This is a genomic window from Pseudomonas gessardii (assembly GCF_001983165.1).
Taxonomy (GTDB): Bacteria; Pseudomonadota; Gammaproteobacteria; order Pseudomonadales; family Pseudomonadaceae; genus Aquipseudomonas; species Aquipseudomonas gessardii.
Genome location: NZ_MNPU01000028.1, coordinates 1 through 56,027 on the forward strand (window position 1 = coordinate 1; position 56,027 = coordinate 56,027).

The following is a 56,027-nucleotide window of genomic DNA, read 5'->3' on the forward strand; positions in this document are numbered from 1 at the left end:
GAAAAGGTAAGATTGTTCACGTCGGGGGCTTAGTTTTTGTTGGTGTGAGAGCTTACATTTTCTAAGATCCTCGACTCCTTTTCCAGCCGGTCAGATTTTTTCTACACCCTTAAATGCGAAGAGCCGCAAAACGCAACGCGTTAGTGTGAGAAACAGGATGCCAAGGCGTTTAAAGGACTATCTAATTATTTTGAGTACCGGGCTGTGCTTGAGTACAGCCGTGCCAGCCACTCAAACCGTTCCAGAACGCTACTCACTGCTGAGTCGTGCCGGCATCGTTCAGTTGGACACTCAACTGACCCCCACGCAGCGCCAATGGCTACAGAACAAACGAGAACTGGTACTGGGAACCTCGACACCCGACTATCCCCCCTTTGACATCACCGCCAGCGGCCATGACTACGAAGGTATTACTGCAGATTACGCGGGAATCCTGGCCAAAGCCCTGGCATTGCCCGTCACGGTGATGCGCTACCCATCACGGGAGGCAGCAATCCAGGCTCTGGAAGACGGGAAAATCGATTTACTGGGTAGCGCCAACGGTTTTGAAGCGAGCAACGCCGACATCGTCCTGTCAACGCCCTACGCGGTCGACCAGCCGGTGCTGGTCACCCGTGACGCAGAAACCCGCTCGCTCAACGACGGGCTGGCGGGCATGCGCTTGAGCCTTGTCTACCATTACCTGCCGTTGAAGGAGGTCGAAGCGCTGTATCCCAATGCGATCATCCAGGTCTATCCGTCTTACTTGAATGCACTGAACGCCGTTGCCTTCGACCAGGCCGACGTGTTCCTCGGCGATACCATTTCCACCCACTACATGATCAACAAGGGGTACCTGAAGAACATCCGCATGGCCAATTTCGGCAAACACGAAGCGTACGGCTTCAGCTTCGCCGTACACCGCGACCAGAAAACCCTACTGGGCATCGTCGACACAGTCCTCGCGGGCATCGGGACCTATGAGCAAGAAAACATCGCCAAACGTTGGAGTGCAGGCAGCGCTATCCTGCTGACCGACCACAAGTTGCAGTTGAGCCAACGTGAAGAACGCTGGCTCAAGGACCATCCGGTGGTGAAAGTGGTCATCAACGAAACCTTCGCCCCCTTGACGTTCGTCGATTCAGACGGCCAGATGCGGGGCATGACCGCCGACCTGCTGGAGTTGATCCGACTACGTACGGGCTTGCGCCTGGAGTTCCAGAACACCCGCAATGTCAGCCAAATGATCGAGCAGGTCGAAAACGGTAGCGCGGACATCATTGCCGCCATCAGCCCCAGCCCCGAACGCGAAGCCAGGCTCAACTTCAGCCGGCCCTACCTGCAGAACTCCTACGTCCTGCTGACGCGCAAGGAGCCTGGAGCGCCCTCAAGCCTTGAGCAACTGGCAGGAAAGAAACTGGCGATCACCGAAGGCAACCCCTTGGTGGATTATCTGCGCCGGAATTTTTCGCAGATCACCCTGGTGCAGGCCAGCGATACCTTCAAGGCCTCGGAAATGCTGGCCCAGGGGCATGTAGACGGCGCAGTCAACTCTTTGGTGGTCGCCAACTATTTCCTCTCATCACACTTTTTCCAAGGCCAATTGCAGATCAGTTCAAGTATCGGCACGCAACTGGCTTCTTTTTCCCTGGCGACATCACGCAGCGCCCCCGAACTGGCCTCCATTCTTGACAAGGCCCTGCTCAGCATCGCGCCCGATGAGCTTGGCGTTATCAACAACCGCTGGCGTGGCTACACAGCCGCATCCGATAGCTATTGGCGCAACTACCACCGCCTGATCATCCAGATCATCAGCGCCGCCGGGCTATTGCTGCTCACTTCACTGGCCTGGAACGGCTATATGCGCAGGCAGATCAAGCATCGGCAGATGGCAGAGCGGGCCCTCAGCGATCAATACGAATTCATGCGCGCCCTGGTCAATGAAACCCCTCACCCGATCTACGTGCGTGATCGCAACGGTTTGCTGCAGACCTGCAATGACAGTTACTTGCAGGTCTTCGGCGTCAAGCGCGAGGAGGTCATTGGCAAGAGTGTCATGCAGATCAACTTCGCGGACGAAGCCCAGGCCAGCCAGTACCATACCGACTATCTGCGGGTGGTGGCCGAAGGCAAGCCACTGATCCTCGACCGTGCCCTGCATATTCAGGGGCCGCAATTGACGATCTATCACTGGATCCTGCCGTACCGTGACTCGGTCGGTAAGGTCCAGGGCATCATCGGCGGCTGGATCGACATCAGCGAGCGCCGCCAACTGTTCGATGACCTGTGCGCCGCCAAGGACCGCGCTGATGAGGCCAACCGAGCGAAAAGCACGTTCCTGGCGACCATGAGCCATGAGATCCGCACCCCCATGAACGCAGTGATCGGCATGCTGGAGTTGACCCTCAAGCGTGCCGATCATGGGCACCTGGATCGTCCGGCCATCGAGGTCGCGTACAACTCGGCCAAAGACTTGCTGGAGTTGATTGGCGATATCCTCGACATCGCACGCATCGAGTCGGGCCGCCTGAGCCTGGCGCCGGAACGCGTCAACCTGAGGGAACTGATCGAGTCAGTCGTGCGTGTATTCGATGGCCTGGCCCGCCAGAAGAATCTCAACCTGTTACTGGAGTTCAATCCCGGCGTCGAAGAACGCGACGTGCAGATCGATCCCCTGCGCTTCAAACAGGTCCTGTCCAACCTGGTGAGCAATGCCATCAAGTTCACCGAGCAGGGCGAGGTAAAGATCAAGGTGGATATCCAGCCCACCGGACAGCCACAGCAGATCCAGATGAAACTGGTGGTCGAGGACACCGGTATCGGTATCAGCCGGGACGATCAGCAACGCCTGTTCGAGCCTTTTTCCCAGGCCGACAATTCCGGGCACCTGGCCAGGAGCGGCGCCGGTCTTGGGCTGGTGATCTGCCGGAGCCTGTGCGAGATGATGGGCGGGCAACTGACCCTGAGCAGCGCCCCCAGCGTAGGTACCCAGGCGTTTGTCTCACTGCAGATGACCAGCCTGCCACTGGCCTACCCGCTGATCGAACCCAAGCCCACAACCCTGGATACCGCAGCGGTGCTGAATGTGCTGGTGGTGGACGACCATCCGGCAAACCGCCTGCTTATGTGCCAGCAATTGGGCTTCCTCGGGCATCGTTTTACCGCAGTCCAACATGGTGCAGCGGGCTTCCAGGCCTGGCGCCAGGAACACTTCGACCTGATCATCGCCGACTGCAATATGCCAATCATGAACGGCTATGAACTGGCCCGTTCGATCCGTGAGCAGGAGCAACGGGAAAATATGACACCCTGCATCATCCTGGGCTTCACCGCCAATGCCCAGCCAGAGGAAAAACAGCGCTGTCGGGATGCGGGCATGAATGACTGCCTGTTCAAGCCCATCAGCCTTACGACGCTGGAACGCCACCTGGCCGAGATCATCCCGCTGTCGCCAGCGCGGATTTTCGATCTCGAAAGCCTGAACGCCCTCACCGGCGGTGATCCACTGTTAAGCCAGCGTCTATTGGAGGAGCTGTTGAGTAGCAGCCGTCGTGATCGCGAGGAACTCATGGCATTGCTCGTGCAAGGCGCTCACCAGGACCTGATCGACCAGGCCCACAAGATCAAGGGCGCGGCCAGGATCGTCCAGGCCCGCGTATTGGCCGAGCAATGTGAGGTCCTGGAACAGGCTGGCGAGGATACTGACCAGGAGCAGGTCGACACCTGGGTCAAGGCCATCGAGAAAGCCATGCTCGACCTTGAGCAGGTGCTGCAACAACAGTTGGACAGCCTGCCACCACACTGATTGAACGCTCACCCACTGTAGGAGCGAGCTTGCTCGCGAAGGACGTCAACGATAACCCAGGCTTGCTGAATAAACGCGGCGTTATCAAGCTCTTCGCGAGCAAGCTCGCTCCTACCAAAAGGCTTAAGCGCGCTTCTCTCAGCAAGCAGTCAACCGCAGGAAAATCGCGGCCAGCCGCTCAATCCCCACCTGATCCTCAGAACTGAAACGCGCCAGTTTCGGGCTATCCAGATCCAGTACCCCAATCAACCTCCCATCCTTGACCAGCGGCACCACCAACTCGCTATTGGAAGCACTGTCGCAAGCAATATGCCCGGCAAACGCATGCACATCCTCCACCCGCTGGGTTTGCCGCGAAGCCGCCGCCGCACCACATACACCTCGGCCAAACGGAATCCGCACACAGGCGATCTGCCCCTGGAACGGTCCAAGCACCAGTTCTTCATCACGATTGAGATAGAAACCAGCCCAGTTCAAGTCATCGAGCTGGTTGAACAGGAACGCGGAAAACTGCGCCGCATTGGCAATAAAGTCGCGCTCATCGGCCAGCAGCGACTCCAACTGTGCGCAAAGCATGGCGTACCCATCAAGGCCGCTGCCCGCCTGTTGCAAGTCGATCATGGCTGACGCTCCAGCAATTTAAGTCCCACCCAGTAACGGGCAAATTGATAGGCACAGCGGCCATTGCGATTGCCCCGGCCGGTAGCCCAGCGCACGGCAAGGATGTCGAGGGCCTCATCGCGCTGCCACTGCAGACCCGCTTTGCTCGCCAGCTCGCCGATCCAGTGCTCCACCACATCCAGGAAATGCTCCTGGGTGAACGGGTAGAACGACAACCACAAGCCAAAACGGTCAGACAAGGCAATCTTGTCTTCCACCGCCTCACTGGGGTGCAACTCACCGTCCACACGTTTCCAGTTGTCGTTGTCGCTCTGGTTTTCCGGCACCAGGTGACGACGGTTGGACGTGGCATACAGCAGCACGTTTTCCGGGGCCTGCTCCAGCGAGCCGTCCAGCACGCTCTTGAGCACACGATAATCGCCTTCGCCGGCCTCAAACGACAGGTCGTCGCAGAACAGGATAAAACGCTGCGGCAGCTCGAGCAGTTGCTCGACCACACGCGGCAGGTCGGCCAGGTGGTCACGTTCGATTTCAATCAGGCGCAAGCCGGCCTTGGCATGCTGGGCCAGCAAGGCGCGGACCATGGACGATTTGCCAGTGCCACGCGAGCCCCAGAGCAATGCATGGTTGGCAGGCAGGCCATCGATAAACTGCTGGGTATTGCGTGCCAATTGCTCGCGCTGCTTGTCGACACCGATCAGGTCGGACAGACGCATATCCAGGCTGACCTCCAGCGGCATCAAAAACCCGCTGCGGCCCTCGCGCTGCCAGCGGGCCGCCAGGCAGTGGTTCCAGTCAATGACCTCGCGAGGCGCTGGCAACAGGGGTTCCAGACGAGCGAGCACCGCATCGGCCCGTTCAAGAAAGGCATTCAATCGAGAATCCATGACTATTCCTGTGGCAAGTTCTTGTAAAAAATGGCGTATTGGCAACCCTGACGCAGTTGCCAGACAGCTGCACCTGAAAAACCATTCATACCGGGCAAGGCTGACGCTGAGGATGTTCAGCTATGCTTGCCGGGCGAAGGGAAACGTAAAGTGGTTCAGCACCCAATGGATATCAAGTTCGCCCACCGCTTGTCTTATAAACAAGCCAGACTGACTGTGCTGGTCGGTTTCGTCTTGGGAACCTTGCTCAGCCTGATCCAAATCGGCATTGATTATGCCAGCGAAGACACGTCCATCAACCGTGAAATACATGCGCTGCTTGAAATCAGTCACAACCCTGCCTCACGTATCGCCTACAACATCGACGCCGAACTGGCCCAGGAACTGACCTTGGGCCTGCTGCACTCCCCCGCCATCATCCGGGCACAGTTGGTCGACAACAATGGCCTGGTGCTGGCTGACGTTGGCCGCTCCCGCAAGGAGAGCCCCTACCGCCCTGTCAGCGATTTTTTGTTCGGCGCCAACCGCCAGTTCGAAGACCGCCTCTACCTTGCGCACATGCCCGATGAATCACTGGGCGTCTTGCGCCTTGACGTCGATACCTATGCATTTGGCAGCCGTTTCCTGCGCCGTGCAGAGATCACGCTGCTTAATGGCTTTGCCCGCAGCCTGATCCTGAGCGCCATCCTGCTGGGCCTGTTCTATGTGATGCTGACCCAGCCGTTGATCCGGATCATCCGCGAACTGAGCACCCGCAACCCTGCCAATGCGCCCCTGACTCGCCTGGATTGCCCGCCCGGGCACGAACACGACGAGATCGGCGTGCTGGTCAACGTCACCAACCAGCAGTTCGAGAATATGGAGACCGAGATCCAGCAACGGCGCCACGCAGAGGACCGCCTGACCGATTACCTTGGCCAGTTGGAGAGCATTGTTTCGAGCCGTACCACCGAACTCAAGGCGATCAACCAGCGGCTGAGCCAATCCAACGAAGAACTGGAAGCCTCGAAAATGACCGCCTTGGGCATGGCCCAGGCACGCGCGGCCTTCCTAGCCAACATGAGCCATGAAATCCGCACCCCGCTCAATGGCCTGCTCGGCATGATTGCCCTGTCCCTGGACAGCGCGTTGAATGCCGAGCAGCGCCAACAATTGTCGATTGCCCATGACTCCGGCAAAGTCCTGGTGGAACTGCTCAACGATATTCTCGACCTGTCCAAGTTCGATGCCGGGCAACTGGAACTGGAGAGCATTCCCTTCGACCTCGGCTCCCTGGTGGAAGATACTGCCAACCTGTTGTCGCAAAACGCCGCGCCCAGCGTGGAATTGACCTGCCTGATCGATCCGCAGTTTCCTGCCCAGATCGTGGGTGATCCGACGCGGGTCCGGCAGATTGTCAGCAACCTGTTGTCCAATGCCTTGAAGTTCACCCGTTTCGGCCGCGTCGATGTACGCCTCAGTGCGCACCCCAATGGCGTGCGGATCGAAGTGTGCGACACCGGGATCGGCATTGCCCAGGAGGCCCAGGCGCTGATTTTCAACCCCTTCACCCAGGCGGGCGCCGGCATTACCCGCCAATTTGGCGGGACCGGCCTGGGCCTGGCACTGACCCACAACCTTTGCGAGGCCATGCGCGGCCGGCTGACCATCAGCTCGGAAACCGGCTTCGGCAGCCAGTTCTGTGCCGAACTGCCACTGCCCGCCCACACACCGGCGGCGCGGCTGGGGCCGTTGAAGGGCGAGGTTGCTGTCATCACCGGGGCCAGCAGTGGCCTGGCAGAACTGCTGCTCACCCTGCTACCGCACTGGGGACTGACGCCGTACTACAAAACGATCGACGATGACTTGAGTGGCCTGGCACCCGACATCCTGATCACCGATTGCCCCGAATGCCTGTTCCGCCTGCGCCCGACCGTCAGCGCACCGATCCTGCTGGTCACCGCCTACGGCAACTTCATGCCCAGCGAAGAAGTGGTCGCCCTGGCCCCCTTGCAACAGCAGGCACGCCCACTGAGTCGCGCCGCGCTGTATCAGGTGCTGCACCGTACCCTGCGCGCCGACAGCGAAATCGTCCTCGACCTTGTCCAGTTGGAAACCAGCCCGGTTGCGCATCGCGCGCGCATCCTTCTGGTAGAGGACAATCTGGTCAATCAACTGGTGGCCAAGGGCATGCTCGGCAAGCTCGGCTGCGAGGTCGTTGTAGCGGCCCATGGCGCAGAGGCACTGAAACAGTTGGAAGAACAACGTTTCGATATGGTGCTGATGGACTGCAACATGCCGGTCATGGATGGCTACGAGGCGAGCCGGCAGATCCGCCGCAGCGGGCGCTGGCCAGAGCTGCCGATTGTCGCGCTGACTGCCAATGCCCTGGCCGAAGAGCGCGAACGCTGCCGGGCAGCCGGCATGAACGACTACCTGGCCAAGCCCTTTCGCCGCGAAGAGCTCAACGCCCTGCTCGACCTCTGGGTGCCGACTACGACAACCCTCTGACCTGCTGGAGCAACTGGTCCAGGCCCTGACGCAAGACGTCGGCCTGGCCCAGATCGACTCCGCTGTCACACAGCAGGCGGGCCTTCAGTGGCTGGACGCGCTCACGCAACGCCTGGCCCGCGTCGGTAAGACGCAGGTGCACTTCACGCTCATCGACCGCGCTACGACGGCGCGTGATCAGCGCCAGGTGTTCCAGGCGCTTGAGCAGCGGCGTCAACGTGCCGGAATCAAGCAGCAAGCGCTCCCCCAGCGCCTTGAGCGTCGGCTGGAGCGGCGCGGCGGTGTGCCACTCCCACAACACCAACATGACCAGGTATTGCGGATACGTCAGGCCCAACTGATCAAGCATGGGTTTATAGGCCCGTGTCACCGCCCGAGAGGCGGCGTAGAGCTTGAAACACAGCTGGTCATCCAGGGCCAGGGATGTGGCAGGCAAGTCCGTCATTTGAGCAGCGCTTCGATCTCTTGAGTCAGTTCCTGGGGTTTGGTGGTCGGGGCAAAACGCTTGACCACCTGACCGTCGCGGCCGATCAGGAACTTGGTGAAGTTCCACTTGATGCCCTTGGAACCCAGCAGCCCCGGCGCCCGCTGTTTCAATTGCACAAACAGCGGGTGGGCCTCGCCACCGTTGACATCAACCTTCTTGAACAAGGGAAAGCTGACGCCGAAATTCAGCTCGCAAAACTCGGAAATGGCCCCCTCGTTGCCCGGTTCCTGCTTGCCGAACTGGTTGCACGGAAAACCCAAGACCACCAGCCCCTGGTCCTTGTACTGCTGCCAGAGCTGTTCAAGGCCTTTGTACTGCGGGGTGAACCCGCATTTGCTGGCGGTGTTGACCACGAGGATCGCCTTGCCGGCGTAGTCCGCCAGGGTCTTTTGCTCGCCCTTGATGGTGGTGCAGGGGATGGTCAGCAGGCTTTCACTCATGACAAGGCCTCAAGAAGTAGAGAAGATAAACATAGCGAACAATTCAATTGCACACAATATAATTGGCCAAACTGATACCCCAACATTCTCCCTGTAGGAGCGGGCCTGCCCGCGAAAAACGCCCAGACGCCGCGTTCACCCAGGCAACCCGCGTCATCGTTAACGATCTTCGCGGGCAAGCCCGCTCCTACACAACGCGTGGTTTCAGCGGGGAACCAGGTCCAGGCACACCGAGTTGATGCAATAGCGCAAGCCGGTCGGTGGCGGTCCATCAGGGAACACATGGCCCAGATGCGCATCGCACTTGGCACAGGTCACTTCGGTGCGAATCATCCCGTGGCTCACATCGCGAATCTCGATCATCGCGCTATCGGCAATCGGCTCATAGAAACTGGGCCAGCCACAACCGGCATCGAACTTGGTACTGGAGTCGAACAACGGCTCATTGCAGCAGATGCAGTGGTACACACCGTCTGTGGTGGTGGCGTTGTACTTGCCGGAAAACGGCCGCTCGGTGCCCTTGAGGCGACACACTTGATACTGCGCCGGGTCAAGCATTTCCCGCCATTCATCCAGGGTTTTATCCAACTTTTCCATCAATACACCTCGACAACTGAAAAAGCCTGATCTGTGTCTTTTCCATGGATCAGGCGGCACGTATGATTGCGCCTCTTCAAAGCGCCAGTCTGGCACCCGCGTTATCGGCATTCAAACGTATTTATGGGTCAAGCCAAACGCCGGATTCCCAGCACGGTAGTCTTCACATCGTCTGGATCGTTCATTTTCAGGATCACATCGCCATGCAGGTCAGCAAATCGAACAAGCTCGCCAACGTCTGCTACGACATTCGCGGCCCAGTGCTCAAGCACGCCAAACGCCTGGAAGAGGAAGGCCATCGCATCCTCAAGCTGAACATTGGCAACCCGGCGCCCTTTGGTTTCGAAGCGCCGGACGAAATCCTCCAGGACGTGATCCGCAACTTGCCCACCGCCCAGGGCTACAGCGACTCCAAAGGCTTGTTCAGCGCACGCAAGGCGGTGATGCAGTACTACCAGCAAAAACAGGTGGAAGGTGTCGGCATCGAGGACATCTACCTGGGCAACGGCGTCTCCGAGCTGATCGTGATGGCCATGCAGGCCTTGCTCAACAACGGCGACGAAGTGCTGGTGCCGGCGCCTGACTACCCGCTGTGGACCGCCGCCGTCACCCTGGCCGGCGGTCACCCGGTGCACTACTTGTGCGACGAGCAAGCCAACTGGTGGCCGGACCTGGCCGATATCAAGGCCAAGATCACGCCCAACACCAAGGCACTGGTCATCATCAACCCGAACAACCCGACCGGCGCGGTGTACTCCAAGGAAGTGCTGCTGGGCATGCTGGAACTGGCGCGCCAGCACAATCTGGTGGTGTTCTCCGACGAGATCTACGACAAGATCCTCTATGACGATGCCGTGCATATCTGCACCGCCTCCCTGGCCCCGGACCTGCTGTGCCTGACGTTCAACGGCCTGTCCAAGTCCTACCGGGTGGCGGGTTTCCGCTCCGGCTGGGTGGCCATCTCCGGCCCCAAGCACAATGCCCAGAGCTACATCGAAGGCATCGACATGCTGGCCAATATGCGCCTGTGCGCCAACGTACCCAGCCAGCACGCGATCCAGACCGCGCTGGGCGGCTACCAGAGCATCAACGACCTGGTGCTGCCAGCCGGCCGCCTGCTGGAACAGCGCAACCGCACCTGGGAGTTGCTCAACGATATTCCCGGCGTCAGTTGTGTCAAACCCATGGGCGCCTTGTACGCGTTCCCACGGATCGACCCGAAAGTCTGCCCGATCCACAACGACGAGAAGTTCGTCCTCGACCTGCTGCTGTCAGAAAAGCTGCTGGTGGTGCAAGGCACCGCGTTCAACTGGCCGTGGCCTGATCACTTCCGCGTGGTGACCTTGCCGCGTGTGGATGACCTGGATATGGCCATAGGCCGCATCGGCAACTTCCTGAAGTCCTATCGCCAGTAACCTGCTTTCGCTGTGCGACCCGACACAGGTCGTACAGCGAGTATCTGGCAACACATCTGTGCCCACGCCAGGCAGAAACACCTTCTTGCCCCGCCCCATGCCCTATCTACTCTGTAGCCCCCAACAATCACGGGGCCCCAAGGCTGCCGAACGGGAATTTCCCTCGACATTCAGAGTCAGAAAAAACCTTCAAGGCTCTACATTCAAGCTGTAGGACACAGTTTGAAATAGTCGCCCGGTTGAATAGCCCAGTGCCGCACCTTATATACCCCGCAGTAAGCGACATATTAAGCATGAGGAGAATTCTACAACCATGATGCGCATCCTGCTGTTCTTGGCCACTAACCTGGCGGTCGTGCTGATTGCCAGCATCACCCTGAGCCTTTTCGGCTTCAACGGGTTCATGGCGGCCAACGGGGTTGATCTGAACCTCAATCAGCTGCTGGTTTTCTGTGCCGTCTTTGGTTTTGCCGGCTCGATCTTCTCGCTGTTCATCTCCAAGTGGATGGCGAAGATGAGCACCAGCACCCAGATCATCACCCAGCCGCGCACCCGGCATGAGCAATGGCTGCTGCAGACCGTCGAGCAACTGTCCCGCGAAGCCGGGATCAAGATGCCCGAAGTCGGGATCTTCCCGGCCTACGAGGCCAACGCCTTTGCCACCGGCTGGAACAAGAACGATGCTCTTGTTGCCGTCAGCCAGGGTTTGCTGGAGCGTTTCTCGCCCGACGAAGTGAAGGCCGTGCTGGCCCACGAGATCGGCCACGTCGCCAACGGTGACATGGTGACCCTGGCACTGGTCCAGGGCGTGGTGAACACCTTCGTGATGTTCTTCGCGCGGATCATCGGCAACTTTGTCGACAAGGTGATCTTCAAGAACGAAGGCGGCCAGGGTATCGCCTACTACGTGGCGACGATCTTTGCCGAACTGGTCCTGGGCTTCCTCGCCAGCTCCATCGTGATGTGGTTCTCGCGCAAACGCGAATTCCGCGCCGACGAAGCCGGCGCCCAGTTGGCCGGTACTGCCGCCATGATCGGCGCCCTGCAACGCCTGCGCTCCGAACAGGGCCTGCCGGTGCATATGCCTGACACCCTGAATGCCTTCGGCATCAACGGTGGCGTCAAGCAAGGCCTGGCGCGGATGTTCATGAGCCACCCGCCGCTGGAAGAGCGGATCGACGCACTGCGTCGTCGCGGCTGACAGCCAAGCTGGTCAAAAAGGGGCGATTGAATCGCCCCTTTTTTGTGCTCGCGTGTTTTACCGCCCCGCCAGTTGGTAAACCCGCTCCTCCAGCCGCGTGACGCCATCCTGGGCGAACTTCGGGCTCTCGGCCAGGATATCCCGCTGCTCCAGGACACTCAGGCGCCAGCGCACTCCCAACAGCCCCCGAACCTCATCGTCGCTCACTGCAAACGGCGGCCCTGCCTTCAGGGCCTGCTCATAATCAAGGCTGATCAACAGGCCATCCTGCACCTGAGGTGCAATCGCCTGCAAATGCGCGACATAACGCTCACGCATCGGCGGCGGCAAGGCTATTAGCGCCGCACGATCGTACAGTGCGGTGCATCCCGCCACATCGGCGCGACGCAATTGGAAGAAATCACCGCACCACAACTCGATAGCGTCCGCCTGATAAACCTTGAAGTTTCCCCGCTGGCTGACTTGCGCAGTCAGGTGTTGCTCCTGGAAGAACTCTTCAACGGCCTTTTCCGACAATTCCACACCCAGGACCCGATACCCCTGTTCCGCCAGCCACACCATGTCCAGGCTTTTGCCACACAGCGGCACCAACACCCTGGCCCCACTGGCCAACCCCAAGCCCGGCCAGTGTCGCTGCAAATAGGGATTGACCCCTGGGAGATGAAAGCCGATCTGATTGCGTGCCCAGCGGTCATGCCAAAAAGTGGAATCCATGAATACCCCTGAAAACTTGATCAAATAGCGCTAAAACTTATATTAGATTTAGATCAATGATCTGATTGAAGATGGTCCTATCTTAACCTTGAGGGCCCTGCTCATGCTCCCCAGCCTGTTTATTTCCCACGGCTCACCCATGCTTGCCCTGCAACCCGGCGCCAGCGGCCCGGCACTTCAGCGCCTGGCCGCTGACTTGCCACGCCCCAGGGCAATCGTGGTGATGTCCGCGCACTGGGAAAGTCGCGAGCTACTGGTCAGTGGCAGCCCTGCCCCAGAAACCTGGCACGACTTCGGCGGCTTCCCCCGCGAACTGTTTGCGGTGCAATATCCAGCGCCCGGCGACCCAGCACTGGCGCAACAGATCGTCGAACTACTCGCAGCCAATGGCTTGCCAGCCCGCCTCGACAACCAGCGCCCGTTTGACCATGGCACCTGGGTGCCGCTGTCGCTGATGTACCCGGCGGCCGATATCCCAGTGGTACAGGTCTCGCTACCTAGCCATATGGGCCCCGCGTTGCAAACCCGGATCGGGCAGGCACTGCGCAGTTTGCGTGAACAAGGCGTGCTGTTGATCGGCTCGGGCAGCATCACTCATAACCTCGGTGAACTGGATTGGCGAGCCGGGCCGCAAAGCATTGAGCCCTGGGCGGGGGACTTTCGCGATTGGGTGGTCGACAAACTGTCGGCACAGGATGAGACCGCGCTGCACGACTACCGCAAGCAAGCGCCTTATGCGGAGCGCAGCCACCCCAGCGATGAGCACTTGTTACCGTTGTATTTCGCGCGCGGGGCCGGAGGCGAGTTCAGTATCGCGCACCAAGGCTTCACCCTGGGCGCATTGGGGATGGACATCTACCGCTTCGGATAACACCGGGCCTACAGTCCGAGCTCAAATCCCAGGCAAAAAAATCCCCGAACCAGTCGGGGATTTTTTATGTTCGATCAATCAACCCTAAGGTCGATCAATCTTCGCGATAGCGACGCAGCTTGAGCTGCTTGCCGGCAACGCGGGTGTCCTTCAGCTTGGCCAGCAACTTCTCCAGGCCATCTTCCGGCAGCTCCACCAGGGAGAAGCTGTCACGCACCTGGATACGACCGATCGCTTCACGTGCCAGGCCACCCTCGTTGAGGATAGCGCCCAGCAGGTTCTTGGCGGCGATGCCGTCACGTGCGCCCAGCGCGGTACGGCAACGAGCACGGCCTTCAGCCAATGCAACCGGAGCACGACGCTCACGATCACCACGGTCCGGACGGTCGCCGGTACGCTCTGGACGATCACCGCGTGGCGCGTTGTTCGGCACCAGTGGACGTTCTTTCTCGATCGCAGCCAGGGTCAGGGCCTGACCGTTGGTAGCCTTGCGCAGCAGGGCTGCAGCCAGGGCACGCGGGGTGCAACCGATATCGGCAGTCAGGCGGTCCAGCAGATCACCGTGGGTCGATTCAGCGTCAGCCACCAGCGGCGACAGACTGTTGGTCAGTTTCTTGATGCGCGCATCGAGAACAGCCTGGGCATCCGGCAAGCGGACTTCGGCAACTTTCTGACCGGTTACACGCTCGATCACTTGCAGCATGCGGCGCTCACGCGGAGTCACCAGCAGCAATGCACGACCTTCGCGACCCGCACGGCCGGTACGGCCGATACGGTGAACGTAGGACTCTGGGTCGTACGGCATGTCAACGTTGAACACGTGGGTGATACGTGGAACGTCGAGGCCACGAGCAGCAACGTCGGTCGCTACAACGATGTCCAGACGGCCATCCTTGAGGGAGTCGATCACGCGCTCACGCTGGTTCTGGGCGATGTCACCGTTCAGCGCAGCGGCCTTGTAGCCTTTGGCTTCCAGGGCACTGGCCAGGTCCAGGGTCGCTTGCTTGGTACGCACGAACATGATCAGGGCGTCGAAGTCTTCGACTTCCAGCAGGCTCAATACAGCCGAGGTCTTCTGGTCAGCGTGAACCAACAGGTGAGCCTGTTCGATCGCGGTAACGGTCTGGGTCTTGGTCTGGATCTTCACGTGTTGCGGATCGCGCAGATGGCGTTCGGCAATGGCACGGATCGACTGCGGCAGGGTGGCCGAGAACAATACGGTCTGACGGGTCGGTGGCAGCGCCTTGAAGATGACTTCCAGGTCATCCATGAAGCCCAGCTTCAACATTTCGTCAGCTTCGTCGAGAACCAGGTGGTTCACGGTCGACAGCACTTTCTCGTCACGACGCAGGTGGTCGCACAGACGGCCCGGAGTGGCGACAACGATCTGTGCGCCATTACGGATGGCTTTCAGTTGTGGGCCCATAGGCGCGCCGCCGTAAACGGCCACAACGGTAACGCCCGGCATTTGCTTGGCGTAGGTTTCGAAAGCGGTTGCTACTTGCAGCGCCAACTCACGGGTTGGCGCCAGGATCAGGGCTTGCGGCTCGCGCTTGGCAGGATCGATGCAATGCAGGATAGGCAGGGCGAACGCGGCGGTTTTACCGGTACCGGTTTGCGCCTGGCCAATCATGTCCTGGCCGGCCATGATGATCGGGATCGATTGCTGCTGAATAGCCGAAGGTTCTTCGTAGCCAGTCGCGATGACGGCAGCAAGAATGTTCGGGTTAAGATTAAAAGCGGCGAAGCCGCCGGTTTCCTGGGTCATGGGTCTGCCTCTAAGTGCATCCGCAAAGACCCATGCTCCAAAGCTGCGCATGCCGTGTTGAGACTCAAGAGTCGCCCTGGCTGCTTTGTCGGCGGGGATTTGCGAAAACGAATGAATGAAAAAGATTCGTCAAGGAAGAGTCCGCTGTGCGGACGTGCAGCCGAAGCTGACTTCGGGGAATTGCGCTACCTAAACGCGGCCCGGTTAAAGGCCGGCGCGCACTATACCGGAAATCCCTGAAAAAGGGAGCTTTTTTTATCGGAAAAGGCCATTCAACTGCTCTGTGTCACAGGCTTTGCGCATCCTTGCAGGAACGTCTATTTTTCAAAGGCCCGGCCCTGTTGGTCATTGCGCTTAAACGCTTCACCTTTTGCAGCGGGCCCTTCGGTCCGAAACTGCCTTTCGCGCCCGAGGATCCACCCATGAAACAAGCCAGCAGCAGCCGCGTCAGCCGTGAACTACAAGGGCATATCCTGCTGCTGGGACTTGATCGGGTCGCCAAGCGCAACGCTTTTGACCTCGACTTGCTCAACGAACTGAGCCTGGCCTATGGCGAGTTCGATCGCAATGAAGAAGCACGCGTGGCCGTGGTGTTCGGGCATGGCGACCACTTCACCGCCGGGCTGGATCTGATCAACGTCGCCCACACCATGGCGCAAGGCTGGCAACCGCCGCTGGGAGGCTGCGACCCATGGGGCGTGTTCGCCGGGCCCAGGGTCAGCAAACCAGTGATCGTTGCCGCGCAGGGCTATTGCCTGACCATCGGAATCGAATTGATGCTCGCGGCGGACATCAACCTGTGCGCCAGCAATACGCGCTTTGCGCAGATGGAAGTACAGCGTGGGATCTTTCCTTTTGGCGGCGCCACCCTGCGCCTGCATCAGATCGCTGGCTGGGGCAACGCCATGCGCTGGTTGCTGACGGGCGATGAGTTCGATGCCCATGAAGCGCTGCGACTGGGGCTGGTGCAAGAGGTCATGGCCAGCGAAGACCTGCTGCCCCGGGCGCTGGCCCTGGCCAACCGGATTGCCAGCCAGGCACCGCTGGGCGTGCAGGCGACTTTGACATCGGCACGACAGGCGCGGGATGAAGGCGAGACTGCGGCGGCGACCGGGTTGCCGGTGCTGGTCGAGAAACTGCTTAACAGCGAGGATGCTAAGGAAGGGGTGCGGGCGATGCTGGAGAAGCGGCCGGGGGTGTTCAAAGGTTTGTAAGCAGTCAGTGATGGCCTCATCGCGGGCAAGCCCGCTCCCACATTTGACCGCATACACCTGTGGGCGGGCTTGCCCGCGATGGGCCAGTACAGACACCTACGTCGCCGGCCGAACAGCCTTGATCAACGCCTGCAACGAATACCCCAGGCGCGGCGCCAGCGCCTCGGCCCGCGCAGAAACCGCCGCCAGGTCCAGCGTCTGGTCCAGGTCCGCCGGCACCAGCAGGATCACGTTGCCCTCCTTCACCGGCAACTCCCAGTAATGCCGATGATAAAGCCCGCGCAACAGTGCAGCACCCAGCGGCTTGCCATCATCGGTGGCCCACTGGTTGATCACCAGCCAGCCACCGGGGTTGAGTTTCTTCTGGCAATTTTCCAGGAAGGTCCAGGCCAGATGGCCAACCCCCGGCCCGACATCGGTGTACAGGTCGACGAAAATCAGGTCCGCCGGCTCCGCAGTCTCCAGCAACTCCAGTGCATCACCCACGCGGATGTACAAGCGCGGATCATCATCGAGCCCTAAATATTCGATAGCCAGGCGCGGCACGTCCGGGCGCAACTCAATGGCCTCGACATCTTCCAGGGGCAGGAATTTAAGGCAAGCCTGGGTCAGGGTCCCGGCACCCAGGCCGAGGAACAGCGCACTTTCGGGCTGCTCATGGCACAGGGCACCAATCAACATGGCACGGGTGTAGTCATACTCCAGCCAGCTCGGATCGGCAGTAAACACACAGCTCTGCTCGATGGCATCGCCAAACTCAAGAAAGCGGTAATCGGCCACTTCCAGCACACGGATCATGCCGAAGTCGTCATGGACCTCAGCCAACAGGCGCTCGACGCGCTCCTCAGTCATTTCATCTCCTAACGGGCCCGGGCACGGGTTCAAGCCGCCTGGTACCAAGCGGGAAAGGCGCGATTGTCGGCCAAGCAGCGCCAGCAGGTCACGCACTAATTGCTGATAACATGCACGTCCCGACATTCATTCGAGTTCACGATGAGCCAACCCTGGAGCCCCGACAGCTGGCGCGCCCTGCCGATCCAGCAACAACCCCGCTACCCTGACGCCGCGCACTTGTTGCAGGTAGAGCAGAGCCTGGCCAGTTACCCGCCGCTGGTCTTCGCCGGCGAAGCCCGGGAGCTGCGCCGCCAGTTTGCCGAGGTGACCCAGGGTCGCGCGTTCCTGCTGCAAGGCGGCGACTGCGCCGAGAGCTTTGCCGAGTTCTCCGCCGCAAAGATCCGTGACACCTTCAAAGTGCTGCTGCAAATGGCCATTGTCATGACCTTCGCCGCTGGCTGCCCCGTGGTCAAAGTCGGGCGCATGGCCGGCCAATTCGCCAAGCCGCGCTCGGCCAATGATGAAACCATCGACGGCATCACCCTGCCCGCCTACCGTGGCGATATCGTCAACGGCATCGGTTTCGACGAGAAAAGCCGCGTCCCGGATCCCGACCGCCTGCTGCAGTCCTACCACCAGTCCACCGCCACCCTGAACCTGCTGCGGGCCTTCGCCCAGGGCGGTTTTGCCGACCTGCACCAGGTGCACAAGTGGAACCTGGACTTTATTGCCAACTCCGCCCTGGCCGACAAGTACAGCCAACTGGCAGACCGCATCGACGAGACCCTGGCCTTCATGCGCGCCTGCGGCATGGACACCTCGCCACAATTGCGCGAGACCAGCTTCTTCACCGCCCACGAAGCCCTGCTGCTCAACTACGAGCAAGCCTTCGTGCGCCGCGACAGCCTGACCAACGACTACTACGACTGTTCGGCCCATATGCTGTGGATCGGCGACCGCACGCGCCAGCTCGATGGCGCCCACGTCGAGTTCCTGCGCGGGGTGAACAACCCGATCGGGGTCAAGGTCGGCCCGAGCATGAACCCCGACGACCTGATTCGCCTGATCGACATCCTCAACCCGGACAACGACCCCGGCCGCCTGAACCTGATCGCGCGCATGGGCGCCAACAAGGTCGGCGACCATCTGCCCAACCTGATCCGCGCCGTGCAGCGCGAAGGCAAGCAGGTGCTGTGGAGTTCCGATCCGATGCATGGCAACACCATCAAGGCCAGCAGCGGCTACAAGACCCGGGACTTCGCGCAGATCCTCAGCGAAGTGAAGGAATTCTTCCAGGTTCATGAAGCCGAAGGCACTTATGCCGGTGGGATTCATATCGAAATGACTGGACAGAATGTTACCGAATGCATTGGTGGCGCACGGCCGATTACCGAGGATGGCTTGTCGGACCGTTACCACACCCATTGCGACCCGCGGATGAACGCCGATCAGTCGCTGGAATTGGCGTTCCTGATTGCCGAGACGCTGAAGCAGGTCAAACGCTAGGGCGGTGGCGGCCTGATCCACCGCTATCGCGGGCAAGCCCGGCTCCCACATTGACCGCGTGCATCACATGATGGGTGATCAGACGCAGTTCCCATGTGGGGCCGGGCTTGCCCGCGATAGCGCCCTATCTACCAGCCTCCATCACCAGCATCGCCACCCGCAACCGGGCCGCACTGTGCCGCTGACAGTTGATCTGCACCTGCTCCAACCCCAGCCAATCGGCCATCTGCCGCAAGTTCAACGCCAATGCCTGCATCCCCGCCTCGTCCAACCCCGGTTCTTCCTCGTGCACGGCATGCACCGCCAGCCGGCCATTGGCACGCTCGGCCCGCAAGTCCACCCGCGCAGCAATCCGTTCGTTGTGCAGAAACGGCAGCACGTAATAGCCATACACTCGTTTATCCTGCGGGGTGTAGATCTCCAGTCGATAGCGAAAGTCGAATAATCGCTCGGTGCGGCTACGCTCCCAGATCAATGAATCGAAGGGCGACAGCAAGGCACTGGCCACCACCTTGCGCGGGACGCTTGGCTCGGGCAGGCAATAAGCCGGCTGCTTCCAACCCTGAACCTGGCAGACCTGCAATTGCCCATCCTCGACCAATTCGGCGAGGCGCCCGCGACTCTGCGCGGGTTCCAGGCGGAAGTAATCGCGCAGGTCCTTTTCCGTAGCGACACCCAACGCCGTTGCGGCATGCACTATCAGACCACGCTGGGCGCTGGCTTCGCTCAAGGGCGCCTGTTGCAGAATGGCCGCTGGAATGACTCGCTCCGGCAAGTCGTACAACCGCTCGAAACCCCGCCGCCCGGCCACCGTCACCCAGCCCGCGGCGAACAACCACTCCAAGGCGTGCTTTTCATCACTCCAGTCCCACCAGGGCCCGGCGCGCTCTTCACGGGTCGACAGGCTGCCAGCTCCCAGCGCGCCCTGTTGTTCGACGATAGCCAGCACGCGGCGGATGGTGGCCTGCTGCTCGCGGCCAAAACGTGCCATCTGTTGATAGATCCCCTGCCCCTCGGACGCGCGCTGCATGCGCCAGCGCATCAACGGATACAGTGCCATGGGCAGCAGGGAGGCTTCATGCCCCCAATATTCAAACAGCGTGCGCCGTCGACCCTGACTCCAGGCGGCCTGTTCGAGCAGCAGCGGGGAATAATTGCCCAGGCGGGAAAACAGCGGCAAATAGTGGGAGCGCACCACTGCGTTGACCGAATCGATCTGCAATACACCCAGGCGCTCGATCAGGCGGTTGACCTGCGCGGCCTTGACCTGCGCCGGCGGCTGGCGCCCGCTGAAACCTTGGGCCGCCAGCGCCAGACGGCGCGCCTGTTTGAGGGAAAAACTCAGTTCTGCGGGCATGTGCATCTCCTGATTACGCCCGTGAACTGTAGCGCGATGCCCGTCATTTACCCAACGGATCATTCCAGAAATGCCGGTGGCGCTCCTGCTCCACATCGGCACGCGTCAAGCCGATATCCTTGAGCGACTCATCACTCATGCTTGCCAGCAACTGGCGTTCACAATGCAGGGCATACCAACGGGAAACTCGTTGAAACAGCCCGGAAAACGGCCGCCTTACCATCAACACAAAACCTTTCTGACCTTTCATCATCTCGCCCTCCAGTGGGGATGACTGAAGTCTGTGCCTGCGGCTATGATCAATCCAACGAATGTTTCTTATGTTATACATCTCAGAGATTGATCAATTGTCCAACTACCCGAGCATCGACACCGACGTGCTGCGCACCTTCGTCGCCATCGCCGACCAGGGCGGTTTCACCCGCGCCGGCGAGTTGGTCAATCGCACCCAGTCCGCCGTGAGCATGCAGATGAAGCGCCTGGAAGAAGACGTGCTGCAACGCAAGCTGTTCGAGCGCGATGGACGGCAGGTCAGGCTCACCCCCGAGGGCCAGGTGTTGCTGGGGTATGCGCGGCGCATCCTGAAACTGCACAGCGAGGTGTTCAACACCCTGCGCGAACCGCACATGGTTGGGCTGGTGAGGATCGGCACCCCGGATGACTACGTGATGCGCTACCTGCCGGGCATTCTCAAGCGGTTTTCCAAGGCATACCCGCTGATCCAGATCGAGATGCACTGCGAAGGAACACCCATCCTGATGCAGCGACGCGACCTGGCACTCACGGTGGTCAGCCGCGAGGCGGGCAATGAAATCGGCGAGCTGTTGCGTAACGAACGCATGGTCTGGGTGGCATCCCCCTGCTTCTGCGTGGATGAACACGAAGCCCTGCCCCTGGCGATTTCCGGCATGGACAGCTTCTGCACCCAGTGGGCCCGCGCCTCGCTGGATGCCGTAGGGCGCGAGTATCGCCTGGCCTATCACAGCTCCAACGGCGCGGCGATCCAGGCGGTGGTCGGTGCGGGGCTGGCGGTGACGGTCATGATGGAAAGCCTGGTTACCGAAGATCTGCGCATACTCGGCAGTGACGAAGGTTTCGGCCCCCTGCACACGGTCAACCTGCGACTGCTGCGCAACCCGAGCATGTCCTCCCCCATCACCGAATGCCTGGCGGAATACATCCTGGAGGGTTTCAGACTTTAAAGGTCAACATCACCGCGCACACCACCAGGAAGCCGCAGAACAAACCGCGCAACAGGCGCTCCGGCAATGCGTGGGCGATTTTCACGCCCCAACTGATGCTGAGCAACCCGCCGACGGCCAGCGGTACGCCGATCAGCCAATCCACTTCGTGGTGCCAGGCATAGGTCACCAGCGTGACGCCGGTGCTGGGCAAGGCCAGTGCCAGGGACAGGCCCTGGGCGACCACCTGGGTGGTGCCGAACACACTGGTCAAGACCGGCGTCGCAACCACCGCGCCGCCGACACCGAACAGGCCACCCATGGATCCCGACGCCGCTCCCAACACCCCCAGCCACGGCCAGGAGTAACGCATCTGCGCACTGGGTGGCGCATTGCTGGTGACCATCCGTAACAGGTTGTACGCCGACAGGGCCACCAAAAACGCAATAAAACCAATACGCATGACGCCCGCATCGATGCCTACCGCCCAGATCGAACCCAGCCAGGCAAAGCAGAAACCCGTGACGCCAAGGGGCAAGGCATGGCGCAGCTCAATGCGATTACGCTGGTGATAACGCCACAAGGCCAGCATCACATTCGGCACCACCATCACCAGCGCCGTGCCTTGGGCGATTTGCTGATCGAGGCCAAACAGCACGCCCAGTACCGGAATCGCGATCAGCCCGCCACCAATGCCAAACAGACCGCCGACGGTACCCAGGGCTATGCCCAGCACCACATACATCGCCATATCCACCACAGCTACACCCCTACACTGACTCAAGCCCTGCATGCTACGCAGTCCACTCTGGCATGGAAACGCATAGCAACGCACAATGGCTATGCCAAATACGCACAAGCGAATCCCCCCCATGAACCCCACGACCTTGACTGACCAACTGGGCCTGTTCCTCGATGTGCTGGAGGCCGGCAGTTTTTCCGCCGCCGCGCGCCGCCATCCGCTGACCCCTTCTGCTGTTGCCCGCAGGATCGACAGCCTGGAGGGCGCCCTGGGTAGCCAGTTATTCCTGCGCAGTACCCATGCGGTGCTGCCCACCCCCGCCGGCCTGGCGTTTGCCGAGCGCGCGCGGCGGATTGTCCGGGAGTTGCAATTGGCGCGGGCCGAAGCCGTGTCGCTGAGCCATGCGCCCGAGGGCCTGATTCGCGTGGACGCACCCGCTGCCTTTGGCCGACGACACCTGGCGCCGGCCATTGCGGACTTTCTGACCGTCTACCCGGGCCTGGACGTGCACCTGCACCTGATCGACAGCTTTGTCGACATGCAAGGCGAGCACCTGGGCAAGGTGGACCTGGTGCTGCGCGCGGGACATATCGTCGACACCCGGCTGATCGCCACGCCATTGGCCAGCATCGTACGAATCGCCTGTGCCAGTCCGGCCTACCTGAAAAACCGTGGTACACCGACCCACCCCAGCCAACTCAACGAACACGATGGCCTGGATTGGGAAGGACTGGCGCCGATGTTCGCCTGGCGCTTTGAACTCGATGGGCGCAAGAACACCTACCGCCCACAGCGTATCCGCATGAGCGCCAACAATGCCGAAGCCCTGCTGTCCGGTGCCCTGGCCGGGCTGGGCATCGCTCACCTGCCGACCTGGTTGGCCAGTGAATACCTTGTGCGCGGCGAACTGGTACCGTTGTTCTGCGAAAACGGTCTGCCTACCGCCGAAAGCGCGGGTATTTACGCCCTGCGCCTGGAGCAGCAGGCCAACGCCCGTAGCCGCCTGCTGCTGGAGTACCTCAAGAGCCGTTTCAGCCCCGTCCCACCTTGGGATCTGGCACTGCAAAGCGGCTGGGGCTGACAACTGCCACAGAATTATCTGGCGCGTTAAAGATTTGGCCGCTAGATTCCAGATCAAATACGCTTTAAGGCACTGCCATGACCGACTCTTGCGACTCCCTGCTTCTGAACAACCAACTGTGCTTCGCCCTGCACTCCACGTCGTTGTTGATGACCAAGGTCTACAAACCCCTGCTGCAAGCCCTTGGCCTGACCTACCCGCAGTACCTGGCCATGATGGTGTTGTGGGAAAAGGATGGTTTGACCGTGGGCGAAATCAGCAGCCGCCTACTCACCGACCCGGGCTCACTGACGCCACTGCTCAAGCGCCTGGAGGCCGAGGGCCTGTTGAGCCGCACGCGCAGCCGTGCCGATGAGCGCGTGGTCGTGGTGGAGTTGACCGAGGCAGGCCGCGCGTTGCGAGACAAGGCCATGGATGTTCCTCCATGCATCCTCGGCGCCAGCGGGTTGCAGATGGAGCAATTGCAGAAGCTGCAGGCGGACTTGCTGCAATTGCGCAGGAATTTGCAGGGTAGCGTCTGACCCTCACACTGTTCTCGACCGAACATAGGCCCCTATAGGGGCCGGCTTGCCGGCGAAAATCGCCAACGATAATGCGGGGTGCCAGGTGCCCCGCGCCGCGCTCAGGTTTTTCGCCAGAAAACTGGCTCCTACACGTGATCGGGATCACTTCCAGAAATTTATATTGCGCGCAAAACATTCGCGCGATACATTTACCTCGCACTTACTTAGCGCGCTAAATTTTAGCGCAAATAAATACGAGGAAAACCCCATGCAAACCCTCTATACCGCTGTAGCCACCGCCACCGGCGGCCGTGATGGTCGTGCCGTTTCCAGCGACAACATCCTCGACGTCAAGCTCGCCACCCCAAAAGAGCTGGGCGGCGCCGGCGGCCAGGCCACCAACCCGGAACAACTGTTCGCCGCTGGCTACTCGGCCTGCTTTATCGGTGCCCTGAAATTCGTCGCCAGCCAGAGCAAACGCAAAATTCCCGATGACGCCTCAATCACTGCCCATGTAGGCATCGGCCAGATCCCCGGTGGTTTTGGCCTGGACATCGACCTTCACGTATCCCTGCCCGGCCTGGCCGCGGATGAGGCACAAAGCCTGGTGGATGCCGCACACCAGGTCTGCCCGTACTCCAATGCCACCCGTGGCAATGTCGATGTGCGCTTGCACATCACGGTGTGACCGGCCAACAGGCATAAAAAAACCCGACTCATGGTCGGGTTTTTATCAGTAACGCCAGAATTACTTCTTGGCGCGACCTTTGTACGAACCACCTTCGCGGGTGTCGATCTCGATCAGGTCGTCGATTTCGATGAAATCAGCCACTTGCAGTTCGGTGCCGTTAGACAGCTTGGCAGGCTTCATCACTTTGCCCGAAGTGTCGCCGCGAGCGGAACCTTCGGTGTAGGCAACTTTACGCACGATGGTGGTCGGCAGCTCTACGGAAACCAGGCGCTCTTCGAAGAAAATGGCTTCGCAGACGTCTTCCATGCCTTCTTCAATGAACGGCAGAACGGCTTCGATGTCTTCAGCGTTCAGCTCGTACATGGTGTAGTCGGTGGTGTCCATGAACGTGTAGGTGTCGCCGCTGATGAAGGACAGGGTCGCTTCTTTACGGTCGAGGATCACGTCATCCAGTTTGTCATCGGCGCTGTAGACGATCTCGGTCTTGTAACCGGTCAGCAGGTTCTTCAGCTTGGTCTTCATGATTGCGCTGTTACGACCAGACTTGGTGAACTCAGCTTTCTGAACCAGCCAAGGGTCGTTTTCGAGACGGATCACTGTACCGGGTTTCAGTTCTTTACCAGTTTTCATTACGAATATCCGAAATTTGGATGGGATTTACAAAAATCAAGGTCGCGTATCATATCCAATTTTCATAAAACTGTACCAGCGCCGTCGCAAGATCGGCCTGCAAGGCCTGTTCCAGACACCATTTTTCGGCGTGTGCGGTCAGTTCCGGCCAATGTTCAAGCAGCATTTTCCAGCTTGAGGCCATATCGCTGTCCGTGTTCCAGGCTTGCCATAGGGCAATCAGCGCAGCTTTCGCCGGTGCAGACAGGTCCTGGGTGTAGAGCGTGAGGAAGGCATCGAGCTTGTCCAGGTGAATGTCGTCATCCTGGCGGTAGATATGCCAAAGCAACGGACGTCCGGCCCACTGCGCCCGCACAAAGGAGTCTTCGCCGCGTACGGCGTTGAAATCGCAGCACCACAGCAGGTGGTCGTATTGCTCCTGCCGCACAAACGGTAGCACCTGTACCGTCAGGGTACCGCGCAGATGAACATCCCACGCTGCCAACGTCTCGATACCCAACCAGCGTTGCACGTCGCCAAGGATGCGCCCTTCCGGCACCAGCAGATGAGTGGCTTGCCCGTCAGCCGCCAACACATCCAGCCAACTGGCCAGGCCGGCGTTTTCATAGGCAAACAGCGACATCAAACGCGCGCCCTTTGCGGGAAAGACGCCAAGCGCTTGCAGGAATTGTTGCCGGGCCTGCAGATCACGCTGAAAGCCCTGCCGCTGTTCGATCAGTCCGGCCTCACGCAGCAAGCCGCCCGTACCAGGACGAAATCCGGGAAAGAAGAAATACTTTTGCACGCCCTTGAACTTCACCGACGGCAGGCCGTGGCAACCGACTACCCATTCTTCGGCACTCAAATAGTCGAGGTTCATCCACAGTGGCGGGTACTCACGCCCAGCCATGGCCTCCATGTAGTCATGGGGCAATTGGCAGGCAAATGCGGCGATCACCACATCGGCTGCCGGCGTCGCAACCCACTCCTGCGACCAGTGACGGACATCGACGCCCTCTTGCCACTGCTGGTCCAACTGCACATCCACCTCTGGGCACATGCGTTCGAACGCCCGCAAATCATCGACCCACAAGCGCACCACGCAGGCGTGTTCCGCTGCCAATTGCCGGGCCAGGCGCCAGGTCACGCCGATGTCGCCGTAGTTATCGACGACGCTGCAAAAAATATCCCAGCGGGCTTTCATTCCGGGCTCCATCATTCAAAGGCTCGATTGTCCGCATAAATGCTGCCATGCAGAAGGGTTGATCGCGATTATTCTGCACGCCGGCTGTGCGACAATCCGCAACTCACCGCAACCGCCCGCCAGGAGGCCGCCATGTCCGATCGCCCGCTGTCGATGTTCAAACTCAGTATTGCCGTGGCCCTGGGCCTGTGGCTGGGCTTTGTCGCCATCGCGCTGACAGGCTGGCTGGCCTCGCGCTACCTGTTTGAACAACCCGTGGCCCAGGTCGTGCAACAGTTGGGCAAGCCGCCTGCCGTGGCGCCGGAACCGCCGAATCAAATGTTTGAGCGATACCAGCAAAACCTGCACAAGCAGGAGCAACAACAGGCGCTGGAGCAGGCGCACGCCAACCCGCGCAACCTGTCCAACCCCAAATGCCAGTTCTGGCTCCAGCAGGACCAGAACGCCCCCAGCGACAAGAGCCGGGCCAACGTCCTGCAATTTTGTGATTGAGCCGCAAGCCCCCATGAATAAACACGCCGTCCTCCAGTTGATCCTGGAAAAACTCGCAGCCGACCTGGATGTGGCCCAACGCGCCGCGCAAACCGCCTACGAAACCGCGACCCACGAAGAAAATATCGCCGAGAACAAATACGACACCCTGGGCCTGGAGGCGTCTTACCTTGCCGCCGGACAGGCCAAGCGCGTCGAGGAGATCAAACAGTCACTGGTGCTGTGCCAGAACCTCAACCTGCGGCCCTACGATGAGCAACGGGGTATCGAAGTGGGCGCCCTGCTCGGCCTGGAAGACGACAACGGTCGCCAGCAATGGCTGTTCCTTGCACCGGATGCGGCAGGTTTGAAAGTCTACGTGGTGGGGCAGTTGGTGACCGTCATCACCCCTCGCTCGCCGCTGGGCAAAAGCCTGCTGGGCAAGTTCGAAGGGGATGAGGTGGAGATTCTGGTGGCGGGCGCCCGGCAACTGTTCACCGTGACCGAGGCCCGCTGAGCCGATCAGTGAACCGGCAGTTCAACGCCGTCGAACAGTTCTTCCAGTTCCTGCTTGTTGTGGCACTGGATCGCCTTGGCCATGACTTCACGGGTCAGGTGCGGAGCGAACTTCTCGATGAAATCGCACATGAAGCCGCGCAGGAACGTGCCACGACGAAAGCCTATCTTGGTCACGCTGGATTCGAACAGTTCGCTGGCATCGAGCACCACCAGGTCGCTGTCGAGCTTGGTATCGACCGCCATCTTGGCCACGATGCCGACGCCCAGGCCCAGGCGCACGTAAGTCTTGATCACGTCGGCGTCAGCGGCGGTGAACACCACTTTGGGCGTGAGGCCACGATGGCTGAAAGCTTCGTCGAGTTTGGAGCGGCCGGTGAAACCGAATACATAAGTCACGATCGGGTATTCGGCCAGGGCTTCAAGGGTCAGCTTCGGCAGCTTGGCCAGTGGGTGGCCCTGGGGGACCACTACACAGCGGTTCCAGCGATAGCACGGCATCATCACCAGGTCACCGAACAGCTCCAGGGCTTCAGTGGCGATGGCGAAGTCGACGGTGCCGTCAGCCGCCATTTCGGCGATCTGCATCGGCGAGCCCTGGTGCATGTGCAAAGCCACGTCCGGGTACTGCTTGATGAACGAGCTGATCACCGGCGGCAGCGCGTAACGGGCCTGGGTGTGGGTGGTGGCGATCGACAGGGTGCCTTTTTTCTCGTTGGAGAATTCCTGGGCGATCTGCTTGATGCTTTCTACCTTGCGCAGGATTTCGCCGGCCGTGGTGATGATGCGCTCACCGGCAGGCGTGACGCGGGTCAGGTGCTTGCCGCTGCGGGCGAACACTTCGACGCCCAGTTCGTCTTCCAGCAGGCGGATCTGTTTACTGATACCCGGTTGCGAGGTGTAGAGGCTTTGAGCCGTGGCGGAAACGTTGAGGTCGTGGTGCGCCACTTCCCAGATGTAGCGCAGTTGTTGAAGCTTCATATGTGTCCCTCAAAGCAGATAGACGCCACGGATATCAGCGACGGTATATAACTATATTAAAGGTTTGAATGATAAATCTAGAACTTTTTATCGTTTACGCCCCATCACACATCATCACTGCGCCGACGCTGCAGTAAAGGCACCAGATACACCGGCACCTGGGATAACTGCAACACTCGCGCCGCAGTACGTCCCAGTGGGGTCGAGATCCCTGTGCCCTGGCTATGACTTCCTACGATCAACAAATCGACCGAGAGTTTCTGCGCCTGGTCGAGAATCACTTGGGCAGGATCCCCCTGGATCACCCGCACCGAACGAATCACCTGCAAGTCCTGCTCACCGTCCTGCAACTCTTCACGGAAACTGTCCAGCACTCGCTGCTCGATACTGGCCATCACCGTGCTCAGCCCCTGGCTCTGCCATTCGCTCAAGGCCTGCTCATCCAGGTAGGTCTGCAACACCGACTCTGCGAACAGCCCGATAGGCTCTACCACATGAATCACGTACAGATCCGCCTTGAACGTTCGCGCCATCGCCAGCGCATGCTGCATCACGTAAGGCGCATACACACCCAGGTCTGAGGCATACAACATCGACCGAATCATAGAACCTCCTGGACTGCCAGGATGGCGGGGATTGCTTCAGCTTAGCAGCGCCTTTGCGACTGTGATGAACTTAGCTCTCGACCTGGACTTTCGGCTCATTGCTCACGCCATGGGGCACGTGCCCGGTGGCCACCACCGCCCTGGCTTTCTCGCAATGGCCAGCCTGGTCGTCAAAAAAAACATCGGCGGCGAACGCCTCAAGGAACGCCGATTTTTCCAGCCCCCCGAGAAACAGCGACTCGTCCAAGCGGATATCCCACTCACGCAAGGTGCGGATCACCCGCTCGTGGGACGGCGCCGAACGCGCCGTCACCAGCGCCGTGCGAATCGGACATGACTCATCGGGGAACTCGCGCTGCAACAGATTGAGCGCCGCCAGGAAGCCTTTGAAGGGCCCACCACGCAGCGGTTCACGGGCCGACTGCCGCTCGCTGGCCTGGAACGCTTCCAGGCCGCCGGTTTGGTAGACACGCTCGGACTCGTCGGAAAACAGCACCGCGTCGCCATCAAAAGCAATCCGCAACTCAGCACTGGAGGCCCGCCGCGTACCGCCGGACAAAATAGTCGCTGCCGCAAAACCTTCGTCCAGCGCACTGCGCACATCTTCGGCGTGGGTCGAAAGGAACAGGTGACTGCCAAACGCGGCCAGGTAAGGGTGAGGGTTACGCCCACCGACAAACGCCGCACGGGAAATATCCAGGCCGTAATGCTGGATCGAATTGAACACACGCAAACCGGTGTCGGCACTGTTGCGCGACACCAGCACCACTTCGACCCGAGCCCGCCCGAGACTGGCGTTCAGGCTCAGGAGTTTCTTGACCAAGGCAAAGGCTTCTCCCGGCTCAAGGATTTCTTCCTCGTGCTCAATCTGGTATTTGCGGTACGCCTCGACGCCTTGGGACAGATAAACCTTATGGCTTTCACCCAGGTCGAACAGCGCTCGCGAGGAAATCGCCAGCACCAGTTTGTCGCTTATCCCTTTGGCCATGTCAGTTCCTCAGCCGTTGCGTCGATCGATAAAGCTCAGGGCCTGGTACAGCGCCTGCATCCGCGGCAACTCACAGCCTGCGGCCCTGGCAGCGGCCAGCGGGCGGGCGTAGATCGCGGCCAGTTCCAGCGGGCGCTGGTGCTGATGATCGTGATACATGCTTGGCCAGTAGTCCGTCAAACGCTCGGTCATGTTGAACATCTGCTCGGCGTAGCCAGGCGCGATCTCATGACCGCACGCCCGGGCGCCCTGCACCACTTCAGCCATCAAACCCTGGATCAACTCCCGGCTGGATTCGTCGGCCATCAACGCCGAGGTGTTCGCACCGAGCAGCACCGACAGGCCGTTGTACGGCACATTCCACACCAGTTTGTGCCAGCGCGCCTGGTCCAGGTCGGGCATGGCCTGGGAGTCGATCCCGGCCTCGCGGAACAACCCGGCGCCCTCTTCGACAATCGCCTGGCGGCGTGCAGCATCATGAGAGGCACTGCCACTGTGATAGCCAAGACTGACCCGGCCCATGGCCTGATGCTCGACAATCCCCGGCCCGCAACGGTGTACGCAGATATAACAAAGCCCACCGAGCAAATGCAGGGACTCAGGCAAATGTTCACGCAGGCCATCCTCGACACCGAGGCCATTTTGCAACAGCACGACCTTGGCACCCGGCGCCGCCACCTGGGCAATCGTCGGCGCCAACTCAACGTTACCGGTGGTTTTAGTGCCCACCAGCAGCCAGTCGCAAGGCGGCATGTCGGCCGCATTGGCGTAGGCCTGGACCGGGTGCAGGCTCAAGGCCCCATGCACCGCACTATTGAGTTGCAAGCCACGCTCACTGACCGCCGCGTATTCACTGCGCAGCAGGAAATGCACATCGAAACCGGCGCGCGCCAGCATCAACCCGTAAAAACCACCGATGGCACCGGTGCCGATAATCCCAATGCGCGGGCCAGGCTCAACTGCACTCGTCATGGCAACTCCTCTGGTTCTTGTTTGAGCGCCTCATTTATAGCGTCGCTGAGGTCGCTGGGGTTCAGGCCCACCTGCAGTGCTCCGTGGAGTTGACCCTCGCACACTACAAATAAAGCCGGCAAATGAAAGATCCCGTAGCGCGCCACCGCACCACCATTGTGCCCAGCATCGACCCAGCAGATGCGCGCCACCGGCAGGTTCCAACCCGGTATCTGCTGGCGCGCCCACCGACAACTGGAACAGCCAACGCTGGTAAACACCAGCAGCGAAGTGCCCGGTAACGCCAGTAACTGCTGGTCGATATCCAAATCCGTCAATTCAAACGCTTTCACTCGATCCACACCACGCCCTTTAACCAGGCAACACACTATCAGGCCGCACGCCACCGCGCGCAATTGCCCATTGTCGAGCCGGCGTGTACGCGCTAAGGTTCGGCTCCCCGCTGCATTTAAATCATGCTGTGCTCCGCCGCACGGGGTTCGCTGGCGGCCGGCACCCGTGACCCTGACGAGTAACACGATGGCTGATTTACCGATCAACGACCTAAACGTCGAATCCAACGAGACCCTGATCACACCCGATCAGCTCAAACGCGAAATCCCTTTGAGCGACGCTGCACTGCAGACCGTCACCAAGGGCCGCGAAGTCATTCGTGACATCCTCGACGGCACTGACCACCGCTTGTTCGTGGTGATCGGCCCTTGCTCGATCCACGACCTCAAGGCTGCCCACGAGTACGCCGAGCGCCTAAAAGTGCTGGCTGCAGAAGTGTCTGACACTTTGTATCTGGTGATGCGCGTGTATTTCGAGAAGCCACGGACCACCGTCGGCTGGAAAGGCCTGATCAACGACCCGTACCTGGACGACTCGTTCAAGATCCAGGACGGCTTGCATATCGGCCGCAAGCTGCTGCTGGACCTGGCTGAAATGGGCCTGCCCACGGCCACTGAAGCCCTGGACCCGATTTCCCCGCAGTACTTGCAAGACCTGATCAGTTGGTCGGCGATCGGTGCGCGTACCACCGAATCGCAAACCCACCGCGAAATGGCCTCCGGCCTGTCTTCGGCCGTGGGTTTCAAGAACGGTACCGATGGCGGCCTGACCGTGGCGATCAATGCCTTGCAGTCGGTTTCCAGCCCACACCGCTTCCTGGGGATCAACCAGGAAGGTGGCGTGTCCATCGTCACCACCAAGGGCAACGCCTATGGCCACGTGGTACTGCGTGGCGGCAATGGCAAGCCCAACTATGATTCGGTCAGCGTGGCCCTGTGCGAGCAGGCGCTTACCAAGGCGAAAATCAAGCCGAACATCATGGTCGATTGCAGCCACGCCAACTCCAACAAGGACCCGGCCCTGCAACCGCTGGTGATGGAGAACGTGGCCAACCAGATCCTGGAAGGCAACCAGTCGATTATCGGCCTGATGGTCGAGAGTCACCTGAACTGGGGTTGCCAGGCGATCCCCAAGGATCTGGCCGACCTGCAATACGGCGTGTCGATCACCGATGCCTGCATCGACTGGTCCGCCACCGAGACTACCCTGCGCAGCATGCACGCCAAGCTCAAGGACGTATTGCCCAAACGCAAACGTACCTGACGCACACAAAAACGCCGGGCTTAGCCCGGCGTTTTTTTATGCGTGTCTATTGGCGTTCACAGCTTCGCGGCATGGCGCTGGTGACGCTCCATATAGCGCTCGACGTAGGAGCAGGACGGAATCACCGTGTAGCCCATGCTCTCGGCATATTGCAGCGCTTCTTCGGTCAGCGCAGCAGCAATACCGCGCCCACGCAGGGCATTGGGCACAAACGTGCGGTAAATATCCAGGGTCTGTTTCCCCAGGTCCATGTAGGTCAGATAGGCACGATGACCGTCCACATTGGTCTCGAACTGATGACCAGCCTGGTCATGGTGGATGGACAACGCCTCGCTCATCACTACTCCTCGCGGGTCTTGGTTTCTGACCCCTACCTTACCGATGTTTTTCCGGCGAAGGAACATCTACGCCACCCCGTGCCGGTTTCGACAACGAGAAAAGCCCTACAGCACTCACGGCCCGCACCCAGGAATAGTAGGCACCAATCCTGTCATTGCTCAAGGGACGCTTGTCATCCATGGGGCTGGCGGACATAGAAAGGGCTGATCGAGCATCCGGTGGTCGATAGCCTGAACATTGCCGGCAGTTGAAGCTTGAGACGAACAGCGGCTCTTAAAGTCACCTCTACATGCGCAAAAGATGCCCTTCAGCGCCAAGAAAATCTGAACAATAGTGTTCGCCTTGATATATAAATTGACTTGCGCTTACAACGTTTAACACTTGCCAGCTGGCGCTTTCAGCCTGGATCCAATCTTTGACTGCGCATCAAAGACTGGACAATTTTTATACAAACTCGCTAAAGATTAGCCAAAATAGATTCGGTACAAGAATTTTTTTTGCTTCTTGCGCTACGTCAGTTTACTTACTACAAGTAATGGGTAGTATGTACGCCGGCTATTAGCTCACTCTGAGATAGTAGCCATTAAATAGAAAGTCCTTGAAGGGGAACACGATGAACAACGTTCTGAAATTCTCTGCTCTGGCTCTGGCCGCAGTTCTGGCTACCGGTTGCAGCAGCGTCTCCAAAGAAACCGAAGCTCGTCTGACTGCAACTGAAGACGCAGCAGCTCGCTCCCAGGCCCGTGCAGACGAAGCCTACCGTAAAGCTGATGAAGCTCTGGCTGCTGCTCAAAAAGCACAACAGACTGCTGATGAAGCTAACGAGCGCGCTCTGCGCATGCTTGAAAAAGCTAGCCGCAAGTAATAATCCCTCGGGATTGTTATCAAGCCGATCCATTTTTGGATCGGCTTTTTATTGCCCGAAATTGGGCTCCGGATCCCAGGCAATAAAAAGCCCGCCAGGGAATAATCCGTGGCGGGCTTCTATTGGGTGACGTTATTGCAGTAAGTCGCCCGGTGCGCTGGTGATCATAGGTGCCTCGCCCGGCTCACCGATTTGCGCCGGCAAGCCATCTTCGGCCGCCACTACATCACGCACCTCATCCCAATTGACCCGCAGGTTGTTGGCCAGGTCTTCGCGCTTGAGCATCGCATTGATGACGGCCGTGTGCTTGTCGACCACCGACGGCGTGCCATCGTCGTTCAATGGCGCATGCGCCTCCAGGTAAACCTTGCCGCCGCTGATGCCAAACTTGTAGGCGTCATTGATGATCCGCACAGGCGTGCCCACCGGAACCATCTTGGCCATCTCCAGCACGTTGTTGTTGAACATGCGGAAGCAGCCATGGCTGGTACGGGTACCAATGCCGAACTTCTTGTTGGAGCCGTGAATCAGATAGCCCGGCGTACCCAGGGTGAACTTGAATGGCCCCAGGGGGTTGTCGGGACCTGCCGGCACCACGTTGGGCAGCGGGTCGCCATCAGCCGCGTGCTCGGCCTTGATCGACGCAGGCGGGGTCCAGGTCGGGTTGGGGGTCTTGGCGATGATGCTGGTATGGGCGATCGGCGAGCCCCAGCCTTCGCGACCGATACCGAGCGGGAAGGTGTACACCACGTCCTGACCCTTGGGGTAGTAGTACAGGCGGTACTCGGCCAGGTTGATCACGATGCCTTCCCGGGGACCCGGCGGCAGGATGAAACGGGTCGGCAACACAATCTCGGCCCCGGTCCCCGGCAGCCAGGCATCGACACCCGGATTGGCCGCGACCATCTCCGAATAGCCCAGGTCATAAGTAACCCCCAGGTCGGCAAAGGTGTCTTCGTACTTGGCCTTGATCACCTGGACCTGGCCGACAATGTCTTCACCCGGCGGTGGCAGGGGCAGTTGCAGGGCTGCAACAGGACCGGCTGCACACAAGGCAGCGAGAGACAGGCAACGGGTGACGACAGGGAGGCGCGACAACATCCGGGAAATCCTTCGCAGATCGACGGGGGGGTAAAATGGCGATTGTAGCGTGTAGCGGCCCTTAAAGCTCGAAGCGCAGCTCAGGCCAGATAGGCGGCGTACCACGCTTTTGCGATTCGAGAATCGCCCGGCACAGGGGGCACAGGCGCTGATCCTGGAAGATCGAGCGATCCACCGAGGACCAGCGTGGCTGGGCCGGCAGCAATGTGCCACAGAGCGTGCGGTCGATGGTGCCGCCCAGCTCCAACTGGCGCGTCACCAGATGCACCTTCACTTCCTGGCAGGCGAACAGATCCAACTGCTCGTCGGGCTCGATCAGTTGGTAGGCAAACAGGGACCAGGCAGGACGCGACGACATCGGGGGCTCCAAATCGGGGGCGCCACCTTAGCCGAAAGACCGCTGCTAGAAAAGCGTCATAACAGCGGTTTTAGCGTCGGCCAGACATTTTCCAGCAACTTGGCCTGGGCGCCGACTGCCGGGTGGATTCCGTCAGCCTGCATCATTTCGGGATGACCACCGATTCCCTCCAGGAAAAACGGGACCAACGGGACCTTTTGCACCTCGGACACGTCACCATAGACCTTGGCAAAGGCCTCGGTGTAACGCTTCCCATAATTGGGTGGCAATTGCATACCCAACAGCAGCACCTTGGCACCACTGGCCTTGGACTTCTCGATCATCGAAGCAAGATTTTGTTGCAATTGCGTTGGCAGTTGCCCGCGCAGCCCATCATTGCCGCCCAGCTCAAGAATCACCAGGTCCGGCTTATGCTCTGCAAGTGCCGCCGGCAGCCGCGCGAGGCCACCAGCACTGGTGTCGCCGCTGATGGAAGCATTGACCACCTTATCGTCAAAACCTTCGCTCTTGAGCCGTTGCTCCAGCAGCGCCACCCACCCTTTGCTGGTATCCAGGCCGAAACCGGCACTGATACTATCGCCAACGATCAGGACAGTACCCGCCGCTGCGTTCTGGGCCATGCACATCAGGGCCAGGCCAGCACTCAAAAACCATATTCGCATCGGATTCTCCATGGGCGCATGCATTCTCACCGCGCAGAACCTTAGCAAAGTGGTTCCTAGCGCGGAAGGTGAACTGACCATCCTGCACGAACTGAGCCTGGAACTGAACAAGGGCGATAGCCTGGCTATCGTCGGCAGCTCCGGCTCCGGAAAATCCACGCTCCTTGGCCTGCTGGCCGGGCTCGACCTGCCCAGCAGCGGTGAGGTTACCCTCGCCGGCCAGGCCCTGAGCCTCCTGGACGAAGACCAGCGGGCACGCATCCGCGCCGAACACGTCGGTTTTGTGTTCCAGTCGTTCCAATTGCTCGACAGCCTCAACGCCCTGGAAAACGTCATGCTGCCCCTGGAGCTGGACGGGCGCAAGGACGCCCGCGAACGCGCCCGGCACTTGCTCGAACGGGTCGGCCTGGGCCAGCGCCTGACCCATTCGCCCCGCCAGCTCTCCGGTGGCGAGCAGCAACGAGTGGCGATTGCCCGGGCGTTCGCGGCCGAACCGGACGTGCTGTTTGCCGATGAACCCACCGGCAACCTCGACAGCCATACCGGCGAGCGCATCAGCGACTTGCTGTTCGAACTCAATAAAGAAAACGGCACCACCCTGGTGCTGGTGACCCACGACGAGCGCCTGGCCCATCGCTGCCGACGCCTGATCCGCCTTGAAGCCGGCCTGATGGTCGAGCCCCTGGAGCCTTGATGGCACGCCTGCCGCTGTTGCGCCTGTTCAGCCTTGCCCTGCGCCAATTGCTGCGTGATGCCCGCGCCGGTGAGTTGCGCGTGCTGTTCTTCGCCCTGCTGGTGGCAGTGGCCGCCAGCACTGCCATCGGTTATTTCGGTGCGCGGCTTAACGGCGCCATGCTGTTGCGCGCCACCGAGTTCCTCGGCGCCGACCTGGTGCTGGAGGGCAGCTCCCCCGCCCGTTCCGAGCAGGTAGCCAGCGGCACGCAACTGGGCCTGACGCACGCCAGGGTGGTGGAGTTCTCCAGTGTCATCGCCACCGACAACGGCATTCAGCTTTCGAGTATCAAGGCGGTCAACGAGCAATACCCGCTACGCGGCCAACTGAAAAGCGCGGCTGAACCGTTCGCACAAGAGACCTCGGGCGGCGGCCCGAAACCCGGCGAGGCCTGGGTCGAGGCGCGCCTGTTGACCGCACTGGACCTGAAAGTCGGCGACAGTATCGACGTCGGCATGAAAGCCCTGCGCATGACCCGCGTCCTCACCTATGAGCCGGATCGGGCCGGCAACCTCTACAGCCTCACCCCACGGGTAATGATCAACCTGGCCGACCTTGAGGCCACCGGCGTGGTCCAGCCAGGCAGCCGCGTCAGCTACCGCGAGCTGTGGCGCGCGCCGCCAGCCAGTACCGCCCTGCAAACCTACCGCGACCAGATAACACCTGGCCTGGCGGCCAACCAGCGCCTGCAGGATGCACGGGACGGCAACCAGCAAATCGGCGGTGCCCTGGGCAAGGCCGAGCGCTACCTGAACATGGCCAGCCTGGTCGCCGTGCTGCTGTCCGGAGTGGCCGTGGCCCTGTCGGCGAACCGCTTTGCCAGCCGCCGCTTCGACGCCAGTGCGCTGTTGCGATGCCTGGGCCTGTCGCGGCGCGAAACCATGCTGCTGTTCAGCCTGCAACTGACCGTCCTGGGCTTGCTGGCCAGTCTCGCCGGTGCGGCACTGGGCTGGCTGGCGCAGTTGGGTCTGTTTTACCTGTTGCACGATCTGCTGCCGGCAGATGTCCCGCCTGGCGGATTGCTGCCAGCCGTCGCCGGCATCGGTACCGGGCTGGTGGCCCTGGCCGGTTTTGCCCTGCCGCCCCTGGCGGCCCTGGGCCGCGTACCACCGCTGCGGGTTCTACGGCGCGACTTGCTGCCGATCCCCTCCAGCACCTGGATGGTGTATGGCGCGGCATTGTTTGCCCTGGGCCTGATCATGTGGCGCCTGAGCCTGGACCTGGTGCTGACCTTCGCGCTGTTGGGCGGCGGGGTTATCGCCGCCCTGATCCTCGGCGGCCTGCTCCTGTTGCTATTGCAAAGCCTGCGCCGCCTGCTGGCGCGTGCAGCCCTGCCCTGGCGCCTGGGGCTGGGCCAGTTATTGCGCCACCCGTTGGCGGCGGCGGGCCAGTCCCTGGCGTTCGGCCTCATCCTGCTGTCGATGGGGTTGATCGCCCTGCTGCGTGGCGAACTGCTGGACACCTGGCAGAATCAGTTGCCCAAGGACGCCCCCAACTATTTCGCGCTCAACATCCTGCCGGCCGACAAGGACGCCTTCGGTGCCCGCCTGCTGGAGTTGCAAGCGCAGGCAGCACCCTTGTATCCGGTGGTACCAGGGCGCCTGATCAGCATCAACGGCGAACCCGTGCAGGAAATTGTCAGCAAGGACTCCAGTGGCGATCGTGCGATACAGCGGGACTTGAGCCTGACCTGGGCCGCCAACCTGCCCCCGGGCAACACCCTGACATCGGGCACCTGGTGGGCGGATCAACCGAAGGATGAGATACCTGGCGTCTCGGTAGAAACCAAGGTAGCCGAAAGCCTCAAGCTCAAGCTCAACGACCACCTGGTCTTCACCGTTGGCGGGGAAAACCGTGAAGCCCGGGTCACCAGCCTGCGGGAGATCAACTGGGACAACTTCCAACCCAACTTCTTCATGATCTTTCAACCTGGCACCCTGAAGGACCTACCGGCCACGTACCTGACCAGCTTCTACTTGGCCGCCGGCCATGACCAGCAGATCGTCGACCTGTCCCGGGCCTTCCCGGCAGTCACGATCCTGCAAGTCGAGGCGCTGCTGGCCCAACTGCGCAGCATCCTGGCCCAGGTCACGCTGGCCGTGGAGTATGTGCTGCTGTTTGTCCTGGCGGCAGGCATGGCGGTGCTGTTCTCCGGCCTGCAGGCCACCCTGGACGAACGCATCCGCCAGGGCGCCTTGTTGCGCGCCCTGGGGGCGGAGCGCAAGTTGCTGGTCAAGGCCCGACGTATCGAGTTTGGTCTATTGGGTGCGGTCAGTGGGCTGTTGGCGGCGCTGGGGACCGAGTTAGTGACCCTGGTGCTGTATCGCTATGCGTTCGACCTGGTCTGGCACCCTCATCCCTGGCTGTTGGTGCTTCCGGTGATTGGTGCAGTCTTGATCGGCGGTGCGGGGGTGTTCGGTACACGCCGTGCGCTGAACGCCAGCCCGCTGACGGTATTGCGCGAAGGTTGAAACAAAAAAGCCGGCTCCCCTGTGGGAGCCGGCTCACTGCATCACGGCGTTCTTCCTCGCGCCATCGCCGGCAAGCCGGCGCCTACCTGATGTACTCGATGCCAGTGATCCACCAGCACATTTCGCCGCCGGGCGTCTGCACAATGGCCTCATCGTCCACCTCTTTGCGCAGCAAGGCCCTGGCCATGGGTGAGTCGATGGAGATGTAATCCATGCGCTCATAAATTTCGTCATAGCCCACGATCCGAAAACGCTTGGTATCGCCCTGCTCGTTCTCGATATCCACCCAGGCTCCGAAGAACACCTTGCCCTCCTGCTCGGGCATGTATTCCACCACCCGCATATCTTCCAGGCGCTTGCGCAGGTAACGCACCCGGCGGTCGATTTCGCGCAGCAGCTTTTTGTTGTACTGGTAGTCGGCGTTTTCGCTACGGTCTCCCAGCGAGGCAGCCCAAGTGACCTTGCGTGTTGTATCAGGACGCTTTTCTCGCCACAGGTAATCAAGCTCTTTCTTCAGCGCCTCATGACCTTCTTTGGTAATCAGCTTGGTACTCAAAAGCGTCACATCCCCAGGAAATGTCCATTGGTTCAAACCACCCCTGCATCAGCCAAGAGTGCACTGGCTGCCTGACAGCAATCGGTCGGCCTTGATGATAAATGAACGCCAGAAAGTAGCCAGGCCTGATTCCCCAGGTCAATCAGGACCAGACACATTGCCTGCATCCGAGTCCTGCTGCCGGTCGACTTTCTCAACCGGAAACAAGGTTCCGTCCAGGCGATAAAGCAACCCCTTCAGATCGCCCCTGAAGCCCGATAACTGCCCCAGACCGGCCGCCAATTGCTCAGCCTGTTGCTGGGATGCCCTATCCAACGCTTGTAGCCTGAATGACTCATCTTCCAACTGGCGGGCCCAGCCCTCCAGGCGGCGTTGTTCTGCCTGTTGCAACTGCGCATCCTGGGCCAGGTGCTCCTCACGCCCATTCAACGCTTCGGTTCGCTGCTGCAAGGCTGACTCCAGTGCGGCCAGCTGTTGATTGGCCTGCTCCAGTGCGGTTTTTTCCCGCAACAACTGACTTCTGTGCTGCTCAAGCTCCTCCTGCTGCTGGAACACTGCACGCTTTTGTTGCGTCAACTCTTGCGCCACACGGGCAAGATTGGTCAGCGTGGTGTCCACTTCAAGCAGGGATGACTGCTCCCGGGCCACAACTGACGAAACGACTTCTGGCGACGTAACAGGCTGCTGCTGCACTCGCGGAGCGGGTACCTGCGGCACCGCTCCCTTAGGCGGGGAAGGTAATGGGTCAGCAGGCGCTGCCACCGGCAAGACAACTGACGGTTCTTCATCCGCCCCCTGCCCCACAACCTCAGTGCCATCTGCCGTACCGGGTGGCGACACCATTTTTGACGAGAAACGAATAGACGGCACAATCAACTCGGTACTCTCAATCGCAGGCAGACCGATGACTGAAGTCCCTAGGGTGATTACCTTCATCACCAATGCTTTCTTGATCATCAGCGAATGGTGATCCTCCGGCCTGGCCGTCGGTAGCTTGCTGCCCTTCAGGTCAATGAAATGATAAGGCACTTGTGACGCTGAGGTATTTCCATCCTTGACACCGGACCCCGTGGCCAGGGTGATGATCTGCTTGAGGACGCTCATCGCCAGTTGCAGGCTCTCCTTGGACTCGATACCGCCAAGAAAATACCGCTCGGTTTTTTTACGCAAGGCGGCGATATAGACCCGAGAACTCCCTGGCTCAACCTCTTCGTCCAGGCTATAGACAAGAAAGTTCGAAGCAATTTGCGGTATCGCAAAACAACAGAGCAATGCACCGTTGACCGGGGAATCATGACCAGAGTGTTCAAGAACAAGAGTACGTAGAAGCATCATGAGTGTCGGACTCCATTACGGTAGTACTTCATATACACGCCATCTATCAATTCAAAAAAACATCAAGAGCAACACAATTGTTTCAGCGAGTGATTGAGCTACATGTAGGAATTACCTTATTTCAGCATTTCAGCGTTTCCAAGCCCCCCTATTGAACGTACCATTTTTTAACAAAGCTGCATCTGAAACACTTAATCAATACTTTTCACCGTCAACCCTCGGCAATTTCCAACCTGAACACACAGGCTATTGAGACCGCCGAATACTCAGCGTGTCCCGGCAAACAACCAAGTAGAAAAACCCAATGATCGAAATAAAAAATCTAACAAAAAAAACAGGACGAGCGATTGCAATCGACAACTTGACATTTAGCGCCCGCCCTCAGGAATGTCTAGGACTGTTTGGACATGACGGGGCAGGAAAAAGTACGCTCCTCAAATTGCTCTCAGGCGCAATCCCGGCAACTTCAGGCACGATGAAAATATATGACACAGATATCTCTAACCACCCCATAAAGGCAAAAAAAGTAATAGGTTACCAGCCTGAATCGGCACTCGGCCATGGCAACATGAAGGTAAAAAGTTTTCTGGGCTACATGGCCGAAGTTCGTGGGTTCCATGGCCTGGAAAAGCGCAAGATGGTCGATCGGACGATCACCCGCCTGGAGCTTTGGCGAGTACTTGACTCACCTATCGCAGCCCTTCCGCCAGGGCACCGGCGCAAAGTGGCGCTGGCCCAAGCCATCCTGCATACCCCCAAGCTACTGTTGCTCGATGAACCTACAGAAGGCCTGGCCCCCCTGCAAAAACAAAAGATCGGGGCGCTTATCCAATCGTTGACCGAAGATATGACGGTCATTATTGCCTCACGCAATCCCGAAGAATTCTCCTGTATCTGCCAGCGGGCGCTGGTTCTGGTCGAGGGTCGATTGCTGGCCGATGCCCCCGTCACCGAGTTACAGCGTAGCTCGCGCCATTACCAGGCGATCACCCTGGCCGCCGATACCCCCCTGGACCTCCTGGCGCTGGCTGTGCTTCCGGGGGTAGCTGGCATCGAAGAAGACCGGCATGCCCACGGCAGTGTGACGGTACTCGCGATGCCGGGGCAAATCATCTATCCACATGTCAATGCCCTGGTCGCCAACCGCCGCTGGAAGATCAATACCTTGAGCCTTGAGCCGGGACGCCTGAGCGATGTCATCCATCATTTGAGCCAGGAGATGCCCAATTGAAACGTCTACCCGTGATATTCAAGCGGCAACTGAGTAACTACTTGTCGAGCCCGGCCACTTATTTTGGTATCGTGATCTTCTTGATTGTTAACACTGCGCTCGGCTTTCATATAGGAAATTTCCTGGAAAAACCTCCAGCAAACTTACACGCTTTCTTTCAGTTCCACCCCTGGCTTTATCTTTTTTTCATTCCATTTATTTCCACACTGCTTTGGTCGGACGAGCACAAAGACAATGCGCTCTCCTTTACAAATACACTACCGATATCAGCCCTCGAACTGACACTGGGCAAATTTCTGGCCGCTTGGAGCCTTTGCGCATTAACGCTTTCATTGAATTTCCCGCTGGTCATCGCCATTAATTACCTGGCTATGGCGGACAATTTAAGCATCCTGGCCCAATTCATAGGGAGCTGGCTACTGGCCGGTGCTTATCTTTCGTTCGCGTGCCTTGTCTGTGTCCTGGCCTATAATCGCCTTATTATTTTTGCTATCACACTCGCGTTATTGTTAACAGCAAGCACATTATCATCTGTACTGGATATGTTGGAGCATCAGGCCCCCATCTGGGTAATTGACAGTTTGATCTCACTCAATCCACGGATACGATTCAACGCGATAGACAACGGCCTTCTGACACTACACGACACGTCCTACTTCATAAGCATGATCATTGCCTTCCTCACCGCGACCACTCTTACTTTAAATTTCAGAAAAGGCTGAGGAAGGAAATCCCCATGAGGAACCTTATGAACTTCGGTGTGACGTTGATCGTCATCGCCTTGCTTTTTCTCGCCTTCAATCTGGTATGGGCACTGAAACTGCCCAACTATCGGCTGGACCTTTCAGAGAAAAAAATCTACACCCTATCGCCTTCGACCGACGCCCTGCTCGCGGAGCTTGAAACGCCCATGGACTTGTATTTTTTCAACGCAAGCCACCCCCGCAAGAGTGAAGCCTTGAAAAGCCATGGCGAGTACATCGCCCTGTTGCTCAAGGCCTATGAAAGTGCGTCCAAGGGCAACATTACGCTGCATTTGATTGACCCTGAACCCTTTTCAGAAGATGAGTACAAGGCCCAATTATTGGGCCTTGATAGTAAACAAGGGCTGTTTGGGCTCATCGGAACCCGTGCAAACCAAGAGCCCCAGAAAATCGAGCGGTTCGACCCCGCCCAGGTGGAGTTCCTGGAGTATGAAATCAGTCACCTGATCCACAATGTCGCGCGCCAGGAACAGCCAGTCATCGGGTTGATCTCTGGATTAGCCATGAATGGCAGCCGAAATGAACGCAATCAGGAAATCACCCCACAGTGGCAGCTACTCAAGGAAATTCGCAGCCATTTCAATCTGATGAGCCTGGGCAGCGACATTTCGCGTATCCCCGGGAACGTCAGGACCTTGATGGTCGTACAGCCCGCTCGACTGCCACAACAGACACTCTTTGCCATTGACCAGTTTGTCCTGGCAGGGGGCAAGTTGATGATGTTTGTTGACCCCTTGGATGACCTGGACTCAACCGCCGATACCTCAGGCCAACAAAACCTGCTTGCCGCATGGGGGGTGCAGATGCAGGCGAACAAGGTATTGGCAGACAGCCGCTATGCAACCCCGGTAGTGCTTGCCGTCGGCCAGCCGCCCATACGCCATCCTGGGGCGCTCACCCTGCCCAGAGAGACGATGGCGCAGCACGATATCAGCACCTGGGGCGTTGACAGCGTAACGCTGTTAAATTCTGGTACGCTCACGCCACTGAAAAAAAGCCGCACTGCATTCACCCCGCTGATCCAGAGCTCCGGGCAAGCCAGCACGTTCGATGGGGCACGCTTCGCTCAACAGGACGCATTCGACGCCATGATCAGCGAGGCTGCCACTCGCGGTCGGCAGAATGTGATCGCAGCTCGTATCGAGGGGCCCGCCTATTCTGCCTTCCCTGAAGGTATCAATGGCCAGGAAGCTGCGGTGAAAAAGGCCGCCAGGATCCATGTAGTGTTGGTTGCCGACACTGACCTGCTCAGTGACCGCATCTGGCTGGCCGCACGCACCGCCAATGGACAAAAAGCGCTGCGTTCGGGCAATGCCAGGTTTGTCCTCAATACCCTGGATAACCTGGCAGCGTCCGACGCACTAAGTGCTATCAGCCCTCGTGCAAGCGATCAGCAACAACCAGGGTTGCTGGACAGGCTGCGCAACGAGGCCGAACAGTCCTACCGAAAAAAAGCCACCCTCCTGGAGCAACGCCTGGACCAGGCAGAAAAAGAATGGCAGTCGCTGAACACGCCGTCATTGATATCGGGGAGCCAGGCCATTTCCTCGAATACGTTGCTGCAAGCGTTAAACAAAGAACGCCTGCGATTACGCATGGAGCTTCACACGCTGAAAAAAGACGCCTACAAGAACGTCTACCAACTGGAGCTCATCGTGATGCTGCTCTCTATCATCACCGTTCCGCTGATAGTGAGCCTGCTCGGCCTGGGGATCTTCATCTCCCACCAACGTCGCCAACACCCGCCTGCCGCAGTGTTCTACTGAGCGTTGCAGGTCAACGCCGGGTAATCAGGCCCTGGCGCGCCACGCGGGTCAGGTGTCGGATGAACTCATCGGCATCCTCGGCGTTCGGCGCCTGGATCACCGCCAGATCAAAGCTGTTCGTGGCAAAACGCGCCAGGGACTCGCCGTCTTCGACAAACTGGATCAGGAAAGCCGAAGGACGACCCGTGCGCCGGGGCCAGCCATCCAGATAACGCAGCAGCGTCGGCTGGTGCTTGCCGCCAAGAAGAATTTTCGGATTGCGCTGAGTCAGGCCCGCAGTGATCGGGGCCAAGCGTACAAGAGGTCGTAGTGCATTCATCGTGTCGTGTCTCTGCCTCAAAAGTCTGCGGGCAGGTGAGAGGCAACACCGAACCAGCGCTTTAGCGGTATTTCGAAACCTGGAACAGGCTTCTGTCGGGGCTGCATCGAGTCCCTGTGGCGCCCCGCAATTAGCTGTTTAAATCGGCGCATGCAGCATCCTAGAGAAGCCGGTGGGGAAGTGTCAAGAATCCCGTACAACGAAAAAGGCCCGCACGGGGCGGGCCTTTACAGGAGCGTTAGCAGGATCAATTGGCGATTGCGCGGTCGACAGACAGTTTGCCAGCCCCTTCAAACAGCACCGCCACTGTGCCGCCCAACAGTGCCAGGGCGAACTCGTAGCCGTTGTTGGCCATGAACAGACCGTTGCTGATATGCACCGAGAAAATCGCCACCAGCGAGACAAAGGTCAGGCCCAGCGCTGCCGGACGCACCAGCAAACCGATGATCAGCGCCAGGCCGGCAAAGAACTCGGTACCGCCCGACAACAGTGCCATTAGAGTGCCCGGTGCCAGGCCGATACTTTCCATCCACTGCGCCGTCCCCGCCAAGCCACCACCACCGAACCAGCCAAAGAGTTTTTGCGAACCGTGGGCGGCAAAAATGATACCGACGAAAATCCGCAGTACCGTCAAGCCGTAGCCTGCGCGGGTGGACAGAATGTTGTTGATCAATGGGCTCATGCTGGCAATCCTTTCAATGTAGGGGTTGGTTGGTCGCTATATTAATCAGTTTAAATAATGATAAAAGCCGAAAAAATGCCTAAATCATATCGATAATATCGATTATTTTCGCGAGACAATCTTCGCTGACACCGGCTCCAGGGAGTCCCGTTCCCGATCAAAGGCCAAGTAATACTTGTTCACGCTATTAACATAGCTGACACCGCCCATTCCGACCTGCTCCATGGCGATGCGCTCCACCTGAAAGAACCACTGATTGGGGTTCAAGCCCCGGCGCCTGGCCTCGGCACGCATGCCCTGTACCCGCTCCGGCCCCATGTTGTAGGCCGCCAGCACGAACGCCATGCGCTCGCGCTCGTTGAGCTTGGGGCTGGCGAAGAACTTGCGGCGAATCAGGGCCAGGTAGCGCGCGCCCGCCTGCACATTGCTGTCCAGGGTCTGGATATTGTTGACCCCGACCCGCTGGGCGGCCGACGGGGTGATCTGCATCAGGCCCGTCGGCCCGCTGCCACTTTTCGCCGCAGGATTGAGCGATGACTCCTTGAAGGCCAGGGCCGCCAGGTTCAACCAGTCCATGCCTTGTTCCCGGGCATGCTTTTGCAGCACCGGGCGCAGCTTTTCCAGGCGCTGGCGATCAGCCCGCGCCAGGGGATAGCGCACCTTATAGAGACGGCGATAGATACGCTGGAAAGCCACATCCTGGTCTGACGGGGTCTTGTAGGTTTTCAGGAAGCGATCAATGCTCGCCCGTAGCATCGAGGCATCCTGGCGCACGAACCAGTACTCTTCGCCCGGCTCGCTGATCGCCACTTGCCGATCAAAACGCAGCTTGGGCAGGACCTTGGACCAACGCTCGGCAATCGGTCGCTCGACAATGGTCAGATGGAAGATCCCGGCCTGGACCATCTCCAGCACATCCTCCACCGCCAGGCTGGGGTCCACCCATTCCACCTTGACCGGCGGCAATTTGCGCAGCGCCAGTTTCTGGTTGATCTGGTTGACCGCCTCCCCCGCCGCACTGCCGGTGGTCAAGGCCAAAGTGCGCCCAGACAACTGTTCCAGCCGGGTAAACCGCCGCTCGCCCTTGAGCCCCACCAGCCACAGCGGCACATCGCTGGCAATCGGGTCACTGCTGCTGATCTTGTGGGCCCCCGTCGCATCCAGCAATTCACCGGGGGCAACCAGATCGCCTTCGCCGCGAGCCAGCGCCCCCAGCAATTGGTCCTTGGCCTTGGGAATGATCTTGAGGTTGATTTCCTGGCCGTCACGGGCCCGGCCATTAAGGTAGTGTTCAAAGGCGCGCAGGCGATGGTATTCAGCACCGATGGACTGCCCCTGGACTTCGCCGGAACTGTTGCGACTCTGGTTGACCAGCACCCGTAACGTGCGGCTGCTGCGGATTTCGGCCAGGTCGCGGACCTTGCCCGTCTTGGTCACTTCCAGCGGCCCGTCCAGGCGCGCAACCGCCGCCGTGGGCAGCAGCAGCGTCAGGCATACCATGAGCAATGCCGAGGGTCGGATCATCCGCTCTCCGGAAAGAACAAGGCCCCATGCACCGCGCAAAACGCCACATTGGGGGACAGAAACAGAGCGCCAGAGGCGCAGACTTTGGGCGCAAGGGTGTCACAGCAGCAGCTCATCGGCCAACCACGGTGTTACTTGCGACGTTCAAAGACAGCGATAACTCGTTGTAGTTCTAGGTTTTTCTTATAAATCTACAGCTCTGATAGACTTTCCGGCCGCAGGCGGAGATAGCACCATGCAACTCATTGATATTGGCGTCAACCTGACCAACCCCAGTTTCGACGACAAACACCAGGCCGTGCTCGACCGCGCCTATGCCGCCGGCGTGGGCCAATTGATCGTCACCGGCACCAGTGTGCAAGGCAGCGAACAGGCCCTGGAACTGTGCCAGCGTTGGGATGAAAGCGCCCAACGGCTGTTCTCCACCGCGGGCATTCACCCCCACAGCGCCAGCGATTGGAACGCCGACAGCGCCCGGCAACTGCGTGACCTGCTCAGCCAGGACCGGGTACGCGCCGTGGGTGAATGCGGGCTGGATTTCAACCGTGATTTCTCACCACGGCCCCAGCAGGAAAAAGTCCTCGAAGCCCACCTGGCATTAGCCGTCGAATTGCGCTTGCCGGTGTTTCTCCATGAACGGGACGCCAACCAGCGCCTGCTGGAGATCCTGCGCGACTACCGCGATCAACTGCCCGCCGCCGTGGTGCACTGCTTCACCGGCGAACAACGCGCACTGTTCAGCTACCTCGACCTGGACCTGCATATCGGTATCACCGGCTGGATATGTGACGAACGCCGTGGCACACACCTGCACCCGCTTGTCAGGGAAATCCCCCGGGGCCGCCTGATGCTGGAAAGCGACGCGCCCTACCTGCTACCGCGTACCCTGCGGCCCAAACCGAAGAACGGGCGCAATGAGCCAGCCTACTTGCCGGAGGTGTTGCGCGAAGTGGCCCTGCACCGCGAAGAAAGCCTGGAAGACCTGGCCCAACACAGCACCGCCTGCTCCCGTGCGTTTTTCGGCCTGCCTGCGTTGGATTGACGCGGCGCATTGACCCACATCAACACCCTTTTTCCGAATAGCGGCACAATAATGGCACCTTGCCAAAACTGTTTCCGCTATCAGAGAAAACCTTCCATGGGTGCCTGGCTTAGCAATATCTCGCTGAAGTACAAATTCTGGGCCGTGAATGCGGTCGCTTTCATCACCACGCTGCTGCTGGTGCTGTATGCCGTGCACCTTGAGCAACAGGCCCGCAGCCATGCCTCCCAAGCCTCGGCACAAGCCCAGGGGCGCTTGCTCGGCGCATGGCCGGCGGGGCAGCCGCTGCCCAAGGACGAGCACTGGCTGGTGTTCCAGCGGGGCCTGGCTCCCGAACTGGCAGACCAGGACCTGTCCGCCCTCAGCGAGGCCAATGCCTGGGTCGAGTTCAACTCTATGCCGCTGTTCGGCGAAAACCCGTTGCTGGGCGCCGAGGTCATCTCCCGCGCCGACGGCCAGCAAATCGCCGTACTGGCGTATGCGCCGAGCTTGAGCCAGGTGTTTACCGAACGCTTCACCAACTACGCGGTGGCGGTGCTGATCCTGATGCTGGCGATGCTCTGTGCCTCGCAACTGCTGATCCGCTTTTTGCTCGCCCAACTCAACACCTTGAAAGACGTGATGCTGCACGTAGAAAAAACCGGCGACCTCTCGGCCCGCGTTCCCCTGGCCTGCAAGGACGAAGTCGGGCAGATGGCCAGCGCGTTCAACGCCATGCAGGCCGGCTACCAGCGGGTGGTCAGTACCGTGGCGCGCACCGCCAAACTGTTGGACGACGGTGCCGCGCGCCTGGCCAGCAGCATGAATGAAGTCCAGCACGGCATGCTCGGCCAGCAAAGCGAGACGGACCAGGCAGCCACCGCGATCAATGAAATGACCGCCACCGTGTATCACATTGCCCAGCACGCCGGCGCCACACGGGACCTGTCACAGACCGCCGACACCCTGGCCGGCAGCGGCCAGGAAGTGGTGACCCGGGTCCAGCGTTCGATTGCCGGGTTGTCCACCGGCGTGCAGCAAACCGCCGAGATGATCCAGAAGCTGGCCGAGGACAGTCAGAAGATCAACGGCGTGGTCGGGGTGATCCATAGCATCGCCGAACAGACCAACCTGCTGGCCCTCAACGCTGCCATCGAAGCCGCCCGCGCCGGGGAGATGGGCCGCGGCTTTGCCGTGGTGGCCGATGAAGTGCGCAACCTGGCCAAGCGCGTGCAAAGCTCCACCGATGAGATCACGCGCATGGTCTCGGCCCTGCAGGCCGGCACCCGGGATGCGGTGGATTTTATGCAGGAAAGCTCGTTCAAGGCCGATGACTGCGTGCAGCAGGCCCAGGAAGCCGGCGCCTCACTCGCGGAAATCACCAGCGCCGTGGCGCAGATGCGCGAGAGCAACACGCAGATTGCGGTCGCCGCCGAACAGCAAAGCCATGTGGCCGAAGAGATGAACCGCGCGGTGGTGAGCATCCGTGATGTCACGGAAAACACCGTGCAACAGACCGTGGACTCTGCGACCACCAGCAACGAACTGGCGACCCTGGCTGGCGAGTTGAGCAAGGCGATCGGTCAACTGAAGTTGTGAGGTTTGCCTGCCGTTCAGCCAACGCTTGCCGTTGGCTGAACCCGTCAATTGGCTATACCCCCCATAGCCAACCCCAATTCGCCGCCCCTGCCCGCCCCACCTAGACTCTGTTCATCGAGTATCAATGGACAGAGGATTTATCATCATGGGCAAACGTCACCCCAATCTCCCGGCCTGGCAATGGCGCGCCTACCCGCAGAACCATCAGCACCCGACCAACCTGGTGTTGCACTTGATTGCAGTACCGCTGTTCATCGTCGGGTTTCTGCTGATTGTGTCCGGGGTGTTCAGCCTGAGCTTGGCCAGCTTTGCCATCGGCGTGGTCGGCGTGTTGGCCGGCCTGGCCCTGCAACGTCATGGGCACAGCCTGGAAGCCCAGGCCAGCGAGCCGTTCAGTGATCGTAAGGATGCAGTGCAGCGCCTGGTGGTCGAGCAGTTCGTGACCTTTGCGCGCTTTGTCCTCAGTGGTGGCTGGTGGCAAGCCTGGCGTCAGCGCCACCGCCACTGACGCGGGCTCAGGCGAAGACCACCACGGTCTGGCGGCTGATGGCGATCAACTGGCCGTCAGGCCCCCACAACATCGCAGCGGCATGACCATAGCCGTCGCGGGCATGCTCGATCTCGACGTGGTACTGGCACCAATCCAGGGTCGTCAATTGCGCCAGAGGCTGGATGAATTCGATGGTCCAGGTCAGGGTGCTGCCCGCTGCAGGCCGCTTCAGGTGCGGTAGCAGGGCCGGCGGCCAGGCATCCACCAGCGCGAGGATATGCGCTTCGGTCAAAGGCTCCTCCTTCACATCCCCGCGCAAACGCACCCAGCCGCCCATCTCCCGGGATTTGTTGCCCGTGAACGGCAAACCGCCGACGCTCCAGCGCATTGCCAGGTAGCGCATGAACTCAGGCGTCACGCCTTTGATATAGGGCAGTTCCTGGCATTCGTCCCAATGCTTGAAGGTTGGCGCGGGCAATGCTGGCACGTCGATCTCCGAAGGCCGTGATGCGCCGAAACTGGCCTGTGCCAGGGTCATTACTTCCCCACCCTGCACCACCCGCCCCAGCAACTGGCTGACCGCCTTGCCTTCGCGCAACACTTCCACTTGATAGCTGGCAGAGACGTCTGGCGCCACCGGCCCAACAAACGTCACGGCCAACGAACGTAACGGCCGTTCTGCCGGCACCTGGGCGCGTAAGGCTTCGTATTGCAAGGCGGCGACCAGGCCGCCAAACGTGGCACGGCCCTGGGCCCATTGCGCCGGGATAGACACGTCCAGCGGGTTATTACGGGCGGCGTCGAGCAAATCACTAAAGCGCATGGCGACCTCACATCAAGAAAATCGATTGTGCGATCTTAACCAGCGTGCAAGCCAGGTACAGCGCTTATTCCGGCCAAATACCCAGACAGATAAGCCGCAGGCTCAGAAACACTCCGCCGCCAGCTTATCCAGTACCCGATCCGCCTTGCCTTCGGCCTGGGCCATGGTGCGATGCCAGACCGCAACACAAGGTTGCAGATCCGCCTGGTGTTCGGCCTGCGCCAGCCATTGCCAGCAGTCATGCCAATCCCCCAGTGCGCCTTGGGCGGATTTGAGACGGGACATGGCCTTGGCCGGCAATTGCCCCAACTGCGGATAAGCCTCGGCCGCGTAACGTACGCGCTTGATCAACAAGCGCAGGCGATGGCGGTCGTGACCGGGATCGTGCAGGGCCGCATCGAGGGTCTGCCATTGCTTGGCCAGCCGTTTTTCGATGCGAGCCCGCAGCCCCTTGAGTAGTTTTTGATGATCTGACGCACGGATAAAACGGGGAAAGGCATCCAGGATCAGCAGCAGTTGTGCGACTTCCGGGCTTTGCGCCACCTGCCGATAGGTTTGTGGCTGCTGGCGCAGACGCCGCGCCGCAGCGTCGTGATAACCGTGCTGCTGCAAGTACGCCGCCAGCACCTCACGGTCGCGCAACGGCGTGGTCAATTGGCCGACTGCGCTGGCGGCCGCTTCCAGTTGCTCGACGCCGGGCAGCCCGCGCAAGGGGCGCAGCAGGCTGCGCAGGCGCCGCACCGTGGTGCGCAGGTCATGCAGCGCTTCGTCATCGGTAACCGCCGCCAGGCGCGCCTGGCAACTCAACAATCCGACTTCCAGGCCAATGACCTGGGCGACCAACTGATCCACCAACGCCGACATGCTGCTTCCCCTGATAAACAACGTCCATGTACCTGCGCAAAACAGGCGTCTGGAACTACCTTAACCACTACCCCGGCATGTTGCGCTGACTCGGATCAACGCCCGGCGCGCGACTCACGGATATAGAAACGGGCTTTTTCCGCCTTGCTGGCGCACCCTTCGAACGCTTCGAATTGTTGCTGGGTCTTGGCGCCAGTCAGCAACGACAGGGCCTTGGAATAGCTGACCGTGCCGGCGAAACCTTCAGCCTTGGCCAAATCCAGTTCGTGCCACGCCGCGTCCAATTGGCTGCCGCAGCTATCGCGATAGGCCGTTTTGCCGGCACAACCGGCCAGGGCCAACACAATCACAGGCAAACACATCCAGGCTTTCATCAATGACACCTCAAGAAAAGAAAACAGTCGTGGGATGTAGACGTTGCCTACATCGAAAAGTGCCTTATCACACAGCCTGAAATGCCTAGCGCCGATAGCCAAAGCATACCCGAGCAACTAGCTCGGCTTATGAAAATAATCACTCTTGTCAGCTAGGATTGAAGCAGCCCCCTGGTTGGGTGCATTGTGGACAGCTGTTTTGCGAAGGATCCGATCATGAAAAAACGCGTTGCATTGGTCCTGGGCTCCGGTGGAGCGCGGGGTTATGCCCACATCGGGGTGATCGAAGAGATCGAAAAGCGCGGCTATGAAATCGCCTGTATCGCCGGCTGCTCCATGGGCGCGGTGGTCGGCGGGATCTATGCCGCAGGCAAGCTTAAGGACTACCGCAACTGGATCGAAAGCCTGGACTATCTGGACGTGCTGCGCCTGGTGGATGTGAGTTTTCGCCTGGGCGCGATACGCGGCGAAAAAGTCTTCGGGCAGATCCGCAAGATCGTCGGCGAGATCAATATCGAAGACCTGCGCATTCCCTACACCGCCGTCGCCACCGACCTGACCAACCAACAGGAAATCTGGTTCCAGGAAGGCTGCCTGCACCAGGCCATGCGCGCCTCGGCGGCGATTCCCAGCCTGTTTACCCCGGTGATGCAAGGCAACCGCATGCTGGTGGACGGCGGCCTGCTCAACCCGCTGCCAATCGTGCCGGTGGTGTCGAGCCATTGCGACCTGATCATTGCGGTCAACCTCAACGCCACCAACCAGAAGCACTACACCCTGCCGGTAATCCAGCGCCCGCCGGCGTTCAAGAGCCGCTTCGACAACCTGGTACGCTCGTTGGGTTCGCACCTGCCGTTTCGGCGCAAACAGGCCGAGCAACTGCTGTTGCTGGAACAGGAAGCGCTGCAGGCGCAAGCCGCTGATATCAACCCCTGGCTCGAGGGCGCCGAGCCCGAAGCCCAGCAACCAGCCGCCGCCCCTGAGTCCGCTGGTGCACCGAAATCCGCTACCGGTTCATTCATCATCGACAACGTGGGGCCGGCATCGCTGCTGGATCTGATCAACCAGAGTTTCGAGGTGATGCAGACATCATTGGCCCAGTACAAGATCGCGGGCTACCCGCCGGATGTGCTGATCAACGTGCCCAAGCGCGTGTGCCGGTTTTTTGAATTCTACAAAGCGCCGGAACTGATCGCCCTGGGGCGTGAGATTGCCAGTGATACGTTGGATCGGTATGAGAGTGAGCAGAGTTGAGAGCTTCGCTGGGGCTTGGGGCCCTATCGCGGGCAAGCCTGCTCCCACATTCAGATTTGTGAATGCATTCAAAAGGTGGGAGCGGGCTTGCCCGCGATGAGGCCGGTCCAGCCACCACAATCCCTCAGCCCTCAGCCCCCAACAACCGATACCCCACCCCCGCCTCGGTCACGATAAAGCGTGGCTGGGTCGGGTCATCCGCCAGCTTCTGGCGCAAGTGCCCCACCACAATGCGCAGGTAGTGGCTGTCTTCGGTATGGGTCGGGCCCCAGATGTCCTTGAGCAACTGCTGCTGGGTAATCACCCGGCCTGGATAACGCGCCAGTTGCGCCAGCACCGCGTATTCCTTGCGGGTCAGGGCCACGTCGACACCGTCCAGCAACACCCGCCGATAGGCCAGGTCGACCGTCAGCGGGCCAAACTGCAGCGCCGCCTGTTGGGCCTCTCCGACAGGCGCCTGGCGTAGCAGCGCACGGACCCGGGCCAGGAACTCCTGGATGCCAAACGGCTTGGTCACATAGTCATTGGCGCCACCGTCCAGCGCCTGGACCTTCTGCCCTTCGCTGGCCCGTACCGACAACACCAGCACCGGGGCCGTCGACCATTCGCGCAACTCACGCAGCACCTGCTGGCCGTCCATATCCGGCAGGCCCAGGTCCAGCACCAGCAGGTCCGGTTTGTTCAATGCCGCCTGGGCCAACCCTTCGGCGCCGGTTCCAGCCTCAATTACCTTATAGCCCTGGGACTCCAGGCTGATGCGCAAGAACTTGCGGATCTGCGGCTCGTCATCAATGACCAAAATCGTCGCAGTCTGGCTCATGGTGTTCCGTCACAATCGCTGAAAAAAAATAAGAGTAGCGCACCTGATATCACGCTTCACTTTCCAGGCTCGGCTGGGTCTGCAATGGCAGGAACAAGGTGATGCACGTGCCCCGCCCGTCGATGCCCTCGGCCACGCTGATATGCCCGCCGTGGGCGCCGACCATGCCCTGGCAGATTGCCAGGCCGAGCCCAGTGCCCTGCCCGCCACGGTCGCCGCGGGCGGCGGTGTAGAACATATCGAAAATCTTCGCCCGCTCCTCTTCAGGAATCCCCGGGCCTTCATCACTCACCGAGAAAAACAACGCCTGGTCCGCCACACCGGCACGCAGTTGCAAGCGACCATGGGGCGGTGAAAAACGCGCGGCGTTTTCCAGCACATTGACCAGGGCTTGCTCGATCAAGGCGGCATGCACATACAGCAGCGGCAACTCGGGCGGCACGTCGGTACTCACCTGCAACGGCGCCAGCACCGCGCGCAAACGGGCGAGGGAACTGCCGACGATATCGCCGGGCGACACCCAGTCGCGCGCCAGCTTCAAGGCGCCATGGCCCAGACGGGTCATGTCCAGCAGGTTCTGGATATAGCGGTCCAGGCGCTCGGCTTCGTCGCGGGTGCCTTCAAGCAGCTCACGGCGATCTTCCAGCGGAATGGCTTCGCCCAGGGCCAGCAGGCTGTCGATGCTACCGCGCATGGAGGTCAGCGGCGTGCGCAGATCATGGGACACCGAAGCCAGCAAGGCGCTGCGCAGTTGCTCGGTCTCGCCGTGCAAACGGGCGGCCTCCAGATTCTGCGCCAGTTGGGCACGGGCCAGCGCCTGGGCCAATGGCTGGCTCAAGGCCGTGAGCAGGCGCCGACGTTGGCCACTGAGTTCCAGGCCGGCCTTGGGGCTGACGCCGAGCAAACCCAATGGACCATTTTCAGCGGACAACGGCCACCACCACCAACGCCCAAACGGCAAGGTGCCAGTGCCCATGCCCGCCGGTTGGTCGTGCTGCCAGGCCCAGTCGGCGGCGGCACGTTCGGCTTCGGTGAAGGTGATCGGCCCACCGGTCTCGACTTTCCACTCACTGGGCCCGTCGCGATTGACCAGGCACAACTGCAAATCGCTCCAGCCCTGCAGATGATGGGCCGCTGCGCTGATCACCGCTTGGCGGTCGGTGGCGGCGGTGAGTTTGCGCGACAGGTCGAGGAGCTCGCTGGTTTCTTCCTGAGTGTCGCGCAGGGCTTGCAGTTGCCGACGCTGACGCGCAGCCAGGTTGCCGGTAAGCGCCGCCATCAGCAGGAAAAACAACAGCGTCAGCACATCTTCTTCACGCTGGATGGCGAAGGAAAAATTCGGCGGGATAAACAAAAAGTCATAGGTCATGAACGACAGCGCCGCACAGGCCAATGCCGGGCCCAGACTGCTGCGAACCGCCACCAGCAGCACAGCCGCGAGGAACACCAGGGAGATGTTGGGCAGCGGCAGGATACTCGACACCCCCCACGCCAATGCACTGGCCAGCACGGTTGCCAGCAGCGCCAGGGCGTAGTCGAACCACACCAGGCCCCGCACCTCGGGCAAGCGTGGCGGCACCGGCGTTTCATCGCTGTCGAGGACGTTGATTTCCAGGCCCCGGGCATTGCGCAGCAAGCGCGCCGCCAAACCGCCGCCGAACAGTCGGCGCCGCCAGCGTGGGCGCGACTGCCCCACCAGCACCAGGCTGGCACGGCGTTCGGCCGCGTGCTGGATCAGGGTCTTGGCCAC

The 56,027-nt window shown here is 60.0% G+C and carries 56 protein-coding genes (1 of these 56 running past the window's edge); 24 read left to right on the forward strand and 32 right to left on the reverse strand.

Translation table 11 applies throughout. The features are described 5' to 3' along the window. Nucleotides 1-157 precede the first annotated feature (157 nt). On the forward strand, nt 158-3,784 hold the full coding sequence (locus BLL38_RS18655) for a transporter substrate-binding domain-containing protein (RefSeq protein WP_076963864.1): 3,627 nt from the start codon (nt 158-160) through the stop codon (nt 3,782-3,784). A 138-nt stretch (nt 3,785-3,922) separates the two neighbouring features. On the opposite strand, the gene BLL38_RS18660 is transcribed toward BLL38_RS18655, so the two are convergent. Then, a complete protein-coding gene (locus BLL38_RS18660; protein ID WP_076963865.1) occupies nt 3,923-4,405 on the reverse strand; it encodes a GAF domain-containing protein in 483 nt (160 codons plus the stop codon). Next, nucleotides 4,402-5,292 (reverse strand): ATP-binding protein, encoded by an 891-nt coding sequence (locus tag BLL38_RS18665; protein ID WP_076963866.1) that lies wholly within the window; start codon nt 5,290-5,292, stop codon nt 4,402-4,404. The genes BLL38_RS18660 and BLL38_RS18665 overlap by 4 nt, the downstream gene beginning before the upstream one ends. Before the next feature lie 165 nt (nt 5,293-5,457). Between BLL38_RS18665 and BLL38_RS18670 the strand changes: the two genes are divergently transcribed. Beyond that, complete coding sequence (locus BLL38_RS18670; RefSeq protein ID WP_076963867.1) at nt 5,458-7,782, forward strand: hybrid sensor histidine kinase/response regulator; 2,325 nt, start codon at nt 5,458-5,460, stop codon at nt 7,780-7,782. Here the strand turns inward: BLL38_RS18670 and BLL38_RS18675 are convergent. From BLL38_RS18675 to msrB, 3 genes are all read right to left on the reverse strand, one after another. Next, nucleotides 7,766-8,227, reverse strand: coding sequence for a MarR family winged helix-turn-helix transcriptional regulator (locus BLL38_RS18675; RefSeq protein ID WP_065942581.1), 462 nt, complete (start codon nt 8,225-8,227; stop codon nt 7,766-7,768). The two genes, BLL38_RS18670 and BLL38_RS18675, sit on opposite strands and share 17 nt — an antisense overlap. Next, nucleotides 8,224-8,709: a glutathione peroxidase gene (locus tag BLL38_RS18680; RefSeq protein ID WP_076963868.1), complete on the reverse strand. Its 486-nt coding sequence runs from the start codon at nt 8,707-8,709 to the stop codon at nt 8,224-8,226. Before BLL38_RS18680 ends, BLL38_RS18675 begins: the two co-directional genes overlap by 4 nt. 204 nt (nt 8,710-8,913) lie before the next feature. After that, nucleotides 8,914-9,306, reverse strand: coding sequence for a peptide-methionine (R)-S-oxide reductase MsrB (gene msrB, locus BLL38_RS18690; protein ID WP_076963870.1), 393 nt, complete (start codon nt 9,304-9,306; stop codon nt 8,914-8,916). A 203-nt stretch (nt 9,307-9,509) separates the two neighbouring features. Between msrB and BLL38_RS18695 the strand changes: the two genes are divergently transcribed. Then, nucleotides 9,510-10,721, forward strand: a complete 1,212-nt coding sequence (locus BLL38_RS18695; RefSeq protein WP_029298044.1) for a pyridoxal phosphate-dependent aminotransferase — start codon at nt 9,510-9,512, stop codon at nt 10,719-10,721. Between the two features lie 313 nt (nt 10,722-11,034). Continuing rightward, nucleotides 11,035-11,922 (forward strand): protease HtpX, encoded by an 888-nt coding sequence (gene htpX, locus BLL38_RS18700; RefSeq protein ID WP_029298042.1) that lies wholly within the window; start codon nt 11,035-11,037, stop codon nt 11,920-11,922. A gap of 57 nt (nt 11,923-11,979) precedes the next feature. Here the strand turns inward: htpX and BLL38_RS18705 are convergent, their stop codons facing one another. Further along, nucleotides 11,980-12,636: a thiopurine S-methyltransferase gene (locus BLL38_RS18705; protein ID WP_076963871.1), complete on the reverse strand. Its 657-nt coding sequence runs from the start codon at nt 12,634-12,636 to the stop codon at nt 11,980-11,982. Between the two features lie 103 nt (nt 12,637-12,739). On the opposite strand from BLL38_RS18705, the gene BLL38_RS18710 reads away from it, so the two are divergent. Next, entirely contained in the window at nt 12,740-13,507 is a 768-nt protein-coding gene (locus tag BLL38_RS18710) for a DODA-type extradiol aromatic ring-opening family dioxygenase (RefSeq protein ID WP_076963872.1), read from the forward strand. Between the two features lie 94 nt (nt 13,508-13,601). Here BLL38_RS18710 and BLL38_RS18715 read toward each other — a convergent pair whose 3' ends face one another. Next, nucleotides 13,602-15,275, reverse strand: coding sequence for a DEAD/DEAH box helicase (locus BLL38_RS18715; protein ID WP_032863027.1), 1,674 nt, complete (start codon nt 15,273-15,275; stop codon nt 13,602-13,604). A 422-nt stretch (nt 15,276-15,697) separates the two neighbouring features. Between BLL38_RS18715 and BLL38_RS18720 the strand changes: the two genes are divergently transcribed. Further along, nucleotides 15,698-16,489 carry a crotonase/enoyl-CoA hydratase family protein gene (locus BLL38_RS18720; RefSeq protein ID WP_076963909.1) on the forward strand — a complete coding sequence of 264 codons (792 nt, stop codon included), beginning with the start codon at nt 15,698-15,700 and terminating at the stop codon, nt 16,487-16,489. 96 nt (nt 16,490-16,585) lie between these two features. Here BLL38_RS18720 and BLL38_RS18725 read toward each other — a convergent pair whose 3' ends face one another. Next, entirely contained in the window at nt 16,586-17,341 is a 756-nt protein-coding gene (locus tag BLL38_RS18725; RefSeq protein WP_029298032.1) for a spermidine synthase, read from the reverse strand. Between the two features lie 141 nt (nt 17,342-17,482). Between BLL38_RS18725 and BLL38_RS18730 the strand changes: the two genes are divergently transcribed. After that, complete coding sequence (locus BLL38_RS18730) at nt 17,483-18,829, forward strand: class II 3-deoxy-7-phosphoheptulonate synthase (protein WP_065942584.1); 1,347 nt, start codon at nt 17,483-17,485, stop codon at nt 18,827-18,829. 124 nt (nt 18,830-18,953) lie between these two features. Here BLL38_RS18730 and BLL38_RS18735 read toward each other — a convergent pair whose 3' ends face one another. Both BLL38_RS18735 and BLL38_RS18740 read right to left on the reverse strand, forming a co-directional pair. Then, complete coding sequence (locus BLL38_RS18735; protein WP_076963873.1) at nt 18,954-20,186, reverse strand: winged helix-turn-helix domain-containing protein; 1,233 nt, start codon at nt 20,184-20,186, stop codon at nt 18,954-18,956. Nucleotides 20,187-20,229: 43 nt separating this feature from the next. After that, nucleotides 20,230-20,436 (reverse strand): DUF1127 domain-containing protein, encoded by a 207-nt coding sequence (locus tag BLL38_RS18740; RefSeq protein WP_032863432.1) that lies wholly within the window; start codon nt 20,434-20,436, stop codon nt 20,230-20,232. Between the two features lie 70 nt (nt 20,437-20,506). Between BLL38_RS18740 and BLL38_RS18745 the strand changes: the two genes are divergently transcribed. After that, the gene (locus tag BLL38_RS18745) at nt 20,507-21,388 is read left to right on the forward strand and encodes a LysR family transcriptional regulator (protein WP_032863036.1); all 882 of its coding nucleotides are present in this window, start codon (nt 20,507-20,509) and stop codon (nt 21,386-21,388) included. Here BLL38_RS18745 and BLL38_RS18750 read toward each other — a convergent pair. Then, complete coding sequence (locus tag BLL38_RS18750) at nt 21,378-22,127, reverse strand: sulfite exporter TauE/SafE family protein (RefSeq protein ID WP_076963874.1); 750 nt, start codon at nt 22,125-22,127, stop codon at nt 21,378-21,380. The genes BLL38_RS18745 and BLL38_RS18750 overlap by 11 nt on opposite strands. A gap of 112 nt (nt 22,128-22,239) precedes the next feature. Between BLL38_RS18750 and BLL38_RS18755 the strand changes: the two genes are divergently transcribed. The 3 genes from BLL38_RS18755 to BLL38_RS18765 all read left to right on the forward strand — a co-directional run bounded on the left by BLL38_RS18755 (nt 22,240) and on the right by BLL38_RS18765 (nt 24,381). Beyond that, nucleotides 22,240-23,190 (forward strand): LysR family transcriptional regulator, encoded by a 951-nt coding sequence (locus tag BLL38_RS18755; protein WP_032863043.1) that lies wholly within the window; start codon nt 22,240-22,242, stop codon nt 23,188-23,190. 77 nt (nt 23,191-23,267) lie between these two features. Then, nucleotides 23,268-23,711: a MarR family winged helix-turn-helix transcriptional regulator gene (locus BLL38_RS18760; protein WP_076963875.1), complete on the forward strand. Its 444-nt coding sequence runs from the start codon at nt 23,268-23,270 to the stop codon at nt 23,709-23,711. Nucleotides 23,712-23,961: 250 nt separating this feature from the next. After that, nucleotides 23,962-24,381 (forward strand): organic hydroperoxide resistance protein, encoded by a 420-nt coding sequence (locus BLL38_RS18765; protein WP_076963876.1) that lies wholly within the window; start codon nt 23,962-23,964, stop codon nt 24,379-24,381. 60 nt (nt 24,382-24,441) lie between these two features. Here the strand turns inward: BLL38_RS18765 and BLL38_RS18770 are convergent, their stop codons facing one another. Continuing rightward, nucleotides 24,442-25,014, reverse strand: coding sequence for an elongation factor P (locus BLL38_RS18770; RefSeq protein WP_003172723.1), 573 nt, complete (start codon nt 25,012-25,014; stop codon nt 24,442-24,444). A gap of 49 nt (nt 25,015-25,063) precedes the next feature. After that, a complete protein-coding gene (gene earP, locus BLL38_RS18775) occupies nt 25,064-26,197 on the reverse strand; it encodes an elongation factor P maturation arginine rhamnosyltransferase EarP (protein WP_076963877.1) in 1,134 nt (377 codons plus the stop codon). 132 nt (nt 26,198-26,329) lie between these two features. On the opposite strand from earP, the gene BLL38_RS18780 reads away from it, so the two are divergent. Both BLL38_RS18780 and BLL38_RS18785 read left to right on the forward strand, forming a co-directional pair. After that, nucleotides 26,330-26,689 (forward strand): hypothetical protein, encoded by a 360-nt coding sequence (locus BLL38_RS18780; protein ID WP_076963878.1) that lies wholly within the window; start codon nt 26,330-26,332, stop codon nt 26,687-26,689. A gap of 13 nt (nt 26,690-26,702) precedes the next feature. Further along, nucleotides 26,703-27,185 (forward strand): GreA/GreB family elongation factor, encoded by a 483-nt coding sequence (locus BLL38_RS18785; protein WP_076963879.1) that lies wholly within the window; start codon nt 26,703-26,705, stop codon nt 27,183-27,185. Between the two features lie 5 nt (nt 27,186-27,190). On the opposite strand, the gene cysB is transcribed toward BLL38_RS18785, so the two are convergent. The 5 genes from cysB to BLL38_RS18810 all read right to left on the reverse strand — a co-directional run bounded on the left by cysB (nt 27,191) and on the right by BLL38_RS18810 (nt 31,062). Beyond that, on the reverse strand, nt 27,191-28,165 hold the full coding sequence (gene cysB, locus BLL38_RS18790; RefSeq protein WP_010176165.1) for an HTH-type transcriptional regulator CysB: 975 nt from the start codon (nt 28,163-28,165) through the stop codon (nt 27,191-27,193). Between the two features lie 104 nt (nt 28,166-28,269). Then, nucleotides 28,270-28,770 carry a universal stress protein gene (locus tag BLL38_RS18795; RefSeq protein ID WP_076963880.1) on the reverse strand — a complete coding sequence of 167 codons (501 nt, stop codon included), beginning with the start codon at nt 28,768-28,770 and terminating at the stop codon, nt 28,270-28,272. A gap of 70 nt (nt 28,771-28,840) precedes the next feature. Then, nucleotides 28,841-29,758 carry a 5'-nucleotidase gene (locus BLL38_RS18800; RefSeq protein ID WP_076963881.1) on the reverse strand — a complete coding sequence of 306 codons (918 nt, stop codon included), beginning with the start codon at nt 29,756-29,758 and terminating at the stop codon, nt 28,841-28,843. Nucleotides 29,759-29,767: 9 nt separating this feature from the next. Further along, a complete protein-coding gene (locus tag BLL38_RS18805; protein ID WP_076963882.1) occupies nt 29,768-30,730 on the reverse strand; it encodes a putative 2-dehydropantoate 2-reductase in 963 nt (320 codons plus the stop codon). Continuing rightward, nucleotides 30,727-31,062 carry a YbbN family protein gene (locus BLL38_RS18810; protein ID WP_076963883.1) on the reverse strand — a complete coding sequence of 112 codons (336 nt, stop codon included), beginning with the start codon at nt 31,060-31,062 and terminating at the stop codon, nt 30,727-30,729. Before BLL38_RS18810 ends, BLL38_RS18805 begins: the two co-directional genes overlap by 4 nt. Before the next feature lie 187 nt (nt 31,063-31,249). On the opposite strand from BLL38_RS18810, the gene BLL38_RS18815 reads away from it, so the two are divergent. After that, nucleotides 31,250-32,326: a 3-deoxy-7-phosphoheptulonate synthase gene (locus BLL38_RS18815; RefSeq protein WP_029297994.1), complete on the forward strand. Its 1,077-nt coding sequence runs from the start codon at nt 31,250-31,252 to the stop codon at nt 32,324-32,326. Between the two features lie 56 nt (nt 32,327-32,382). Here the strand turns inward: BLL38_RS18815 and BLL38_RS18820 are convergent, their stop codons facing one another. Then, nucleotides 32,383-32,664, reverse strand: coding sequence for a GNAT family N-acetyltransferase (locus tag BLL38_RS18820; RefSeq protein WP_029297992.1), 282 nt, complete (start codon nt 32,662-32,664; stop codon nt 32,383-32,385). Between the two features lie 614 nt (nt 32,665-33,278). Between BLL38_RS18820 and oprI the strand changes: the two genes are divergently transcribed. Next, nucleotides 33,279-33,530 (forward strand): outer membrane lipoprotei OprI, encoded by a 252-nt coding sequence (gene oprI, locus BLL38_RS18825; protein ID WP_003172710.1) that lies wholly within the window; start codon nt 33,279-33,281, stop codon nt 33,528-33,530. Between the two features lie 132 nt (nt 33,531-33,662). Here oprI and BLL38_RS18830 read toward each other — a convergent pair whose 3' ends face one another. From BLL38_RS18830 to BLL38_RS18840, 3 genes are all read right to left on the reverse strand, one after another. Next, nucleotides 33,663-34,631 (reverse strand): L,D-transpeptidase family protein, encoded by a 969-nt coding sequence (locus tag BLL38_RS18830; RefSeq protein ID WP_076963884.1) that lies wholly within the window; start codon nt 34,629-34,631, stop codon nt 33,663-33,665. Nucleotides 34,632-34,692: 61 nt separating this feature from the next. Continuing rightward, a complete protein-coding gene (locus BLL38_RS18835; protein WP_029297976.1) occupies nt 34,693-34,989 on the reverse strand; it encodes a hypothetical protein in 297 nt (98 codons plus the stop codon). 56 nt (nt 34,990-35,045) lie between these two features. Further along, nucleotides 35,046-35,651: an arylesterase gene (locus tag BLL38_RS18840; protein ID WP_076963885.1), complete on the reverse strand. Its 606-nt coding sequence runs from the start codon at nt 35,649-35,651 to the stop codon at nt 35,046-35,048. A 10-nt stretch (nt 35,652-35,661) separates the two neighbouring features. Between BLL38_RS18840 and BLL38_RS18845 the strand changes: the two genes are divergently transcribed. Both BLL38_RS18845 and BLL38_RS18850 read left to right on the forward strand, forming a co-directional pair. Beyond that, nucleotides 35,662-36,345: an ABC transporter ATP-binding protein gene (locus BLL38_RS18845; protein ID WP_032863069.1), complete on the forward strand. Its 684-nt coding sequence runs from the start codon at nt 35,662-35,664 to the stop codon at nt 36,343-36,345. After that, entirely contained in the window at nt 36,345-38,855 is a 2,511-nt protein-coding gene (locus BLL38_RS18850; protein WP_076963886.1) for an ABC transporter permease, read from the forward strand. Before BLL38_RS18845 ends, BLL38_RS18850 begins: the two co-directional genes overlap by 1 nt. 82 nt (nt 38,856-38,937) lie before the next feature. Here BLL38_RS18850 and greB read toward each other — a convergent pair whose 3' ends face one another. Continuing rightward, nucleotides 38,938-39,411 (reverse strand): transcription elongation factor GreB, encoded by a 474-nt coding sequence (gene greB / locus BLL38_RS18855; RefSeq protein WP_032863073.1) that lies wholly within the window; start codon nt 39,409-39,411, stop codon nt 38,938-38,940. 138 nt (nt 39,412-39,549) lie between these two features. Beyond that, nucleotides 39,550-40,746, reverse strand: a complete 1,197-nt coding sequence (locus BLL38_RS18860) for a hypothetical protein (protein WP_076963887.1) — start codon at nt 40,744-40,746, stop codon at nt 39,550-39,552. Nucleotides 40,747-41,050: 304 nt separating this feature from the next. Here BLL38_RS18860 and BLL38_RS18865 point away from each other — a divergent pair, with 304 nt between their 5' ends. The 3 genes from BLL38_RS18865 to BLL38_RS18875 are packed head-to-tail and all read left to right on the forward strand — an operon-like array spanning nt 41,051 to nt 44,507. Then, the gene (locus BLL38_RS18865) at nt 41,051-41,977 is read left to right on the forward strand and encodes an ABC transporter ATP-binding protein (protein ID WP_076963888.1); all 927 of its coding nucleotides are present in this window, start codon (nt 41,051-41,053) and stop codon (nt 41,975-41,977) included. Then, a complete protein-coding gene (locus BLL38_RS18870) occupies nt 41,974-42,699 on the forward strand; it encodes an ABC transporter permease (RefSeq protein ID WP_076963889.1) in 726 nt (241 codons plus the stop codon). The genes BLL38_RS18865 and BLL38_RS18870 overlap by 4 nt, the downstream gene beginning before the upstream one ends. A gap of 26 nt (nt 42,700-42,725) precedes the next feature. Continuing rightward, on the forward strand, nt 42,726-44,507 hold the full coding sequence (locus BLL38_RS18875; protein WP_242627621.1) for a Gldg family protein: 1,782 nt from the start codon (nt 42,726-42,728) through the stop codon (nt 44,505-44,507). Between the two features lie 10 nt (nt 44,508-44,517). Here the strand turns inward: BLL38_RS18875 and BLL38_RS18880 are convergent, their stop codons facing one another. The 3 genes from BLL38_RS18880 to BLL38_RS18890 all read right to left on the reverse strand — a co-directional run bounded on the left by BLL38_RS18880 (nt 44,518) and on the right by BLL38_RS18890 (nt 47,032). Continuing rightward, complete coding sequence (locus BLL38_RS18880; RefSeq protein ID WP_076963891.1) at nt 44,518-44,826, reverse strand: hypothetical protein; 309 nt, start codon at nt 44,824-44,826, stop codon at nt 44,518-44,520. A 247-nt stretch (nt 44,827-45,073) separates the two neighbouring features. Further along, nucleotides 45,074-45,508, reverse strand: coding sequence for a DoxX family protein (locus BLL38_RS18885; RefSeq protein ID WP_076963892.1), 435 nt, complete (start codon nt 45,506-45,508; stop codon nt 45,074-45,076). 102 nt (nt 45,509-45,610) lie between these two features. Next, on the reverse strand, nt 45,611-47,032 hold the full coding sequence (locus tag BLL38_RS18890; protein ID WP_076963893.1) for an MltF family protein: 1,422 nt from the start codon (nt 47,030-47,032) through the stop codon (nt 45,611-45,613). A gap of 235 nt (nt 47,033-47,267) precedes the next feature. On the opposite strand from BLL38_RS18890, the gene BLL38_RS18895 reads away from it, so the two are divergent. From BLL38_RS18895 to BLL38_RS18905, 3 genes are all read left to right on the forward strand, one after another. Then, on the forward strand, nt 47,268-48,074 hold the full coding sequence (locus BLL38_RS18895) for a TatD family hydrolase (protein WP_076963894.1): 807 nt from the start codon (nt 47,268-47,270) through the stop codon (nt 48,072-48,074). Nucleotides 48,075-48,170: 96 nt separating this feature from the next. Next, nucleotides 48,171-49,652, forward strand: a complete 1,482-nt coding sequence (locus BLL38_RS18900; RefSeq protein ID WP_076963895.1) for a methyl-accepting chemotaxis protein — start codon at nt 48,171-48,173, stop codon at nt 49,650-49,652. Between the two features lie 145 nt (nt 49,653-49,797). Then, entirely contained in the window at nt 49,798-50,160 is a 363-nt protein-coding gene (locus BLL38_RS18905) for a DUF962 domain-containing protein (protein WP_029300792.1), read from the forward strand. Between the two features lie 7 nt (nt 50,161-50,167). On the opposite strand, the gene BLL38_RS18910 is transcribed toward BLL38_RS18905, so the two are convergent. The 3 genes from BLL38_RS18910 to BLL38_RS18920 form a co-directional block, all read right to left on the reverse strand. Further along, nucleotides 50,168-50,965 carry an acyl-CoA thioesterase gene (locus BLL38_RS18910; protein ID WP_076963896.1) on the reverse strand — a complete coding sequence of 266 codons (798 nt, stop codon included), beginning with the start codon at nt 50,963-50,965 and terminating at the stop codon, nt 50,168-50,170. 102 nt (nt 50,966-51,067) lie between these two features. Continuing rightward, complete coding sequence (locus BLL38_RS18915) at nt 51,068-51,829, reverse strand: CHAD domain-containing protein (RefSeq protein ID WP_076963897.1); 762 nt, start codon at nt 51,827-51,829, stop codon at nt 51,068-51,070. 95 nt (nt 51,830-51,924) lie between these two features. Next, the gene (locus BLL38_RS18920) at nt 51,925-52,203 is read right to left on the reverse strand and encodes a hypothetical protein (protein ID WP_029300795.1); all 279 of its coding nucleotides are present in this window, start codon (nt 52,201-52,203) and stop codon (nt 51,925-51,927) included. 216 nt (nt 52,204-52,419) lie between these two features. Here BLL38_RS18920 and BLL38_RS18925 point away from each other — a divergent pair, with 216 nt between their 5' ends. Continuing rightward, nucleotides 52,420-53,457 (forward strand): patatin-like phospholipase family protein, encoded by a 1,038-nt coding sequence (locus BLL38_RS18925; RefSeq protein WP_029300796.1) that lies wholly within the window; start codon nt 52,420-52,422, stop codon nt 53,455-53,457. Between the two features lie 124 nt (nt 53,458-53,581). On the opposite strand, the gene BLL38_RS18930 is transcribed toward BLL38_RS18925, so the two are convergent. Together BLL38_RS18930 and BLL38_RS18935 are read right to left on the reverse strand one after the other, a co-directional pair. After that, nucleotides 53,582-54,277, reverse strand: a complete 696-nt coding sequence (locus BLL38_RS18930) for a response regulator (protein ID WP_076963898.1) — start codon at nt 54,275-54,277, stop codon at nt 53,582-53,584. A 49-nt stretch (nt 54,278-54,326) separates the two neighbouring features. After that, nucleotides 54,327-56,027: the 3' portion of a sensor histidine kinase gene (locus tag BLL38_RS18935; protein WP_070995180.1), read on the reverse strand. Its footprint extends 951 nt past the window's final position; 1,701 of the gene's 2,652 nt are visible here — the last part of the coding sequence; its start codon lies off the right edge, out of view; its stop codon occupies nt 54,327-54,329.

Bases quoted from the DNA above. Each gene is read 5' to 3' on its own strand.
- oprI (WP_003172710.1), top strand. From the start codon at position 33,279: ATGAACAACGTTCTGAAATTCTCTGCTCTGGCTCTGGCCGCAGTTCTG.
- BLL38_RS18820 (WP_029297992.1), bottom strand. From the start codon at position 32,664: ATGAGCGAGGCGTTGTCCATCCACCATGACCAGGCTGGTCATCAGTTC.
- cysB (WP_010176165.1), bottom strand. From the start codon at position 28,165: ATGAAGCTTCAACAACTGCGCTACATCTGGGAAGTGGCGCACCACGAC.
- BLL38_RS18675 (WP_065942581.1), bottom strand. From the start codon at position 8,227: ATGACGGACTTGCCTGCCACATCCCTGGCCCTGGATGACCAGCTGTGT.
- BLL38_RS18770 (WP_003172723.1), bottom strand. From the start codon at position 25,014: ATGAAAACTGGTAAAGAACTGAAACCCGGTACAGTGATCCGTCTCGAA.
- BLL38_RS18925 (WP_029300796.1), top strand. From the start codon at position 52,420: ATGAAAAAACGCGTTGCATTGGTCCTGGGCTCCGGTGGAGCGCGGGGT.
- BLL38_RS18760 (WP_076963875.1), top strand. From the start codon at position 23,268: ATGACCGACTCTTGCGACTCCCTGCTTCTGAACAACCAACTGTGCTTC.
- BLL38_RS18680 (WP_076963868.1), bottom strand. From the start codon at position 8,709: ATGAGTGAAAGCCTGCTGACCATCCCCTGCACCACCATCAAGGGCGAG.
- BLL38_RS18830 (WP_076963884.1), bottom strand. From the start codon at position 34,631: ATGTTGTCGCGCCTCCCTGTCGTCACCCGTTGCCTGTCTCTCGCTGCC.
- BLL38_RS18670 (WP_076963867.1), top strand. From the start codon at position 5,458: ATGGATATCAAGTTCGCCCACCGCTTGTCTTATAAACAAGCCAGACTG.
- BLL38_RS18805 (WP_076963882.1), bottom strand. From the start codon at position 30,730: ATGACGAGTGCAGTTGAGCCTGGCCCGCGCATTGGGATTATCGGCACC.
- msrB (WP_076963870.1), bottom strand. From the start codon at position 9,306: ATGGAAAAGTTGGATAAAACCCTGGATGAATGGCGGGAAATGCTTGAC.
- BLL38_RS18875 (WP_242627621.1), top strand. From the start codon at position 42,726: ATGAACTTCGGTGTGACGTTGATCGTCATCGCCTTGCTTTTTCTCGCC.
- BLL38_RS18890 (WP_076963893.1), bottom strand. From the start codon at position 47,032: ATGATCCGACCCTCGGCATTGCTCATGGTATGCCTGACGCTGCTGCTG.
- BLL38_RS18835 (WP_029297976.1), bottom strand. From the start codon at position 34,989: ATGTCGTCGCGTCCTGCCTGGTCCCTGTTTGCCTACCAACTGATCGAG.
- BLL38_RS18665 (WP_076963866.1), bottom strand. From the start codon at position 5,292: ATGGATTCTCGATTGAATGCCTTTCTTGAACGGGCCGATGCGGTGCTC.
- BLL38_RS18860 (WP_076963887.1), bottom strand. From the start codon at position 40,746: ATGATGCTTCTACGTACTCTTGTTCTTGAACACTCTGGTCATGATTCC.
- BLL38_RS18710 (WP_076963872.1), top strand. From the start codon at position 12,740: ATGCTCCCCAGCCTGTTTATTTCCCACGGCTCACCCATGCTTGCCCTG.
- BLL38_RS18815 (WP_029297994.1), top strand. From the start codon at position 31,250: ATGGCTGATTTACCGATCAACGACCTAAACGTCGAATCCAACGAGACC.
- BLL38_RS18795 (WP_076963880.1), bottom strand. From the start codon at position 28,770: ATGATTCGGTCGATGTTGTATGCCTCAGACCTGGGTGTGTATGCGCCT.
- BLL38_RS18880 (WP_076963891.1), bottom strand. From the start codon at position 44,826: ATGAATGCACTACGACCTCTTGTACGCTTGGCCCCGATCACTGCGGGC.
- BLL38_RS18720 (WP_076963909.1), top strand. From the start codon at position 15,698: ATGAAACAAGCCAGCAGCAGCCGCGTCAGCCGTGAACTACAAGGGCAT.
- BLL38_RS18740 (WP_032863432.1), bottom strand. From the start codon at position 20,436: ATGAAAGGTCAGAAAGGTTTTGTGTTGATGGTAAGGCGGCCGTTTTCC.
- earP (WP_076963877.1), bottom strand. From the start codon at position 26,197: ATGAAAGCCCGCTGGGATATTTTTTGCAGCGTCGTCGATAACTACGGC.
- BLL38_RS18735 (WP_076963873.1), bottom strand. From the start codon at position 20,186: ATGCCCGCAGAACTGAGTTTTTCCCTCAAACAGGCGCGCCGTCTGGCG.
- BLL38_RS18840 (WP_076963885.1), bottom strand. From the start codon at position 35,651: ATGCGAATATGGTTTTTGAGTGCTGGCCTGGCCCTGATGTGCATGGCC.
- BLL38_RS18745 (WP_032863036.1), top strand. From the start codon at position 20,507: ATGTTATACATCTCAGAGATTGATCAATTGTCCAACTACCCGAGCATC.
- BLL38_RS18865 (WP_076963888.1), top strand. From the start codon at position 41,051: ATGATCGAAATAAAAAATCTAACAAAAAAAACAGGACGAGCGATTGCA.
- BLL38_RS18655 (WP_076963864.1), top strand. From the start codon at position 158: ATGCCAAGGCGTTTAAAGGACTATCTAATTATTTTGAGTACCGGGCTG.
- BLL38_RS18885 (WP_076963892.1), bottom strand. From the start codon at position 45,508: ATGAGCCCATTGATCAACAACATTCTGTCCACCCGCGCAGGCTACGGC.
- BLL38_RS18725 (WP_029298032.1), bottom strand. From the start codon at position 17,341: ATGACTGAGGAGCGCGTCGAGCGCCTGTTGGCTGAGGTCCATGACGAC.
- BLL38_RS18785 (WP_076963879.1), top strand. From the start codon at position 26,703: ATGAATAAACACGCCGTCCTCCAGTTGATCCTGGAAAAACTCGCAGCC.
- BLL38_RS18915 (WP_076963897.1), bottom strand. From the start codon at position 51,829: ATGTCGGCGTTGGTGGATCAGTTGGTCGCCCAGGTCATTGGCCTGGAA.
- BLL38_RS18715 (WP_032863027.1), bottom strand. From the start codon at position 15,275: ATGACCCAGGAAACCGGCGGCTTCGCCGCTTTTAATCTTAACCCGAAC.
- BLL38_RS18930 (WP_076963898.1), bottom strand. From the start codon at position 54,277: ATGAGCCAGACTGCGACGATTTTGGTCATTGATGACGAGCCGCAGATC.
- BLL38_RS18895 (WP_076963894.1), top strand. From the start codon at position 47,268: ATGCAACTCATTGATATTGGCGTCAACCTGACCAACCCCAGTTTCGAC.
- BLL38_RS18660 (WP_076963865.1), bottom strand. From the start codon at position 4,405: ATGATCGACTTGCAACAGGCGGGCAGCGGCCTTGATGGGTACGCCATG.
- BLL38_RS18900 (WP_076963895.1), top strand. From the start codon at position 48,171: ATGGGTGCCTGGCTTAGCAATATCTCGCTGAAGTACAAATTCTGGGCC.
- BLL38_RS18845 (WP_032863069.1), top strand. From the start codon at position 35,662: ATGGGCGCATGCATTCTCACCGCGCAGAACCTTAGCAAAGTGGTTCCT.
- BLL38_RS18730 (WP_065942584.1), top strand. From the start codon at position 17,483: ATGAGCCAACCCTGGAGCCCCGACAGCTGGCGCGCCCTGCCGATCCAG.
- BLL38_RS18695 (WP_029298044.1), top strand. From the start codon at position 9,510: ATGCAGGTCAGCAAATCGAACAAGCTCGCCAACGTCTGCTACGACATT.
- BLL38_RS18705 (WP_076963871.1), bottom strand. From the start codon at position 12,636: ATGGATTCCACTTTTTGGCATGACCGCTGGGCACGCAATCAGATCGGC.
- BLL38_RS18910 (WP_076963896.1), bottom strand. From the start codon at position 50,965: ATGCGCTTTAGTGATTTGCTCGACGCCGCCCGTAATAACCCGCTGGAC.
- htpX (WP_029298042.1), top strand. From the start codon at position 11,035: ATGATGCGCATCCTGCTGTTCTTGGCCACTAACCTGGCGGTCGTGCTG.
- BLL38_RS18920 (WP_029300795.1), bottom strand. From the start codon at position 52,203: ATGAAAGCCTGGATGTGTTTGCCTGTGATTGTGTTGGCCCTGGCCGGT.
- BLL38_RS18765 (WP_076963876.1), top strand. From the start codon at position 23,962: ATGCAAACCCTCTATACCGCTGTAGCCACCGCCACCGGCGGCCGTGAT.
- BLL38_RS18780 (WP_076963878.1), top strand. From the start codon at position 26,330: ATGTCCGATCGCCCGCTGTCGATGTTCAAACTCAGTATTGCCGTGGCC.
- BLL38_RS18850 (WP_076963886.1), top strand. From the start codon at position 36,345: ATGGCACGCCTGCCGCTGTTGCGCCTGTTCAGCCTTGCCCTGCGCCAA.
- BLL38_RS18755 (WP_032863043.1), top strand. From the start codon at position 22,240: ATGAACCCCACGACCTTGACTGACCAACTGGGCCTGTTCCTCGATGTG.
- BLL38_RS18800 (WP_076963881.1), bottom strand. From the start codon at position 29,758: ATGGCCAAAGGGATAAGCGACAAACTGGTGCTGGCGATTTCCTCGCGA.
- BLL38_RS18905 (WP_029300792.1), top strand. From the start codon at position 49,798: ATGGGCAAACGTCACCCCAATCTCCCGGCCTGGCAATGGCGCGCCTAC.